This is a genomic window from Burkholderia oklahomensis C6786, assembly GCF_000959365.1.
In the GTDB taxonomy this organism is placed as follows: domain Bacteria; phylum Pseudomonadota; class Gammaproteobacteria; order Burkholderiales; family Burkholderiaceae; genus Burkholderia; species Burkholderia oklahomensis.
The window spans coordinates 2,159,597-2,217,267 of the sequence record NZ_CP009555.1 but is presented as its reverse complement, the minus strand read 5'-3'; the positions used below and the strand labels follow the sequence as shown (position 1 = coordinate 2,217,267).

Here is a 57,671-nt window from a genome sequence, read left to right as displayed (position 1 = left end):
ATGAACGCCTGCGCGCCGAACCAAATGCCGACGCCCTTCGCCATCAACCCCGCGAACGTGCGGTCGAGCGCGAGCGCCTGGCGGCCGATCTCGAACGCGCGGCGCACGATCCAGTAGAACAGCAGGATCACGACGAGCACGCCGACAAAGCCGAGCTCCTCGCCGATCACCGCGAGGATGAAGTCGGTGTGCGCTTCCGGCAGATAGTTGAGCTTCTCGACACTGCCGCCCAAGCCGACGCCGAACCACTCGCCGCGCCCGAACGCGATCAGCGAGTGCGTGAGCTGATACGCCTTGCCCTGCGCGTAGCGCTCGTCCCACGGGTCGAGATACGCGAATATCCGCTCGCGCCGCCACGGCGACAGCCAGACGAGCATCGTGAACGTGCCGACCGCGGTCGCGACGAGCCCGCCGAACAGCTTGCCGTTCACGCCGCCGAGGAACAGCACGCCCATCGCGATCGCGGCGACCACCATGAACGCGCCCATGTCCGGCTCGAGCAGCAGCAGCGCGCCGACGAGGCCGACCGCGAACGCCATCGGCAGGAAGCCCTTCGCGAAGCTCTGCATGTACTCCTGCTTGCGGACCGTGTAGTTCGCCGCGTAGATCGTCACCGCGAGCTTCATGATCTCCGACGGCTGCATGTTCGTGATGCCGAGCGGAATCCAGCGGCGCGCGCCGTTCACGCCCTTGCCGACGTGCGGAATCAGCACGATCACGAGGCCAACGAGCGCGATCAGGAAAAGATGCGGCGCGTACTTGTCCCACGTCGACACCGGCACGCGGAACGCGACCACCGCCGCGACGAACGCGACGACGAGCGACACGACGTGGCGCAGCAGGAACGCGTAATCGTGGTACGACGCATATTTCGGCGAATCGGGCATCGCGATCGACGCCGAGTACACCATCACGACGCCGAGCCCGAGCAGCGCGATCGACACCCACAGCAGCGAGTAGTCGAAGTCGAGCATCCGCGAGCGGGTCGGGCGCGCGCCGTTGACGACGCTCGCAAGACCGCCCGCCGCGGCGCCGGACGCCGTGCGAGCAGCCATGCGCGGCGCGGCGCCGCCGCCCGCGTCGCGTGCGTTGTTGAAGCGGGAAACGAGGCGGTCGGACCAGTTCATAGCGTCGTTCCTTTTTCCAGGGCGATGTCTTCGACCGCGCTGCGGAACACGTCGGCCCGATGCGCGTAATTCCGGAACATGTCGAGGCTCGCGCACGCGGGCGACAGCAGCACCGCGTCGCCCGACTGGGCGAGCGTGCTCGCCGCGCGCACCGCGGCTTCGAGCGTCGCGTGATCGGCGAGCGGCACGCCGGTATCGGCGAGCGCCGCGCGAATCGCGAGCGCGTCGCGGCCGATCAGCATCACCGCCCGGCACCACCGCTCGACGGGCGCCGCGAGCGGCTCGAAATCCTGACCCTTGCCGTCACCGCCCGCGATCAGCACCGCGCGCTGCGCGAGGCCGTCGAGCGCCGCGACCGTCGCGCCGACGTTCGTACCCTTGCTATCGTCGACATAATCGACGCCGTCGAGCGTCGCGATCACTTCGACGCGGTGCGGCTCGCCGCGGTATTCGCGCAAGCCGTGCAGGAGCGGCGCGGCCGGCAGGCCGATCGCGCGCGCGAGCGCGTACGCGGCAAGCGCGTTCGCCGCGTTGTGCAGCCCGCGGATGCGCAGCGCGTCGGCGGGCATCAGCCGCTTCAGCGCGATGTCGGGCGGGTGCGCCGCTTCTTGCTTGCGGCGGCGCGACGACGTCGGCGCATCGGCCGCGTCGCGATCGACCGCCTCGACGAGCCAGGCGATCCCGTTCTCCCGCAAAAGGCCGAAGTCGCCGCCGTCGGCAGGCTCGTTCAGGCCGAACGTGATCGCGCGCGGCGCATCGGCTGCGGCTGCGGCCGGCACGAATTTCATCACTTCCGCGTCGTCGCGGTTGAGCACGCGAACCGTGCGCGGCCCGAAGATCCGGCCCTTCGCGGCCGCGTACGCGGCGAAGCCGCCGTGCCAGTCGAGATGGTCCTGCGTGATGTTGAGGATCGTCGCTGCGTCGGGCGCGAACGTGTGCGCGGTTTCGAGCTGGAAGCTCGACAGCTCGAGCACCCACACGTCCGGCAGCGTCGCCGCGTCGATCGCCTCGGCGAGCTTGTCGAGCATCGCCGGGCTGATGTTGCCCGCGACCGCGACCTTCTTGCCCGCGCGCTCGCACAACAGGCCGGCGAGGCTCGTCGTCGTGGTCTTGCCGTTCGTGCCGGTGATCGCGATCACCTTCGGCGCGTAACCGTTCGCACCGAGCGTGCTCAGCGCCTGCGCGAAGAACTCGAGTTCGCCCCACACGGGAATGCCCCGCTCGCGGGCGGCGGCGAGCAGCGGCGTGAGGTCTTCGGCGAGCGGCGACAGGCCGGGACTCGGCGCGACGAGCTCGATCCCACCGTCGAGCAGCGCAGGCGAAAACGCACCGCCGACGAATTCGGCGTCGATCCCGGCCGCCGTCAGCGCGGCAAGGTTGGGCGGCGCCCCACGCGTATCGGCGACGCGCAACCGGCAACCGTGCCTCGCGCACCACCGCGCGATCGCGAGGCCCGATTCGCCGAGCCCCAGCACGAGCACCATCGGCCGCTGCCGATCTCCGAACATCTCGCCAAACATCCTTACCTTCCCTTTACCGCAGCTTGAGGGTGGACAAACCGAACAGGCACAACATCAACGTGATGATCCAGAAACGCACCACCACCTGCGTTTCCTTCCAGCCCGACAACTCGAAATGGTGATGCAGCGGCGCCATCTTGAAGACGCGGCGCCCTTCGCCGTAACGGCGCTTCGTGTACTTGAACCACGTGACCTGCAGCATCACGGACAGCGTCTCCGCGACGAAGATGCCGCCCATGATGAACAGCACGATTTCCTGGCGCACGATCACGGCGACCGTGCCGAGCGCGCCGCCCAGCGCGAGCGCGCCGACATCGCCCATGAACACCTGCGCCGGGTGCGTGTTGTACCAGAGGAACGCGAGCCCCGCGCCGCCCATCGCCGAGCAGAAAATCAGCAGCTCGCCCGCGCCTGGAATGTGCGGAAACAGCAGGTATTTCGAATAGACCGCGCTGCCCATCACGTAGGCGAACACGCCGAGCGACGCGCCGACGAGCACGACCGGCATGATCACGAGGCCGTCGAGGCCGTCGGTCAGGTTCACCGCGTTGCTCGCGCCGACGATCACGAAATAGGTGAGCGCGATGAAGCCCCAGACGCCGAGCGGATAGCTGATCGACTTGAGGAACGGCAGCATCAGGTCCGCGCGCGCGGGCAGGCCCATCGACAGGCCGCTCCGCACCCACGCCATGAAGAGATCGAACACGCGGACGTTGTTCGCCTCGGACACGCTGAACGCGAGATAGACGGCCGCAAAGAGGCCGATCACCGATTGCCAGAAATACTTCTCGCGCGACGACATGCCGCGCGGGTCCTTGTGGACGACCTTGCGATAATCGTCGACCCAGCCGACCACGCCGAAGCCGAACGTGACGAGCATCACGATCCAGATGAAGCGGTTCGTCAAGTCGCCCCAGAGGAGCGTCGCGACCGCGATGCCGATCAGGATCAGCACGCCGCCCATCGTCGGCGTGCCCGATTTCACGAGGTGCGTCTGCGGGCCGTCCTTGCGCACCGCCTGACCGACCTTCATCTCCGTGAGCTTGCGAATCACCCACGGACCGCAGACGAGACCGATCACGAGCGCCGTGATGGTGGCCATCACCGCTCGGAACGTCAGGTACGTGAACAAGCGCAAAAAGCTTGCGTCACCTTGCAGCCATTGCGCCAGCGCCAGCAGCATGCTTACTTCCTTCCTCAATGTGCGCCGGGCGCTGCGCCCGACGCGGTTTCGTTCGCGAGCGCGCCAACGACGCGCTCCATCTTCATGAACCGCGAGCCCTTCACGAGCAGCGTCGCGTGCGCGCCGAAATTCGCGGCGAGCAGCGCGGCGAGCAGCGCCGCCGCGTCGTCGAAGCGCCGCGCGGCCGCGCCATATGCTTCGCACGCGGGCTGCGTCGCCGCACCGAGCGCGTAGAGCGAGTCGATCCCGCGCTCGCGCGCGTACGCGCCGATCTCGCGATGGAACGCCGGCCCTTCGTCGCCGACTTCGCCCATCTCGCCGATCACGAGCACGCGCGGCGCCGACTGCGCGGCGAGCACGTCGATCGCGGCGCGCATCGAATCGGGGTTCGCGTTGTAGGTGTCATCGATCACCGTCGCGCCCGCGAGCGAGCCGACCGTCGCACGCGTCACCTGCAGCCGCCCCTTCACCGGCTCGAACGCTTCGAGCCCCTGCCTGATCGCCGCGAGCGGCACGCCGGCCGCGAACGCCGCCGCCGTCGAGGCGAGCGCGTTGCGCGCGTTGTGCTCGCCGAGCGCGTTGAGCTGCACGTCGATGCGGCCGTCCGGCGTATCGATCGCGAGCCGGCTGCCGTCGAGCGCGCCCGTCACGGCGGCGGGCGTGTCATGCCCGGCGCCGTGCAACGCGAAATCGACGATCCGGTTGCCGGTCGCCGCGACGCGCCAGATGCTCGCGTACGCGTCGTCGGCCGGAAACACGGCGACGCCGTCCGGCCCGAGCGCGTGGATGACGGCCGCGTGCTCGAGCGCGACGGCTTCGACGGTTGCCATGAATTCCTGATGCTCGCGCTGCGCGTTGTTGACGAGCGCGACCGTCGGCGCGGCGATCCGCGCGAGCGTCTCGGTCTCGCCCGGATGATTCATCCCGAGCTCGACGACCGCGAGCCTGTGCGCGGCGGTGAGACGCAGCAGCGTGAGCGGCAGGCCGATGTCGTTGTTGAAGTTGCCCGCAGTCGCGAGCCGCGCGTCGGCGCCGGCCGCCGCCGCGAAGATCGACGCGATCATCTCCTTCACGGTCGTCTTGCCGTTGCTGCCCGTCACCGCGACGACCGGCAGCGCGAAGCGCATCCGCCAGCCGTGCGCGAGCGCGCCGAGCGCGGCGCGCGTGTCGGCGACCTTCAGCGCGGGCAGGTTCCATTCGGCCGGGCTGCGCGACACGATCGCGGCGCTTGCCCCGCGCGCGGCGACGTCGCCGACGAACTCGTGCGCATCGAAGTGCTCGCCCTTCAGCGCGACGAACAGATCGCCAAGGCTTGCCGTGCGGCTGTCCGTCGACACCCGCTCGAACGACACGCGCTCGTCGCCGAGCACCGTCGCGCCGGGGATCATCGCTGCGGCTTCGCGCAAGGTCAGCATCGTCATTCGCCGCCTCCGCGAGTCTGCTTGGTGCGTGCGGCGAGCGCGAGGCGCGCATGATCCTGATCGGAGAACGCGCGCTTCTTGCCCATGATTTCCTGCGTCGCCTCGTGCCCCTTGCCGGCGAGCAGCACGACGTCCTCGCGCGCGGCGCCGCGCACCGCCTGCAGGATCGCGCTCGCGCGGTCCTCGACGCGGCGCGCCTGCGCGGCGTCCTGCATGCCGGCGGCGATCTGGTCGATGATCTTCTGAGGATCCTCGCTGCGCGGGTTGTCGCTCGTCACGACGACCTTGTCCGCGAGCCGCTCGGCGATCGCGCCCATCAGCGGACGCTTCGTCGCGTCGCGGTCGCCGCCGCAACCGAACATGCAGACGAGCTCGCCGCCGCGCGCGCGCGCGATCGGGCGCAGCGCGTCGAGCGTCTTCTCGAGCGCGTCCGGCGTGTGCGCGTAATCGACGACGACGAGCGGCTCGTCGTTCTGCAGTCGCCCGCCCAGCCGCTCCATCCGGCCGTTGACCGACTCGAGATTCTCGATTTCGGCGAGCGCAGCGTCGAACGGCACGTCGGCGGCGAGCAGCGTGCCGAGCACCGCGAGCAGATTGCTCACGTTGAACGTGCCGAGCGTGCCGACCTCGACGTCCGCGTCGCCCCACGACGAAGTCAGATGAAATGCGGTGCCCGTCGCGGTCGCGCGGACCTTCGTCGCGACGAGCTCGCGGTCCGCATCGGACGCCTCCGGCCGCGCGTCGATTCCGTATGCGATCGTCCGCACGCGCCCGGCGAGATTCGCGAGCAGGCGACGGCCGGCCGGGTCGTCGCGATTGACGACCGCGAGGCGCAGCCCGCGCCATGCGAAGAGTTTCGTCTTCGCCGCCTCGTACGCTTCGAGCGTGCGGTGGTAATCGAGGTGGTCCTGGGTCAGGTTCGTGAATACCGCGACGTCGAACGCGGTGCCGTTCACGCGCCCTTGATGCAGCGCGTGCGACGACACTTCCATCGCAACCGCCTGCGCGCCCGCGCCGCGCAACTGCGCGAGGCTGCGCTGCAGTTGCGGCGCGTCGGGCGTCGTGAAGCCCGTATGCACGAGCTGACCGGGCATTCCGCTGCCGAGCGTGCCGATCACCGCGCACGGCTGGTGCAGCGCGGTGAGCGCGGCGGCGATCCATTGCGTGCACGAGGTCTTGCCGTTCGTGCCCGTCACGCCGACCGCGAAGAGCGCATCGCTTGGATTGCCGTACCAGCCGCTCGCGATCTCGCCCGCGAGCGCATCGAGCGCGGGCACCGCGAGCGACGTCGCCGGTTCGAGGCCGTCCGCCGCAAAACCTTCGGGCTGGTACAGCACGGCGGCCGCGCCGCGCGCGAGCGCATCGGCAATGAACGGACGATTGTCCGCGCCGTCGACTGCATAGGCGATGAACGCGTCGCCCGCTTGCAGGCTGCGCGTGTCGGCGTGCAGCTGCGCGCCGGACGCGACATGCGCGCGCAGCCACGTGAGCGCGGCTGCGATCTGCTGGTGCGCCGGATGGGAACTGCGCGCGGCGCTCATCGAACGACTCCAGGACGGTTGTGTGTCGTGCTCGACACGATCATGTGTTTTGCAGGCGCGGCGCCGGCCAGCTTCTGCGGGGCGGCGGCGTTCGCCGTATCGTCCGACACGACGAGCTGCTTGACCGGCATGTTGGGCGGCACGTTCAGCGCGCGCAGCGTATCGCCGGCGATCGCCGAGAACACGGGGCCTGACACCTGGCCGCCGAAGTGGCCGCCCATCGTCGGCTCGTCGACCGACACCGCGACGACGATGCGCGGATTCGGCATCGGCGCCATTCCGACGAACGACGCGCGATACTTCTTGTGATCATAGCCGCGGCCGACCTGCTTGTAAGCGGTGCCGCTCTTGCCGCCGACGCGGTAGCCCGGCACCGCCGCATTCGGCGACGTCCCCTGCGGCGACACGACGGACTCGAGCATCGTGCGCACCTCGCGAGCCGTCGTCGGCGAGAAGATCCGCGGACCGGTCGCGGGCTGCGCGTCGTTCGTCTTGAAGATCGTGACGGGCATCAGCTCGCCGTCGTGCGCGATCGCGGTGTACGCGCGCGCGAGCTGGAAGAGCGACACCGACAGGCCGTAGCCGTACGACATCGTCGCCTGCTCGATCCGCCGCCAGTTCTTCCACGGACGCAGCCGGCCCGCCGCCGCGCCGGGAAAACCGACCTTCGGCGCCTGCCCGAGCCCGATGCTCGTATACATATTCCACATTTCCTCGGGCTTCATCGTCATTGCGATCTTCGTCGCGCCGATGTTGCTCGATTTCTGGATCACGCCGCCGACCGTCAGCGTGCCGAAGCCCGAGTCGTCGGTGATCGGCGCGCCGTCGAGCACGAAATGGCCGTTGCCCGTGTCGACAAGCGTGTTCGGCGTCACGCGATGCAGGTCGAGCGCAAGCGATACCGTGAACGGCTTCATGATCGAGCCCGGCTCGAACACGTCGGTCAGCACGCGGTTGCGTAGCTGTTCGCCCGTCAGGTGCGAGCGGTCGTTCGGGTTATACGTCGGATAATTGACGAGCGACAGCACCTCGCCCGTCTGCACGTCGATCACCATCGCCGCGCCCGCCTTCGCGTGGAACTTCTCGACGGCCGCCTTCAGGTTCGTGTACGTGATGTACTGGATCTTGCTGTCGATCGACAGGCCGACGTCGCTGCCATTGTGCGGCGGCACCTGCGCGTCGACGTCCTCGACGATGTGCCCGACGCGGTCCTTGATCACATGGCGGCTGCCCGGCGTGCCGACGAGCAGCTTCTGATCGGCGAGCTCGACGCCCTCCTGCCCTTCGTCCTCGACGTTCGTGAAGCCGATCAGGTGCGCGGTGATCTCGCCTTCCGGATAGAAGCGCTTGTATTCGCCGCGCTGATAGACGCCGGGGATGTCGAGCTTCGCGACCTGGTCGGCGACGTCGAGCGGCACCTGGCGCTTCACGTAGACGAACGTCTTGTCTTCCGACAGCTTCGCCTTCAGCTCCTTCGTCGTCATACCCAGCAGCTTGCCGAGCGCGTCGACCTTGTCCACGCCGAGGTCGTCGGGCACGTCGGCCGGAATCGCCCAGATCGCGCGCACGGGCAGGCTCGTCGCGAGCACGAGACCGTTGCGATCGAGGATCTTGCCGCGCGTCGCCGGCAATTCGAGCGTGCGCTGATAGCGGCTTTCGCCCTGCTTCTGATAGAACGCGTTGCCGGGCCCCTGGATCCAGAACGCGCGCACGGCGAGCGCGACGAACGCCATGAACAGCATGAACACGACGAGCTTCGAGCGCCACATCGGCAGATGGACCGACAGCACCGGGCTCGATGCGAACTTCACGCCTTGCGTGCGCTTCGACGCGGGCTTCATCGCGCGCCCCCCTGCGATGCGGCGGACGCCGGCAGCGGCGCGTCGACCGCCTTCGCCGCGCCGGGCGAAAGCGTCAGGTACTGCGTGCGCCCCGTCGTGATCGACTGCATCTTCAGCGAGCTCGTCGCGAGCTGCTCGATGCGCGACGTCTTCGACAGCGCGCTCTGCTGATATTGAAGCTGCGCGTAGTCCTGCTGGAGCTGATGCTCCTGCGATTGCGCGCGCTGCAACTGAATGAAGATCTGCCGCTGCTGGTTCGTCGAATTGACGACCGACAGCGCGCATCCCATCACGATGATCAGCAGGAAGATATTGAGGCGGCTCATGGCGCGACGCGCTCCGCGATGCGCATCACCGCCGAACGGGCACGCGGATTGGCCAGGACTTCCGCGTCGCTCGGGAACTTGCGGCCAAGCAGCTTGAGCGGCGGGCTGGGCAGGTCGACGGCGCGGATCGGCAGGCGGCGATCGACCGCAGGCGCGCTTGCGTGCGTCTGCATGAATCGTTTGACGATCCGGTCCTCGAGCGAATGAAAGCTGATGACCACCAGCCGGCCCCCTTGCTCCAACGACGACAGTGCTGCCTCTAGAACGACTTGCAGGTCCGCAAGCTCTTGATTGACGTGAATCCGTATAGCTTGAAAGGTGCGGGTTGCCGGATCCTTACCCTTCTCACGGGTCTTGACGACGTGACCCACGATTTGGGCAAGCTCGCCCGTGCTGTCGAGAGGCCCGAGACGGTCGGACTCTGCCCGGCGAGCAACAATCGCCTTTGCAATCTGAAAAGCAAACCGTTCTTCCCCATAATCTCGTATCACCTCCGTCAATTCCTGCACCGACGCACGCGCGAGCCACTCTGCCGCCGACTCGCCGCGCGTCGGATCCATCCGCATGTCGAGCGGACCGTTCGCACGGAAGCTGAAGCCGCGCTCCGGGTCGTCCACCTGCGGCGACGACACACCCAGGTCCAGCAACACACCGGACACTCGCCCTACCCCACGCGCTTCGAGCGCGCCCTTCAGCGCCGCGAAGCTGTCGTGGACGATCTCGAAGCGCGCATCCTCGATGCCCTTCGCCGTCTCGATCGCGCGCGGATCCTTGTCGAACGCGATCAGCCGGCCCGCCGCGCCCAGGCGCCCGAGCACCGCGCGACTGTGGCCGCCGCGCCCGAACGTGCCGTCGACGTAGACGCCGTCGGGCCGCGTCACGAGCGCATCGACCGCTTCATCCAACAGCACCGTGCGATGCTGCAATTCGTTTCCCATCGCGGGCGTCTCCGTCACCGCAATCAGAACGTGAAATTCTTCAGCGCGTCGGGCATGCCCTGCGCCATCGCCGCCTGCTCCTTCGCGATGTAGGTCTGCGCGTCCCACAGCTCGAAGTGACTTCCCATTCCCAGCAACATGACTTCCTTTTCCAGCCCGGCCGCCATCCGCAGCTCGGGAGACACCAGAATCCGGCCCGCGCTGTCGAGATCGACATCCATCGCGTTGCCGAGAAAAATACGGCGCCACCAATGCGCATCCATCGGCAGCGCGGCGATCTTCGCGCGGAACACTTCCCACTCTGGGCGCGGAAACAGCAACAGGCAGCCGTCCGGGTGCTTGGTCACAGTCACCCGTCCTTCTGCCTGTCCTTGCAGCGCTTCGCGATAGCGAGACGGCACCGACATCCGCCCTTTCGCATCGAGCGTCAGCGCCGACGCCCCTTGGAACACTTTTCCGCTCTCCCGATCAGGGCACCGAAGTACCCGCTCAATGCTGCGAATCTAGCCGGAAAAGCCCGGCAAATCACACAAAAATACACTTTCTCACACTGTCTCCCACTTTAGAGGAACGCCTATGGGCGGTCAAGGGAGACATCCGTTTTTTTGACGAATTTTGTTAGTCAGAACAAGGACTTACGCTCGCCTCCTCAAGCTGGCCCTCACACCAAAAAGCGTTATAAATGAACGGGCTAGTGCATCTTGTGAAAGTGGTACATGAGAAGCACGCCCCAGATGGGTGCGGCAGCAGGCATTTCGGCGGGGGGAACGGCGCGGGAAAAGAGGCGGGTTTCCGTCGTCAGCCGGGACGCCGCGCATGCGGCCGTCCCGGCGTATGTCTCACAGATAGTATGCAGTGCTTGTCATGACTTTCGACGCGGCGCGCATCAGCATGCGCGCCGGCATCGGCAGCTCGATGCCGCCCGCGTCCGTTGCGGCCTTGCCGTGCTTGACCTCGTCGGCGCGCATCTGCTCGACGATCGCGCGCGACTCGACGTCGGCCGCCGGCAGTTCCGACAGATGACTGTCGAGATGGCTCTCGACCTGGCGCTCCGTCTCGGCCATGAAGCCCAAGCTCACCTTGTCGCCGAGACGTCCGGCGACGACGCCGATCGCGAGCGCGCCCGCATACCACAGCGGATTCAGCAGGCTCGGCCGCGAATCGAGCTCCTTCAGACGATGCGCGGTCCACGCGAGATGATCTTCTTCCTCACGCGCGGCATGCTCGAACATCTCCTTCAATTCGGACGACGACGTCGTGAGCTTCTGCGCCTGATAGAGCGCCTGCGCGCACACCTCGCCGACGTGATTCACCCGCATCAGCCCCGCCGCATGCTTGCGCTCGGCAGCCGTGAGCTCGGCGGGCGCCGCGGCGGCAGACGCGGGCACCGGGCGACTCATCCGGCTCACGCCCGTGATCGAGCGCAGGCCCCGGTCAAATTCACTGATCAACTCGTCAAACACCATCACGTTTCTCCGCGCGGGCACGTTGCACGCCGTAAGGATTTCGTAACAATTTTATTGCGGCTACCTACCAAGGTAGCGCTCGAAAATAGCGGTTAACCCGTGATTTTAACCATTGTTGCGTAAAGGAAACATGCGGAACGCGCGCACTGCGCTTTCTCTTTGTCCCAAAAAGTCCTTTTGCTACATTACGAGCGGCTTCATACGAAGTTCAAGCGGGTATCGCCATCAAAAACAACCATCGGCCCCGCCACAATAAATTTGTCATCCTTGGAGATCTTTTAATGAAAAAGTCGCTTCTCGCGCTCGTCGCGCTGAGCGCGTTCGCTGGCGCAGCTCATGCGCAAAGCAGCGTGACGCTGTACGGCATCATCGACGAAGGCTTCAACATCAACACCAATGCAGGCGGCAAGCACCTGTACAATCTGTCGAGCGGCGTCATGCAAGGTAGCCGCTGGGGCCTGCGTGGCACGGAAGACCTGGGCGGCGGCCTGAAGGCTCTGTTCGTCCTCGAAAACGGCTTCGACGTGAATTCCGGCAAGCTGAACCAAGGCGGCCTCGAATTCGGCCGTCAGGCCTACGTCGGCCTGTCGAGCGGCTTCGGCACCGTCACGCTCGGCCGTCAGTACGACTCCGTCGTCGACTTCGTCGGCCCGCTGGAAGCGGGCGACCAGTGGGGCGGCTACATCGCCGCTCACCCGGGCGACCTCGACAACTTCAACAACGCATATCGCGTGAACAACGCAGTCAAGTTCACGAGCGCGAACTACGGCGGTCTCACGTTCGGCGGCCTGTACAGCTTCGGCGGCGTCGCCGGCGACTTCAGCCGCAACCAAACGTGGTCGCTCGGCGCCGGCTACACGAACGGCCCGCTCGTGCTGGGCGTCGGCTACCTGAACGCGCGCACGCCGTCGACGGCTGGCGGCCTGTTCGGCAACAACACGACGTCGAGCACGCCGGCTGCCGTGACGACCCCGGTCTACGCAGGCTACGCGTCGGCCCACACGTACCAGGTGATCGGTGCGGGCGGCGCCTACTCGTTCGGCGCGGCGACGGTCGGCGTCACGTACTCGAACATCAAGTTCATGAAGTTTGCGAGCACGGTGTTCCCGAACCAGACCGCGACGTTCAACAACGCGGAAATCAATTTCAAATATCAGCTGACCCCGGCGCTCCTCGCTGGCGCGGCGTATGACTACACGCAAGGCAGCAAGATCGCCGGCGCGTCGGCAGCCAAGTATCATCAGGGCTCGGTCGGCGTCGACTACTTCCTGTCGAAGCGCACCGACGTCTACGCGATCGGCGTGTACCAGCACGCTTCGGGCAACGTGATCGAAGCCGACGGCAACACGGTCGGCCCGGCAACCGCCGCGATCAACGGCCTGACGCCGTCGTCGAACCGCAACCAGTTCACTGCGCGCATCGGCATCCGCCACAAGTTCTAATAAGCGGGTAATACTCTGCAGTAGCTTAAAAGGCGCCCTCGGGCGCCTTTTTTATCGATGCGATTGGTCGGAGAACGGCTCGGACGGGAAAGAAGCAAGCGAATCGAGGCCATTGCGCGTCGTGTGCTTCGAGCCGAGCGACGACGGCGCCCCGCCCGAAGCGGACGGCAACGGCCGCGTCCGTTACGCTTTGCCGTCGCGCAGCTCGCGACGCAGGATCTTGCCGACGTTGGTCTTCGGCAGGTCGGCGCGGAATTCGACGTACTTCGGCCGCTTGTAGCCGGTGAGGCGATCCTTGCAATACGCGAGCACGTCCTTGTCGGTGAGCCCCGGATCCTTCTTCACGACGAACAGCTTCACCGCCTCGCCCGAATGCTCGTCGGGCACGCCGACCGCCGCGACCTCGTACACGCCCGGGTGCGACGCGACGACGTCCTCGACCTCGTTCGGGTAGACGTTGAAGCCTGACACGAGAATCATGTCCTTCTTGCGATCGACGATCTTCACGTAGCCGCGCTCGTCCATTACGCCGACGTCGCCCGTCTTGAAGAAGCCGTCCGGCATCATCACCTTCTCGGTTTCGTCCGGGCGATTCCAGTAGCCCGCCATCACCTGCGGACCGCGGATGCAGATCTCGCCCGGCTGGCCGAGCACCACGTCGTCGCCCGCGTCGTCGCGAATCGCGATTTCGGTCGACGGCAGCGGCAGGCCGATCGTGCCGCTGTATTCGGTCGCCGTGACCGGGTTGCAAGTCGCAACGGGCGATGTCTCGGACAAGCCATAGCCTTCGACGATCGGCGTCTTCGTCTTCTCGTACCAGCGCTTCGCGACGCTTTCCTGGATCGCCATCCCGCCGCCGTTGGCGACCGCGAGCTTCGAGAAGTCGAGCTGATCGAAGTCCGGATGGTTCAGCAGTGCGTTGTAGAGCGTGTTGACGGCCGGGATCGTAATGATCTGGTAGCCCTTCAGCTCCTTGATCATGCCGGCGATATCGCGGGGATTCGGGATCAGGATCCCCGTGCCGCCCGTGCGCAGCGTCAGCAACCCGCAGACGGTCAGCGCGAACACGTGATAGAGCGGCAGCGCGATCACGGTGATGAACTGCTTCACGTCCGAACGCTTCGCGTGCGCCGGCTCGTGCCAAGCCTGAGCCTGCAGCACGTTCGACACGATGTTGCGATGAAGCAGCGTCGCGCCCTTCGCGACGCCGGTCGTGCCGCCCGTGTACTGGAGGAAGGCAACGTCGTCGGGACCCGGCTTGGCCGGCTTGAAGGTTTGCCGGCCGCCCGCGGCGAGCGCCGCGTTGAAGCGCGTGTACGACGGCAGGCTCCACGCCGGCACCATCTTCTTCACGCGACGCACGACGTAGTTGACGAGGACGCCCTTCATGCCGAGCAGATCGCCCATCGCAGCGACAACGACATGCTTGACCGAGGTCTTTGCGATCACCGCCTGCAGCGTCGTCGCGAAGTTCTCGAGGATCACGATCGCCTCTGCGCCGCTGTCCTTCAACTGATGCTCGAGTTCGCGCGGCGTGTAGAGCGGATTGACGTTGACGACGGTGTAGCCCGCACGCAGCACGGCGGCGATCGCCACCGGGTATTGCAGCACATTCGGCATCATGATCGCGACCCGCGCGCCGCGCGACAGGCCGCGAGACTGGAACCACGCGCCGAGCTTCCGCGACAGCGTGTCCAATTCCCCATACGTGATCGCCTTGCCCATGCAGACGAACGCCTTCCGGTCCCGATAGAGACGAAAGCTCTCGTCGAGCAGATCGGGGACGGACGAATACTGGGACGCGTCAATTTCGGCCGGGACACCGGGCGGATACGATTTCAGCCAAATTCTGTCCATGCGGCGCGTCTCCTCACTGATTTTCGAATGGTCGTGCTAAAAAATGGCATCGTAACGGGTCGGCCCCTTCGAGACAACCGGGTTAGACACTCCTTTCCAACTCCGGTCACGCTGTCCGGACACCAGCCGTCGAAGCTCGTCACCCTCGCTCGACCTCGACCAGGCAATCGTAGAACGTCGCGCCGCGGCCGAGATCGGTCAGCGCCTGGCTCGTCACTTGATTCGCATTGCGCCCGTCCGGCGCGAGTTTCTTCCACCAGATCGACAGGCCTACGACGAGCCCTTCCCGCGCACGGTCGGTCACGCGGGCCTTTGCGCGCAGCGAACCGCGGTCGTTGAAGATTCGTACCGCGTCGCCGTCGGCGATGCCGCGCTGTCCGGCGTCGGCCGGATGGATGTCGAGGTGCGGCTCGCCCTCCGTCGCACGCAGGCTCGCGACGTTGACGAACGTGCTGTTCAGGAAATGCCGAGCGGGCGGCGAGATCATCGCGAGTGGATAGCGGGCGGCCAGTTCTGGCGCGCCGTCCGCCGATTCGTACGGCGGCAGGTAGTCCGGCAATGGATCAAGCCCCATTTCGGCGAGACGCTCGCTGTAGAACTCGCACTTTCTGGACGGCGTCCGAAAGCCGCCATTTGCGAACGGTGCGTCGGAGAGCTTCAGCTTGAGCCAGCCCGCTTGCTTGAGCGTGTCCCAGTCGCTTTGCAGCGACGAATCGTCCCAGCGCAGCGACGCCCTCGCAAGCGCTTCGTCGTCGTCGTAGAGCGCGGGCTCATCGAGCGCCATGCAGCGTGCGATGCCGCGGAAAATTTCCGTGTTCGGCCGCGCTTCGCCGATCGGCGCAATCGACGGCAGGTTCGCCATCACGTAGGTGTGACCGTACGATTTATGGACGTCGAGATGCTCGAGCTGCGTTGTCGCCGGCAGCAGAAGATCGGCGTAATCAGCAGTATCTGTCTTGAATTGCTCCAAAACGATCGTGAACAGGTCTTCTCGCGCAAAGCCGGCGGCGACCTTCTCCGAGTCGGGCGCAACCGCGACCGGATTCGAATTGTAGACGATGATCGCCTCGATCTTCGGCCCGAAATCCGCATCTCCGGGATGCAGCAACGCGTCGCCAATTGCATTCATGTTGATCGAACGTGGCAGCTTGTTCGGCCAACCGGGCAGCAAATCGGGGCGTCCGAGTGCAGCTGCATCGACCGGTGCCCATTCGGACGAGGACAGGAGCAGCCCGCCAGCGCGGTCGCGCCATGCCCCGGTGAGCGCGGGCAGGCTGGCGATTGCGCGAACCGCGTTGCCGCCGCCGCGCACACGCTGCATGCCGTAGTTGAGGCGGATCGAAGCCTTGCGCGTGCGCCCGTAAAGGTGAGCCAACTCGACGATCACTTCGGCCGTCACGCCGCAGATGTCGGCCACGCGTTCGGGCGGATAAGTCATCGCGCGTGCCTTCAGCGCATCGAAACCGAGCGTATGGTCGCGGATATAGTCCTGATCGAGAAGGCCCTCGTCGATCAGCACATGCATCATTCCGAGCGCAAACGCGCCATCCGTGCCCGGCTTCAGCGCGATGTGCTGATGACATTTCTCCGCTGTCAGCGACCGATACGGATCGATTGCAATCAAGCGTGCGCCGCGGCGCTTCGCTTCTTGAGCGCGCGTCCAGAAGTGGAGATTCGAGGCTATCGGATTCGCGCCCCAGATCAGGATCAGTTCGCTTTCTTCGAAAAATTCGAAATGCATCCCGACGCTGGCGCCATACGAATAGCGCAGCCCCGCGGCACCGGCCGCCGAGCAGATCGTTCTTTCGAGGCGCGACGCACCGAGCTTGTTGAAGAAGCGCTGCGCGATGCTCTCCCCCTGGATCAGTCCCATCGTACCCGCATAGCTGTAGGGGACGATGGCTTCCGGCGCTCGGCGGGCAATTTCCGCGAGCTGCTCTGCCGCCAGTCGGTTCGCCTCGTTCCAGCTGATCGGCTCGAATCGACCCTCTCCTTTCCGTCCGATTCGCTTGAGCGGCACCGTCAGCCGCTCCGGATGATGGACGCGATCCGCATATCTGCTCACCTTCGTGCAGAGAACGCCTTGCGTCGGCGGGTGATCGGGGTCTCCGGCAACTTTGATGGCTTTGCCGTTCTCGACCGTGACACGAATGGCGCACGTATCGGGACAATCGTGCGGACAGACGGCGCGAAAGAATTGTGCGGGGGGATTCATGTTTTATTGCGCTAATTTTTGTCGATTTAGCGATTTTACGCTTGGAAGGAACAAAAATTTTCGAAGCCAGATGTCGAACGGGTGAGCGTGTGAATAGGCGAATTGCCAGCTTGAAGTCGACCGAGCGGAGCCGGCGAGATGAATTCAACGGAACAGCACCTCGCGCGTGAGACTTGAAGCGGCTCACAGTGAGCCGGCCGGGCGGCCAAGCCGTACGTTGGTGCCTGACTGGAGCAGGAGCTTGGGTAAGAAGAGGGGCGCTGTCCGGCGGCGTGGCGGGGGGGAGTCGTGGGCGGCAGGCCGAGGCCATCCGCGTGATGCGAGCGCAAGAAAGACAAAACCCCCGCCTGACAGGGCGGGGGTTTTGAGAGGGGGAGCCTGACGATTACCTACTTTCACACGGGCAATCCGCACTATCATCGGCGTAGAGTCGTTTCACGGTCCTGTTCGGGATGGGAAGGGGTGGGACCGACTCGCTATGGTCATCAGGCAAAGAGGGTTGTCGCGCTGCTTCGCAACGCGACCAATCTGGGAAGAAGCAGTAATCCTGGGGTTGTGAGGTTGTATCTCACACGTACGCGGTACTTCAACCGCAGTACGTCGAGTGCTTCACACTCGACGTTCGACATTCGTAAAGCGCTGAAGCGCTAACGACTGTCGAAACAGACTTGTTATAGGATCAAGCCTTACGGGCAATTAGTATCGGTTAGCTGAACGCATTACTGCGCTTACACACCCGACCTATCAACGTCCTGGTCTCGAACGACCCTTCAAGGGGATCAAGTCCCCGGGGAAGTCTCATCTTAAGGCGAGTTTCCCGCTTAGATGCTTTCAGCGGTTATCTCTTCCGAACATAGCTACCCGGCGATGCGACTGGCGTCACAACCGGTACACCAGAGGTTCGTCCACTCCGGTCCTCTCGTACTAGGAGCAGCCCCCTTCAAACTTCCAACGCCCACGGCAGATAGGGACCAAACTGTCTCACGACGTTTTAAACCCAGCTCACGTACCTCTTTAAATGGCGAACAGCCATACCCTTGGGACCGGCTACAGCCCCAGGATGAGATGAGCCGACATCGAGGTGCCAAACACCGCCGTCGATATGAACTCTTGGGCGGTATCAGCCTGTTATCCCCAGAGTACCTTTTATCCGTTGAGCGATGGCCCTTCCATACAGAACCACCGGATCACTATGACCTGCTTTCGCACCTGCTCGACTTGTCGGTCTCGCAGTTAAGCACGCTTATGCCATTGCACTATCAGCACGATTTCCGACCGTACCTAGCGTACCTTCGTACTCCTCCGTTACGCTTTGGGAGGAGACCGCCCCAGTCAAACTGCCTACCATGCACTGTCCCCGACCCGGATCACGGGCCAAGGTTAGAACCTCAAACAAACCAGGGTGGTATTTCAAGGACGGCTCCACCGAAACTAGCGTTCCGGTTTCATAGCCTCCCACCTATCCTACACAGATCGGTTCAAAGTCCAATGCAAAGCTACAGTAAAGGTTCATGGGGTCTTTCCGTCTAGCCGCGGGTAGATTGCATCATCACAAACACTTCAACTTCGCTGAGTCTCGGGAGGAGACAGTGTGGCCATCGTTACGCCATTCGTGCAGGTCGGAACTTACCCGACAAGGAATTTCGCTACCTTAGGACCGTTATAGTTACGGCCGCCGTTTACCGGGACTTCAATCAAGAGCTTGCACCCCATCATTTAATCTTCCGGCACCGGGCAGGCGTCACACCCTATACGTCCACTTTCGTGTTTGCAGAGTGCTGTGTTTTTATTAAACAGTCGCAGCCACCAGTTTATTGCAACCCCTTCACCCTTCCCCCGCAGGGGGGTCAAGCTACCAGGGCGTACCTTATCCCGAAGTTACGGTACCAATTTGCCGAGTTCCTTCTCCCGAGTTCTCTCAAGCGCCTTAGAATACTCATCTCGCCCACCTGTGTCGGTTTGCGGTACGGTCATCGTTAAACTGAAGCTTAGAGGCTTTTCTTGGAACCACTTCCAATTGCTTCGCGACCTAAGTCGCTCGCGCCACACCCTTGAATTCCGCACCCGGATTTGCCTAAGTGCCTTCTCCAATGCAGCGACCGGGACTTCCAACACCCGGACAACCTTCCGCGATCCGTCCCCCATCGCATTTAACAATGGTGCAGGAATATTGACCTGCTTCCCATCAGCTACGCATTTCTGCCTCGCCTTAGGGGCCGACTCACCCTACGCCGATGAACGTTGCGTAGGAAACCTTGGGCTTACGGCGAGGGGGCCTTTCACCCCCTTTATCGCTACTCATGTCAGCATTCGCACTTCCGATACCTCCAGCACGCTTTTCAACGCACCTTCGCAGGCTTACGGAACGCTCTCCTACCATGCGAGCAAAGCTCGCATCCGCAGCTTCGGTATATAGCTTAGCCCCGTTACATCTTCCGCGCAGGACGACTCGATCAGTGAGCTATTACGCTTTCTTTAAAGGGTGGCTGCTTCTAAGCCAACCTCCTGACTGTTTTAGCCTTCCCACTTCGTTTCCCACTTAGCTATATTTGGGGACCTTAGCTGGCGGTCTGGGTTGTTTCCCTCTTGACACCGGACGTTAGCACCCGATGTCTGTCTCCCGTGATTGCACTCTTCGGTATTCGGAGTTTGCTATGGCGGGGTAATCTGCAATAGACCCCCCAACCATGACAGTGCTCTACCCCCGAAGGTGAGACACGAGGCACTACCTAAATAGTTTTCGGAGAGAACCAGCTATTTCCAAGTTTGTTTAGCCTTTCACCCCTATCCACAGCTCATCCCCTAACTTTTCAACGTTAGTGGGTTCGGACCTCCAGTACGTGTTACCGCACCTTCATCCTGGCCATGGATAGATCACTTGGTTTCGGGTCTACGCCCAGCAACTGAACGCCCTATTCGGACTCGCTTTCGCTACGCCTGCCCTATTCGGTTAAGCTTGCTACTGAACGTAAGTCGCTGACCCATTATACAAAAGGTACGCCGTCACCCCTTGCGAGGCTCCGACTGTTTGTATGCATGCGGTTTCAGGATCTATTTCACTCCCCTCCCGGGGTTCTTTTCGCCTTTCCCTCACGGTACTGGTTCACTATCGGTCGATCACGAGTATTTAGCCTTGGAGGATGGTCCCCCCATCTTCAGACAGGATTTCACGTGTCCCGCCCTACTTGTCGTACACCTAGTTCTTTCATACTGTTTTCGCCTACAGGGCTATCACCTGCTATGGCCGCACTTTCCAGAGCGTTCGGCTAACAATACAAATAAAGAGTACAGGCTCTTCCCATTTCGCTCGCCACTACTTTGGGAATCTCGGTTGATTTCTTTTCCTGCGGTTACTTAGATGTTTCAGTTCACCGCGTTCGCCTCACATAGCCTATGTATTCAGCTATGGATACTCCATTCGGAGTGGGTTTCCCCATTCGGACATCTACGGATCAAAGCTCGTTTGCCAGCTCCCCGTAGCTTTTCGCAGGCTACCGCGTCCTTCATCGCCTGTGATCGCCAAGGCATCCACCACATGCACTTGTTCGCTTGACCCTATAACGAGTCTGTCTCTTCGACAGTCGCTACAGGTTGAGTTCTCGCGTGTCGCTCAGCGTTAGTGCTTTAGCACTTACGCGGAGCCCACACTACGTGTGTGCCGTATTCCAAAATCGAGCCGAACAATGAAGTTCGAATCATCTTGAGATACTTCGATACAATCACAACCCGGATAACTTCCACGTCCATCTCAAGACGCTTCCGCTATCCAAATTACTTGCTTCTTCCAGATTGTTAAAGAACGACAGCCGATATGGTGTTACTCATATCACTCTGACTGGCTCAATCGCCAATGGCAAATGCTCGTCTCACACGTCACTTTCGTGTGATCCAAACGCTTCCCATTGAAGATTGGTGGAGGCAGACGGGATCGAACCGACGACCCCCTGCTTGCAAAGCAGGTGCTCTCCCAGCTGAGCTATGCCCCCATACCGAGACTTCACCCAGGTTCCCTGCGCCAGACAACTTGGTGGGTCTGGTTGGATTCGAACCAACGACCCCCGCCTTATCAAGACGGTGCTCTAACCGACTGAGCTACAGACCCCTGAGCCTGTCCTAAATTTACAGCCGATAAGCGTGAGCGCTCAACGCAGCGGTTAAGCTCGAGAAAGGAGGTGATCCAGCCGCACCTTCCGATACGGCTACCTTGTTACGACTTCACCCCAGTCATGAATCCTACCGTGGTGACCGTCCTCCTTGCGGTTAGACTAGCCACTTCTGGTAAAACCCACTCCCATGGTGTGACGGGCGGTGTGTACAAGACCCGGGAACGTATTCACCGCGGCATGCTGATCCGCGATTACTAGCGATTCCAGCTTCATGCACTCGAGTTGCAGAGTGCAATCCGGACTACGATCGGTTTTCTGGGATTGGCTCCCCCTCGCGGGTTGGCGACCCTCTGTTCCGACCATTGTATGACGTGTGAAGCCCTACCCATAAGGGCCATGAGGACTTGACGTCATCCCCACCTTCCTCCGGTTTGTCACCGGCAGTCTCCTTAGAGTGCTCTTGCGTAGCAACTAAGGACAAGGGTTGCGCTCGTTGCGGGACTTAACCCAACATCTCACGACACGAGCTGACGACAGCCATGCAGCACCTGTGTATCGGTTCTCTTTCGAGCACTCCCACCTCTCAGCAGGATTCCGACCATGTCAAGGGTAGGTAAGGTTTTTCGCGTTGCATCGAATTAATCCACATCATCCACCGCTTGTGCGGGTCCCCGTCAATTCCTTTGAGTTTTAATCTTGCGACCGTACTCCCCAGGCGGTCAACTTCACGCGTTAGCTACGTTACTAAGGAAATGAATCCCCAACAACTAGTTGACATCGTTTAGGGCGTGGACTACCAGGGTATCTAATCCTGTTTGCTCCCCACGCTTTCGTGCATGAGCGTCAGTATTGGCCCAGGGGGCTGCCTTCGCCATCGGTATTCCTCCACATCTCTACGCATTTCACTGCTACACGTGGAATTCTACCCCCCTCTGCCATACTCTAGCTTGCCAGTCACCAATGCAGTTCCCAGGTTGAGCCCGGGGATTTCACATCGGTCTTAACAAACCGCCTGCGCACGCTTTACGCCCAGTAATTCCGATTAACGCTCGCACCCTACGTATTACCGCGGCTGCTGGCACGTAGTTAGCCGGTGCTTATTCTTCCGGTACCGTCATCCCCACCCAGTATTAGTCGGTAGGATTTCTTTCCGGACAAAAGTGCTTTACAACCCGAAGGCCTTCTTCACACACGCGGCATTGCTGGATCAGGCTTGCGCCCATTGTCCAAAATTCCCCACTGCTGCCTCCCGTAGGAGTCTGGGCCGTGTCTCAGTCCCAGTGTGGCTGGTCGTCCTCTCAGACCAGCTACTGATCGTCGCCTTGGTAGGCCTTTACCCCACCAACTAGCTAATCAGCCATCGGCCAACCCTATAGCGCGAGGCCCGAAGGTCCCCCGCTTTCATCCTCAGATCGTATGCGGTATTAATCCGGCTTTCGCCGGGCTATCCCCCACTACAGGACATGTTCCGATGTATTACTCACCCGTTCGCCACTCGCCACCAGGTGCAAGCACCCGTGCTGCCGTTCGACTTGCATGTGTAAGGCATGCCGCCAGCGTTCAATCTGAGCCAGGATCAAACTCTTCAGTTCAAACCTGTTACTGTTTTCGGTTGTTTCCAACCGGTCGCTCACTCAAAGCTGACAGGTCGTGAATTGCTTCACAAACCTGACTTACTTTCGTGTGAGACTCTTGATACTTTCGCTTTCGATCCGTAGATCGTCCGCCCCATCAAGCGCCCACACTTATCGGCTGTTCATTGTTAAAGAGCATATCCGCGAGAAGCACTTCCTACTTCGAACCGCCTTCTCAGCAGCGCTGCGTTGTCTGCAGCAAAGAAATGAGATTATGATCACTTATTTGCAGCGCGTCAACAACTTTTTTACCGCCTCGCCGCGCACCGCCTGGATCTTCTTCCCGCTTCCCCTCTCGCGTCCCGTCACCGTTACCGCGAAAGAGGCGTGATTCTAGGCACCATTCCGCTTTCGCGCAAGCCCCTTTACGAAAGAAATTTCATCCCCCGTTCCCCGCCCGCGAAGCGCGCTCGGAACGGGGCGCTCGCGCGCACTGGAGTGACGCCGCATCCCAAGGATCCAAAGCGCGCGGCACTTCTCCCGATATCAGCGATGCTTGAAGACCGGCTTACGCTTCTCGACGAACGCCGCCATCCCTTCCTTCTGATCTTCAGTCGCGAACGCCGAATGGAACAAGCGACGCTCAAAGTGCACGCCTTCCGCAAGCGTCGTCTCGTATGCGCGATTGACCGCCTCCTTCACCATCATCACCGCAGGCAGCGAGAACTCGGCGATCGTCGCCGCCGCGGCAAGCGCCTCGTCGAGCAGTTTGTCCGCCGGCAGAATCCGCGACACCAGGCCGGCGCGCTCAGCCTCCTCCGCATCCATGAAGCGCGCGGTCAAGCACATGTCCATCGCCTTCGCCTTCGACACCGCGCGCGGTAGGCGCTGCGTTCCGCCCGCGCCCGGCAGCACGCCGAGCTTGATCTCCGGCTGACCGAATTTCGCCGTATCCGCCGCAAAGATGATGTCGCACATCATCGCGAGCTCACAGCCGCCACCCAGCGCGAAACCCGCCACCGCCGCAATGATCGGCTTGCGAATCTCGCGCACCGCCTCCCAGTTGCGCGTGATGTAGTCGCCCTTGAAGACGTCCATGTATGAATAGGTCGCCATCATCCCGATGTCCGCGCCGGCCGCGAACGCCTTTTCGCTGCCCGTCAGCACGATCGCGCCAATACCCTCGTCCGCATCGAACGCCCTGAGCGCCGCGCCGAGCTCGTCCATCAGCGCGTCATTCAGCGCGTTCAGCGCCTTCGTACGATTCAGCGTAATCAGCCCCACCCGGCCTCGCGTCTCCACCAGGATATTTTCGTAAGCCATCTGCTTCTCCTCGATCAATGAAACATGAAATGCCGCACACGCACGGATGATTTGATGCTAACATTTTCCGACCAACCGGTCGGTTAATTAATACCCTCCACCTTCCTCAACGTTCATCAAGCCTGCCGCCATGACCCATCCTCTGTTTACGAAGCATGAAGACACGCTAAAGCACGCGCTCTCCACGATCGAAACGCGCGGCTACTGGAGCCCGTTCGCCGAGATGCCGAGCCCCAAAGTGTACGGGGAAAGCGCCAACGCAGACGGTGAAGCAGCATTCAAAGCCCAGTTCGACAAGCCATTCGAGCTCGACCAGCCCGCCTCGGGCGGAACGGTCGGCGCCGAGCAGTCGCCGTACGGCTTCGCGCTCGGCATCCGCTATCCGAAATCGTCGCCCGACGAGCTGATCGACGCCGCAGCGCAAGCGCAGCGCGCGTGGCGCGAGGCCGGGCCGCACGCCTGGGCCGGCGTGTGCCTCGAAATCCTCGCCCGGCTGAATCGCGCGAGCTTCGAAATCGCGTACGGCGTCATGCACACGACCGGACAGGCGTTCATGATGGCGTTCCAGGCGGGCGGGCCGCATGCGCAGGACCGCGCGCTCGAAGCCGTCGCATACGCGTGGCAGGAACTGCAGCGCATCCCCGCCGATGCGCACTGGGAAAAGCCGCAAGGCAAGAACCCACCGCTCGCGATGCACAAGCGCTACACGATCGTCCCGCGCGGCACGGGCCTCGTGCTCGGCTGCTGCACGTTCCCGACCTGGAACGGCTATCCGGGTATGTTCGCCGACCTCGCCACCGGCAATACGGTCATCGTCAAGCCTCACCCCGGCGCGATCCTGCCGCTCGCGATCACCGTGCGCATCGCGCGCGACGTGCTGCGCGAAGCGGGCTTCGATCCGAACGTCGTCACACTGCTCGCGACCGAAGGGAACGATGGCGCGCTCGTCCAGGATCTTGCGCTCCGTCCGGAAATCAAGCTGATCGACTTCACCGGCAGCTCGAAAAACGGCACCTGGCTCGAACGCAACGCGCATCAGGCGCAGGTGTATACGGAGAAGGCTGGCGTCAACCAGATCGTGCTCGATTCCGTCGACGACCTGAAAGCCGCCGTCAAGAACATCGCATTCTCGCTCGCGCTCTACTCGGGCCAGATGTGTACCGCGCCGCAAAACATCTACGTGCCGCGTGACGGCATCCGCACCGCGGAAGGGCCCGTCAGCTTCGACGACGTCGCACAGGCGATCGCCGGCGCCGTGCAAAAGCTGACGGGCGACCCGGCGCGCTCGGTCGACCTCATCGGCGCGCTTCAGAACGAAGGCGTCGCGACACGCATCGACGACGCGCGCAAGCTCGGCCGCGTGCTCGCCGACAGCCAAGCGCTCGAGCATCCTGCATTCAAGGGCGCGCGCGTGCGTACGCCGCTCGTGCTGCAGCTCGACGTCGCGGATCGGGCGAAGTACACGCAAGAATGGTTCGGCCCGATCTCGTTCGTCATCGCGACCGATTCGACTGCGCAATCGCTCGATCTCGCCGGTTCAATCGCGGCCGAGCAAGGCGCGCTCACGCTCTCCGTCTACAGCACGGACGACGCTGTCGTCGAGGCGGCACACGAAGCGGCGGTGCGCGGTGGAGTCGCGCTGTCGATCAATCTGACGGGCAGCGTGTTCGTCAATCAATCGGCGGCGTTCTCCGATTTTCATGGTACGGGCGCCAATCCGGCCGCGAACGCGTCGCTCGCCGATGCCGCGTTCGTCGCGAACCGCTTCCGCGTCGTGCAGAGCCGACATCATGTTGCGCCGAAATCCGCACCGGCAGAAGCCGGCCAAACGGCATAACCCGTTCGGCCGAGCTGCCGACCGCGCCTTCGTTCACTACCATGAATGAACTCGCCCGCTCGCGGGTTCACTTCCGCCGGAATTCGACATGACCGACGCTTTCATCTGCGACGCAATCCGCACGCCCATCGGCCGCTATGGCGGCGCCCTGGCCCCGGTACGGGCCGACGACCTCGGCGCGGTGCCGCTCAAGGCGCTCGTCGAGCGCAACCGCGACGTCGACTGGGCCGCCGTCGACGACGTGATCTACGGCTGCGCGAACCAGGCGGGCGAAGACAACCGCAACGTCGCGCGGATGTCGCTGCTGCTCGCCGGCCTGCCGCTCGGCCTGCCCGGCGCGACGATCAACCGCCTCTGCGGCTCCGGGATGGATGCGATCGGCGTCGCCGCGCGCGCGATCAAGGCGGGCGAGGCCGGCCTCATGATCGCGGGCGGCGTCGAGAGCATGAGCCGCGCGCCGTTCGTGACGGGCAAGGCGACGAGCGCGTTTTCGCGTCAGGCCGAGATCTTCGACACGACGATCGGCTGGCGCTTCGTCAATCCGCTGATGAAACAGCAATACGGCGTCGATTCGATGCCGGAGACGGCCGAGAACGTCGCGACCGACTACCGCGTGAGCCGCGCCGACCAGGACGCGTTCGCACTGCGCAGCCAGCAGAAGGCGGCGCGCGCGCAGCAGGACGGCACGCTCGCGCAGGAAATCGTGCCGGTGACGATTGCGCAGAGGAAAGGCGAGCCGGTCGTCGTTTCGCGCGACGAGCATCCGCGCGAGACGTCGCTCGACGCGCTCGCGAAGCTGAAGGGCGTCGTGCGGCCGGACGGCACGGTGACGGCGGGCAACGCGTCGGGCGTGAACGACGGCGCGTGCGCACTGCTGCTCGCGAGCGAGGCGGATGCGCAGCGTCACGGGCTGGTGCCGCGGGCGCGCGTGCTCGGGATCGCGACGGCGGGCGTCGAGCCGCGGGTGATGGGGATCGGCCCGGCGCCAGCGACGCAGAAGCTGCTCGCGCGGCTCGGGATGACGATCGGCCAGTTCGACGTGATCGAGCTGAACGAGGCGTTCGCGTCGCAGGGGCTCGCGGTGCTGCGCCTGCTGGGCGTCGCGGACGACGATCCGCGCGTGAACCCGAACGGCGGCGCGATCGCGCTCGGGCACCCGCTCGGCGCGTCGGGCGCGCGGCTCGTGACGACCGCGATGTATCAGTTGCATCGCACGAACGGCCGCTATGCGCTGTGCACGATGTGCATCGGCGTCGGACAGGGTATCGCGATCGCGATCGAACGCGTGTAAGGCACGGCAAGCAGACGAAGGGCACATCCCCGTTCATTTCGAAGATACAAGGAGACAGTTGATGTCCTACCAAGCGATTCGCATCGAAATCGATCGGGCGACACACGTTGCGACGATCGCGCTCGATCGTCCCGATAAGCTCAACAGCTTCACGCGCGAGATGCACCGTGAGTTGCAGTCGGCGCTCGACGACGTGCAGGCCGCCAACGCGCGCTCGCTGATTCTCACCGGAGCGGGACGCGGCTTCTGCGCAGGCCAGGATCTCGCCGATCTCGATTTCACGCCGGATGCGATGACCGACCTCGGCGCCATGATCGAAGAGCACTTCAACCCGCTCATTCGCCGCCTGCAGACACTGCCGCTGCCCGTCATCGCCGCCGTGAACGGCACCGCGGCGGGCGCGGGTGCCAATCTCGCGTTCGCGTGCGATCTCGTCATCGCCGCGAAATCGAGCAGCTTCATTCAGTCGTTCGTGAAGATCGGCCTCGTTCCCGATTCGGGTGGCACATGGTTCCTGCCGCAGCGCGTCGGCTTCGCCCGCGCGCTCGGCCTCGCGCTGACGGGCGACAAGCTCGGCGCGGAGCAGGCAGAGCGCTGGGGGCTCGTCTGGCGCGTCGTCGACGACGCCGAATTGGCCGATACCGCCGCACAGCTCGCCCGACGACTCGCGCAACAACCGACGCGCGCAATCGCCGCGATCAAGCAAGCGATGCGCGCGGGCGTCACCAACACGCTCGACCAGCAGCTCGATCTCGAACGCGACCTTCAGCGCGAACTCGGGCAATCGCACGACTACGCGGAAGGGGTACGCGCGTTCATCGAGAAGCGCGCTCCCCGCTTTGAGGGACGCTGAAATGGCCGATCACTCCGCATCGATCGCCGCCGAACTGTCCGCCGAAGCGCTCGCCCGTGCGACCGCCCAAGCGATGTACGAAGCGGACGCCTGCAGCCGCGGGCTCGGCATGGAGCTCATCGAGGTGCGGCCAGGTTACGCACGCATGCGCATGCCGGTGCGCCCGGATTTCCTGAACGGCCACCAGATCTGTCATGGGGGACTTGTCTTCGCGCTCGCGGACTCGACATTCGCGTTCGCGTGCAACTCGTACAACATCAACACGGTCGCGGCCGGCTGCTCGATCGAATTCCTGCGGCCGGTCACGGTCGGCGACGTGCTCACCGCGGAAGCGATCGAACAGACGCTGAACGGCCGGCACGGCATCTACGATATCCGCGTGACGAACCAGGCGGGAAAAACCGTCGCGATGTTCCGCGGCAAATCGACCCAAATCAAAGGGACGGTGATCCCTGTAGACCGATAGCGTCCACGCACGCATCCATAAATAGATTGGAGACATCATGGCAACCTCGCTTCCGCTCGAACCGATCGAACGGGCGAGCCGCGACGAACTGCTCGCGCTTCAGCTCGAACGCCTGAAATGGTCACTCACGCACGCGTATGAAAATTCGCCTGTGTATCGGCGCAAGTTCGATGCGGCGAGTGTTCATCCAAGCGATCTGAAAACGCTCGCCGACCTGGGCCGCTTCCCGTTCACGACGAAGAACGACCTCCGCGACAACTACCCGTTCGGCATGTTCGCCGTGCCGCAGGAGCGCATTTCGCGCATTCACGCGTCGTCGGGCACGACAGGCAAGCCGACCGTGGTCGGCTACACGGCTCGCGACATCGACACGTGGGCCAATCTCGTCGCCCGCTCGATCCGCGCAGCGGGCGCGCGACCGGGCGACAAGGTCCATGTGAGCTACGGCTACGGCCTCTTCACGGGCGGGCTCGGCGCACACTACGGCGCGGAACGGGCCGGGCTCACGGTCATTCCGTTCGGCGGCGGGCAGACGGAAAAGCAAGTGCAACTGATTCAGGACTTCCGGCCCGACATCATCATGGTGACGCCGAGCTACATGCTGTCGATCGCCGACGAGATGGAGCGTCAGCACCTCGACCCCGCGCAGTGCTCGCTGCGCATCGGCATCTTCGGCGCGGAACCGTGGACCAACGACATGCGCGGCGCGATCGAGAAACGCATGGGCATCGACGCCGTCGACATCTATGGGCTCTCCGAAGTGATCGGCCCGGGCGTTGCGTCGGAATGCGTCGAAACGAAGGACGGCCCGACGATCTGGGAAGATCACTTCTACCCGGAGATCATCGATCCCGACACCGGCGAAGTGCTGCCGGACGGCGAGTTCGGCGAGCTCGTGTTCACGTCGCTCACGAAGGAGGCCATGCCGATCGTCCGTTATCGGACCCGGGATCTCACGCGCCTGCTGTCCGGCACTGCGCGCACGATGCGGCGGATGGAAAAGATCACCGGCCGTTCGGACGACATGATGATCGTGCGCGGCGTGAACGTGTTTCCGACCCAGCTCGAGGAACAGCTACTGAAGCAGCGCGCGCTCGCACCGCACTATCAGGTCGTGCTGACGAAGGAAGGGCCGCTCGACGTATTGACGCTCAACGTCGAGCCCTGCCCGGAGACGGCGCCCGACGCCGCCACCATTGACGCCGCGCGCAGGGCGCTCACGCACGACATCAAGTCGCTGATCGGCGTGACGGCGATCATCAACGTGCTGCCCGTCAACGGCATCGAGCGTTCGGTCGGCAAGGCGCGGCGGATCGTCGACAAGCGGCGGTCATGACGATTGCGCGCGGGCGGCGGGACGGGCTCGGCACGCGCATCCCGCCACTGCCTGACGCGTCTCGCGCCGCTCGAGCATGGCCGTTCGAGCCGCTATCGCGGCGTTGATCGCGTTCGCCGCCTGACGCCAGAGGCGTGCCCCCTGGCTCAACCGCCTGAGCCTGAGCCTGAGCCTGAGCCTGAGCCTGAGCCTGAGCCTGAGCCTGAGCCCGAGCCCGAGCCCGAGCCCGAGCCCGAGCCCGCAAGCTTGGAGCCTGGGCACTGAAGCCTGATCCCAAACCCTGGAGCCCCGGCACTGGCTGAGCATGAGCAACTGCTCCAAGAGCAATGGAGCCTTGGAATCTCACCCCTCGGAACTCCACAGCACCTTCGCGCCCCGCGTTCCCCGGCGTACCGATGCGCCGACCTTCCTGGCACAAGAATGCCCTGATTCCGCAAAACGCTTCGATTGCGGCCCCCGCGATCGGAGCCGCCTCGTGCCGCCGCCGCCCCACCGACCGTCCGCAAAAACAAAACGCGCCGCGCCACCCGACACATGGGCGAACGCGGCGCGCGATCTGCCGCCGACCGAACGCAAAACTCACGCGATCGAGCAATCGACACTCGCCGCGCGAACGCTCACGAACGGATCACGAATTGGGGAAGAGCAGCCACATCCGCCCGACCTGCTTCATCCGGCCGGCCTGATCGCCCGCGTCGTCGCCGAGCCCCCAGAAGTAGTCGGCGCGCACGCCGCCCTTGATCGCCGTCCCGACGTCCTGCGCGAACACGAGGCGATTGAGCGGCGAATTCGTCATCGGACGCGTCGTCTGCAGGAACACCGGCGTGCCGAGCGGAATCGACGATGGATCAACCGCGATCGAGCGCTCCGGCGTGAGCGGCACACCGAGCGCGCCGACGGGACCGTCCGCGCCGCCGTGCGGCACGTCTTCCTGCGACGGCATCTCGCGGAAGAATACGAAGCGCGGATTCGTGTCGAGCAGCGCGTCGACCCGCGACGGATTCGCGCGCGCCCACGCCTTGATCCCCTGCATCGTCGCCTGTCCGGCGCCGAGTTCGCCGTGGTCGAGCAGCCACTTTCCGATCGAGCGGTACGGCTGGTTGTTGGTGCCGCCGTAGCCGATCCGCATCACCGTGCCGTCGTCGAGAACGACCCGGCCCGAGCCCTGCACTTGCAGGAAGAACGCCTCGATCGGATCGTCGACCCACACGAGTTCGTTACCGTTCAGCGCGCCCGAGCGCATGAGCTGCGCCCGCGCCGGCATCGAAGCGCCCGCGCGGTAGCCTGCAGGCCAGCGGTAGAGCGCGTACTGATACTGGCCGCGCCGCACCCGCGAACCGTGCAACAGCGGCTCGTAGTAGCCGGTCACGAGGCCGTCGAGCGTGCCGTCGTTGTTCGCGAACTGGAACGGCGTGAAATATGTTTCGAAGAAGGTGCGGGCGCTGCCGACGTCGAGATCGTCGATCCGCGCGGCCGCCGCACATGCGCGCTGCCAGGTCGCCTGCCGCGCGAGGCGCGCGCAGTTCTGCCGCAGCGCGATCGTCGCGCCGATCAGGCTGTCGTCCTGCCAGCCCGGCACCTGCTGCCAAGCGACGGGCGTGAGCCGCGCAGCCGCGACCTGCCCTGGTACGATCGCGGCGCCCGTCGGCCGCGAACCCTGCCGCACGGGCGTGCCGCCGCAGGCGGCGAGGAGCGCCGCGGCCGCCATGGCCGCCGCCCACCCGGCAAACCGCCGGCTAAAACCCATACAATGTCCGTTGTTGATGGAAACCGCCATGTCCGATCTGCTCGACCAATACCCAATGCTCATCTTCGCGCTGGAATCGTTGCTGGCGCTCGCCCTGCTCGTCTTCATCGTCGTCTGGACGACTTCAGGCAAGAAGAAGCAATCCAGCCGGCACGACAAGCCCCAGCGCCGACAGCGCCCTTGAATCTCCCGTGATCCGGCGACGCGGCACGCTCAATGCAGCGTGCGCGGCATGTGCAGCGCGAATTCGTCGACGGGCGCCTCGAAGCGCTCGCCATCCTCCGCGACACAGAAATACGCACCCCGCATCGTGCCGACGGGCGTCGCGATCACGGCCCAACTCGTGTACTCGAACTGCTCGCCCGGCTGCAGGAGCGGCTGGTGTCCGACGACGCCAAGCCCCTTCACCTCCTGCACCTGGTTCTCGCTGTCCGTGATGATCCAGTGCCGCGCGATCAACTGCGCCGCGACCTGGCCCGTATTCCGGATCGTCAGCGTGTACGCGAATGCATATTGACGGCGTTCGGGGTCGGATTGTTCCGGCAGATAGCTGGTCTTCACCGACACGCTGAATCGATACTGGCTCATGGTGGTCTCGTCGAGGTCGCCCGGCGCAGCCGACGCCGGGGCGCCCGCCCCGCGCGGCCGACGCGCCGCTTTGGTTCGGCATTCTGCTTGATGAGGCCCCGGCCCGCAACCGGGCAGCGAGCGCCGCAGCGGTAGAATGACACCTTTCGCATCGCAACGCTCCCCACGCTCTTTCCACTCATGACGCAATTCCGCATCGCCCCCAGCATCCTGTCGGCCGACTTCGCGCGGCTCGGCGAAGAGGTCCGCAACGTGGTCGCCGCCGGCGCCGACTGGATCCACTTCGACGTGATGGACAACCACTACGTGCCGAACCTGACGATCGGCCCGCTCGTCTGCGAGGCGATCCGCCCGCACGTGCAGGTGCCGATCGACGTGCACCTGATGGTGCGCCCCGTCGACCGGATCGTGCCGGATTTCGCGAAGGCGGGCGCGAACCTGATCAGCTTCCACCCGGAAGCGTCAGACCATATCGACCGCACGCTGAGCCTGATCCGCGACCACGGCTGCAAGGCGGGCCTCGTCTTCAATCCGGCGACGCCGCTCAATTACCTCGACCACGTGATGGACCGCGTCGATCTCGTGCTCATCATGTCGGTGAATCCGGGCTTCGGCGGCCAATCGTTCATCCCCGAGGCGCTCAACAAGCTGCGCGAAGCCCGCGCTCGAATCGACGCGTACACCGCGCGCACCGGCCGCGAGATCCATCTGGAAATCGACGGCGGCGTGAAGGCCGACAACATCGCCGAGATCGCCGCGGCGGGTGCCGACACGTTCGTCGCGGGCTCGGCGATCTTCGGCAAGCCCGACTATCGTCAGGTGATCGGCGAGATGCGCGACGCGCTCGCGACCGTCAAGCGCGCGTGAGCACGATGACGACGCTCGTCCTCGACACGCCGCGCATCGACGCGGCGCTCATCGACCTCGACGGCACGATGGTCGATACCGCAGACGATTTCACGGCCGGCCTGAACGCGATGCTCGCGCAACTCGACGCGGAGGAGACGACGCGCGAGGAAGTGATGCGCTATGTCGGCAAGGGCTCGGAGAACCTGATCCAGTGCGTGCTGACGCCGCGTTTTTCGGAAGACGAAGCAAAAGCGCGCTTCGACGAGGCGCTCGCGCTCTACCAGGCCGAATACGCGAAGATCAACGGCCGTCACACGCGGCTCTACCCGGACGTCGAGGCAGGCTTGCAAGCGATGCGCGATGCGGGCGTCAAGCTCGCATGCGTGACGAACAAGCCGTACCGGTTCGCGGTCGAGCTGCTCGCGCAGTATGGGCTCTCCGGCTACTTCTCCGCGGTGTTCGGCGGCGACAGCGTGCCGCGCAAGAAGCCCGATCCGGCGCCGATGCTCGCCGCAAGCGACGCGCTCGGCGTCGCGCCGCGCGCGACGGTCGCGATCGGCGATTCGGAGAACGACGCGCTCGCGGGTCGCGCGGCCGGGATGGCGACGCTCACGGTGCCGTACGGCTACAACCACGGCAAGGCTATACAAACGATAAATTCGGATGGTATAGTCGATTCGCTTCTCGCCGCCGCGCAGGTCATCATCGCGCACAATTCGGCAAGATCAGCCATCTGACTTTTTTCTTCCATCCGCATGTTTCTGAACAAAAAACGGAGTCTGAGCAGCATCGACCGGGGAGCCTGGCCCTGGCGTCGCTGGTCGCGCTAACCTCGATGAGGTACGCTGAAGCTCGTCTTCAGCCCCGTTTTTTGTTTCGCTGCGCGTCCGCGCCCCCGATCGTCGTCCAACTTGCCGGCTTCGCCGCTGTCGAACGCTTCGCGTTCGGGCTGCCTGTCGGCACGCGGCGCACGATCGCCAGGCACAGCATCCGCCGGTTCGTCCGACCCGCCCCGCGAGGGGCCGTGCTCCGGGCGCAGCGCAGCGCCACGCGATCCCCGGCGCACCGCGCCGATCGTCCCGACGACAGGACCGGAACATGACTGAACTCGAATTTCAATCGCTCGCCAACGAGGGCTACAACCGCATTCCGCTCATCGCCGAAGCGCTGGCCGACCTCGAAACGCCGCTCTCGCTGTATCTGAAGCTCGCGCAGCCCGAACGCGGCGGCGCCAACTCGTTTCTGCTCGAATCGGTCGTGGGCGGCGAGCGCTTCGGGCGCTACTCGTTCATCGGCCTGCCCGCGCACACGCTCGTGCGCACGAAGAACGGCCTGTCGGAAGTCGTGACGGACGGACAAGTCGTCGAGACGGACGACGGCGACCCGTTCGCATTCATCGCGAAGTTCCAGGACCGCTTCAAGGTCGCGCAGCGCCCCGGCCTGCCGCGCTTCTGCGGCGGCCTCGCCGGCTACTTCGGCTACGACGCGGTGCGCTACATCGAGAAGAAGCTCGCGCACACCGCGCCGCGCGACGATCTCGGCCTGCCCGACATCCAGTTGCTGATGACCGAGGAAGTCGCCGTCATCGACAACCTCGCCGGCAAGCTCTACCTGATCGTCTATGCAGACCCGACGAAGCCCGAGGCATACACGAAGGCGAAGCAGCGGCTGCGCGAGCTGAAGCAGCGGCTGCGCGCGAGCGTCGTGCCGCCTGTCACGTCGGCGAGCGTGCGCACCGAGATCTATCGCGAATTCAAGAAGGAAGACTATCTGGCCGCCGTGCGCCAGGCGAAGGAATACATCGCGGCGGGCGAGCTGATGCAGATCCAGGTCGGCCAGCGCCTGACGAAGCCGTACCGCGACAATCCGCTGTCGCTGTACCGCGCGCTGCGCTCGCTGAATCCGTCGCCCTACATGTATTACTACAACTTCGGCGAATTCCATGTCGTCGGCGCGTCGCCCGAGATTCTCGTGCGCCAGGAAAAGCGCGGCGACGACCAGATCGTCACGATCCGCCCGCTCGCCGGCACCCGGCCGCGCGGCAACACGCCCGAGCGTGACGCCGAGCTCGCGACCGAGCTCCTCAACGATCCGAAGGAAATCGCCGAGCACGTGATGCTGATCGACCTCGCGCGCAACGACGTCGGCCGCATCGCGCAGATCGGCTCGGTCCACGTGACCGACAAGATGGTGATCGAGAAGTACTCGCACGTGCAGCACATCGTGAGCTCGGTCGAAGGCAAATTGAAGCCCGGCATGACGAACTTCGACGTGCTGCGCGCGACGTTCCCGGCCGGCACGCTGTCCGGCGCGCCGAAGGTTCGCGCGATGGAGCTGATCGACGAGCTCGAGCCCGTCAAGCGCGGCCTGTACGGCGGCGCGGTCGGCTATCTGTCGTTCTCGGGCGAGATGGATCTCGCGATCGCGATCCGCACGGGCCTCATCCACAACGGCAATCTGTACGTGCAGGCGGCGGCGGGCATCGTCGCCGACTCGGTGCCCGAATCCGAATGGCTGGAAACCGAGAACAAGGCGCGCGCGGTGCTGCGCGCGGCCGAACAGGTGCAAGACGGCCTCGACAGCGATTTCTGACCGGAGACTGACCATGCTGCTCATGATCGACAACTACGATTCGTTCACCTACAACCTGGTCCAGTACTTCGGCGAACTCGGCGAAGACGTGCGCACCTATCGCAACGACGAGATCACGCTCGACGAAATCGCGAAGCTCGATCCGGACGCGATCTGCCTGTCGCCCGGCCCGAGCAATCCGCAGCACGCGGGGATCACGCTCGACGTGCTGCGCGAATTCGCCGGCAGGAAGCCGATTCTCGGCGTGTGCCTCGGCCATCAGGCGATCGGCGAGGCGTTCGGCGGCCGCGTCGTGCGCGCGAAGACGATCATGCACGGCAAGGTGAGCCGGATCGAGACCGACGGCCGCGGCGTGTTCGCCGATCTGCCGAAGCACTTCGACGTGACCCGCTATCATTCGCTTGCGATCGAGCGCGAATCGCTGCCCGACTGCCTGGAGATCACGGCGTGGACCGACGACGGCGAGATCATGGGCGTGCGCCACAAGACGCTGCCCATCGAGGGCGTCCAGTTCCATCCGGAATCGATCCTGTCGGAGCACGGCCACGCGCTCCTTGAGAATTTTCTGAAGGAAGCGCGGCAAGCGGCCGCTCATTCAGCTTAACGACGGCGGCCCGAATCATGACCATTACTCCACAGGAAGCGCTGCAGCGCACGATCGAGCATCGCGAGATCTTCCACGACGAAATGCTGCACCTGATGCGGCTCATCATGCGCGGCGACATGTCGCCGGTGATGTCGGCCGCGATCATCACCGGCCTGCGCGTGAAGAAGGAGACGATCGGCGAGATCACGGCCGCCGCGACCGTGATGCGCGAGTTCGCGCGCCACGTCGAGGTCGCGGACAACGCGAACTTCGTCGACATCGTCGGCACGGGCGGCGACGGCTCGCACACGTTCAACATCTCGACCGCGACGATGTTCGTCGCGGCGGCGGCGGGCGCGAAGGTCGCGAAGCACGGCAACCGCGGCGTGTCGAGCAAATCCGGCAGCGCCGACGTGCTCGAGGCGCTCGGCGTGAACATCGACCTGCAGCCCGACCAGGTGGCCGCGTCGATCGCCGAGACCGGGATGGGCTTCATGTTCGCGCCGAACCATCATCCGGCGATGCGCAACATCGCGCCCGTGCGCCGCGAGCTCGGCGTGCGGACGATCTTCAACATCCTCGGGCCGCTGACGAACCCGGCCGGCGCGCCGAACCAGCTGATGGGCGTGTTCCATCCGGATCTCGTCGGCATCCAGGTGCGCGTGATGCAGCGGCTCGGCGCGCAGCACGTGCTCGTCGTCTACGGCAAGGACGGGATGGACGAGGTGTCGCTCGGCGCGGCGACGCTCGTCGGCGAGCTGCGCGACGGCGAAGTGCGCGAGTACGAGATTCATCCGGAAGACTTCGGGATGCAGATGGTGTCGAACCGCACGCTGAAGGTCGAGAACGCCGAGGAATCGCGCACGATGCTGCTCGAGGCGCTCGGCAACAAGCCCGGCGTCGCGCGCGAGATCGTCACGCTGAACGCGGGCACAGCGCTCTATTCGGCGAACGTCGCGAGCTCGATCGCCGACGGCATCCAGCTCGCGCGCGAAGCGATCGCGAGCGGCCGCGCCCGCGAGAAAGTCGACGAACTGGTGCGCTTCACGCAGCAATTCAAGCGCTGACGCACCGCTTCAGCTTCAGCCTCAACCGAACCCGATTCAAGCACGCAGGACAACCCATGAGCGACATCCTCGACAAAATCATCGCCGTCAAGCGCGAAGAGATCGCCGCCGCGCTCAAGAGCGCGCCGCTCGAAGAACTGAAACTGCAGGCGTCGGCGCGCGATTCGCGCGACTTCGTCGGCGCGCTGCGGAAGCAGCATGCAGCGGGTCGGGCCGCCGTCATCGCCGAGGTGAAGAAGGCGAGCCCGTCGAAAGGCGTGCTGCGCGAGCACTTCGTGCCGGCCGACATCGCGCGCTCGTATGCCGAGCACGGCGCCGCGTGCCTGTCCGTGCTGACCGACGAGCAGTTCTTCCAGGGCAGCGCGCGCTATCTCGAAGACGCGCGCGCCGCGTGCAGCCTGCCCGTGCTGCGCAAGGACTTCATCGTCGACGCGTATCAGGTGCTCGAAGCGCGCGCGATGGGCGCCGACGCGATCCTGCTGATCGCCGCCGCGCTCGACACGCCGCTGATGCAGGATCTCGAGGCGTACGCGCACTCGCTCGGCCTCGCGGTGCTCGTCGAAGTGCACAATCGCGACGAGCTGAACGAAGCGCTCACGCTGAAGACGCCGCTCGTCGGCATCAACAACCGCAATCTGCGCACGTTCGAGACGACGATCGACACGACGCTCGGCATGCTCGACGCGATTCCGGACGACCGGATCGTCGTCACCGAATCCGGCATCCTGGCGCGCGCGGACGTCGAACGGATGGAAGCGGCGGGCGTGCACACGTTCCTCGTCGGCGAGGCGTTCATGCGCGCCGAGAATCCGGGCGCGGAGCTCGCGCGGATGTTCTTCTGAGCGCGGCGCACGATGGCGATCGAACAGGAAATCAAGCTCGCGCTGCCCGCCGCGCAGATCGACGCGGCGCGGCGCTTCTTCGACGCGCGCGCCGGCGCGCCCGGCCGCGAGATCGCGCTCGTGAACGTCTACTTCGACACGCCGGCGCTCGCGCTCGCGCGTGCGAAGAGCGCGCTGCGGCTGCGGCTCGCGCCGCAAGGCTGGCTGCAGACGTTCAAGACGGCCGGCGCAGCCGTCGGCGGGCTGCACCGCCGCCATGAATGGGAGATGCCCGTCGCGGGCGAGGCGCTCGAGATCGACGCGCTCTGCGCCGCGTGCGACGTCGAGCAAGCAGCCGACGCGCTGCGCGCCGCCGCGCCCGGCCTCATCGCACTCTTTCGCACCGATTTCTCGCGCACGCTGTGGCGAATCGAGCACGCGGGCGCGACGATCGAGGCCGCGCTCGATCGCGGCGAGATCGTCGCGCCAGTCGACGGCGACGTGCGCCGCGAGCCGATCTGCGAGATCGAACTCGAGCTCGTCGACGGCGACGCGGCCGCCCTCTCGTCGCTCGCCGAAGCGGTCGCCGCCGCGCTGCCCGGCGTCGCGCCGGACAACCTGAGCAAGGCACAGCGCGGCTATCGGCTGCGCGGCGGCGAGCTGCGCGCCGACTGACCGCCCTTTTCCCCGCATGACCAAGCCCTCACCGTCCCGCCCGATGCAACAACCTTCGCTGTTCGACGATCCCGTTCCGCCCGCAACGAAAGACGGCGCCTCCGCGCCGTCCGTCGCGTCGCAATTCGATGTGCTGCCGCCTGACTGGCGCGAGATTCTCGAGCCGTTCATCGCGAGCGACGCGTATGCGCCGCTCTGCCGCTTCGTCGACGGCGAACGCGCGGCGGGCAAGGCCGTTTATCCGACCGACGTGTTCCGCGCGCTGCGGCTCACGCATCCGGACGACGTGAAGGTCGTGATCCTCGGCCAGGACCCCTATCACGGCGAGGATCACGGGATTCCGCAGGCGCACGGCCTCGCGTTCTCGGTGCCGCCCGGCGTGAAGCCGCCGCCGTCGCTGCGCAACATCTTCAAGGAAATCTCGGCCGACTTCGGCTACGAGACGCCCCGTCACGGCTGCCTCGACACGTGGGCGCGGCAGGGCGTGCTGCTGCTCAACACGGTGTTGACGGTCGAGCGCTCATCGGCCGCGAGCCACGCGAAGCGCGGCTGGGAGAAATGCACCGACACGCTGATCCACGAACTCGCGACGCGCCATCGCCACCTCGTGTTCATGCTGTGGGGCGCGCATGCGCAGGCGAAGCGCGCGCTCTTCGACGCGAGCGAGCATTGCGTGCTCGAAGCGCCGCATCCGTCGCCGCTGTCCGCGCATCGCGGTTTTCTCGGCTGCCGCCATTTCGCGCTCGCCAACGACTATCTGAAGCAGCATGGACGCGCGCCGATCGATTGGCGGCTGCCCGAAGAGGCCGAGACGCTCGCTTGAGCACGAGCCGAAACGCTCGCCGGCGCGTGAGCCGTATGCGCGGCGTTCGAAGCCCGGCTCGTCGGCGATGTGACGCGAACAATTTTCCGGGTGCCGCCGGGTGTTGCGTCGGTGTTCCTCCGCGCGGTCCACGCTGCGCCGCTCGCCGCGCCGATGGCGCTTGACGGTTTGCGGCGAAGCCGTCAAGCCGCCGCGCGCCATCCCGTTCACGTGCGGACGAACGCACGCCGGGCCGCGAGACCGCGTCGACTCGACATTCGGCGCATCCTCGACGACACAAGCAAAAACGCCGCGAACCTGCCGGTCCGCGGCGTTTTTTCGGCTATCCGGCGAAGACGCTCAAACCGCGGCGATCGTCTCGCGTGCGTTCGCGAGTGCAGCGTTCGCCGCATCCGGCCCGAGCGCGAGACCTTCCGCGTAGACGAACGTCACGTCGGTCATGCCGATGAAGCCGAGGAACGTCTGCAGGAACGGCGTCTGGCTATCGGTCGGCATGCCGACGTGCTTGCCGCCGCGCGCCGACACCACATAGACCTTCTTGCCCTTGATCAGCCCTTCGGGACCTTCCGCCGTGTAACGGAACGTGACGCCTGCGCGAGCGATCCAGTCGAAGTACGTCTTGAGCTGCGACGATACGCCGAAGTTGTACATCGGCGCGCCGATCACGATCACGTCGGCCGAGAGCAGCTCGTCGATCAGCGCGTCGCTCTTCGCGACGATCGCGTTCTGCTCGGCGGTGCGCTGGTCGGCCGGCGTGAAGAACGCGCCGAGGACCGCGTCGTCGAGGTGCGGCAGCGCGTCGGCGAGCAGGTTGCGGACCTTGACGGTCGCGCCGGGGTGGCTTTGTTGCAGCTTCGCCGTCAGTTCGTCGGCAAGCATCGTCGACTGGGCGCCTTGCGAGCGGGCGGCGGAATTGATCTGAAGAATGGTCGTCATGTCGGGCTCCGTGGGTTTGGTTTGCGCCGAGTGCAGCGCGAGTGACGCCATTGTGCGGATCGTTGCCGCCGCGAAAAAGCCGTGACTGGGTGACGGATTGTTGCAACAGTGAAACAATCGACGCCCGGTTCGGCGCGGCTATTGCCTGCCGCGCGCCGCCGGCAGCCCAAGCCATGCGTCGCGGTGCGCGCGCGTCGCGGCGGGCTTCGGCTGCGCGCTCAGCTTGTAGCGCGCGACTTCCGGGCCGTCGAGCTTGAGCCGCGCGACGCGGAGCTCGTCGCGCCGGAACGCGTGGATCTCGACCTTGTCGCCGGCCCGATAGCGCGCGAGCAGTGCATCGACGTTCGAGCCCGTCACGCGCAGCCCGTCGATCGCGACGAGCGCATCGCCCGCCGACAGCCCCGCGCGATGCGCGGCGCCGCCTTCGTAGACGGCCGCGAGCGTGCATTCCGCGCCGCCTCGCGTGCGTGCGCCGAGCGTCGGCTTCGGCGGCGCGCCGGGCGAGCCGTTGGCGCCCGCGTCGGGCGCGAGCGTCACGCCGAACGGCTCGAAAAGTCCGGCGAGCGGCAGTTCGCGCGTGCCGGACACCGCATCGTCGAACAGCCGGCCGAGGTCGACGCCCGTCGCTTCGGCGATCAGCGCCTTCACGTCGTCCTCGCCGACGCCGTGCGGCTTGCCGTGATAGAAGTCGCGCCCGAAGCGCTGCCACAGCAGTCGCATCACGTCGTCGAGCGACTTGCGATGGCGAGTCTGCGCGCGGATCGCCAGATCGAACGCGAGCGCGACGAGCGAGCCCTTCGTGTAATAGCTGACGATCGCGTTCGTCGCGTTCTCGTCCTGCCGGTAGTACTTGATCCACGCATCGAACGAGCTTTCGGCGACGCTCTGCTTGAGCCTGCCGGCGCCGCGCTGCACGCCGCCGATCGTGCGGCCGAGCATCGCGAAATAGTCGTCCTGCGAGATGAGGCCGCTGCGCACGAGCATCAGGTCATCGTAGTACGACGTGACGCCCTCGAAGAACCACAGCAGCGACGTATAGCTCTCGCGCGACAGGTCGTACGGCGCGAACGCGGCCGGCTTGATCCGCTTCACGTTCCACGTGTGGAAGTACTCGTGGCTGCACAGGCCGAGATACGTGCGATAGCCTTCCGTCGTCTCCGGGCGCCCCTTCACCGGCAGATCGCTGCGATTGCAGATGAGCGCGGTCGACGCGCGATGCTCGAGCCCGCCGTAGCCGTCGCTGACCGCCTGCGTCATGAACACGTAGCGCGACATCGGCGCGCGCTTCGTCTTCGGCTCGAAGAGCGCGATCTGCGCCTCGCACACGCGCTTCAGATCGACCGCGAGCCGCTCGATATCGAGCCCGACCACGCGGCCCGCGATCGCGACGTCGTGCGGCACGCCGTGCGCTTCGAACGTCGTCAGCGCGAATTCGCCCAGCGTGACCGGATGGTCGATCAGCGCGTCGTAATTCTCCGCGCGGTACGCGCCGAAGCCGTAGCGCTTCGTGCCGCGCGCCTCCGGCAGCGCGGTCGCGACGCGCCAGCGCCGGTACGCGTCGCCCGCCGGGCGCTCGATCGTCACCTCGCACGGCGCGTCTTCACGGCCGACCGGCGAAAGAAACACGCTCGTGCCGTTGAAGAAGCCGCCCGTGTCGTCGAGATGCGCGGCGCGCACCGACAGATCCCACGCGTAGACGTCGTAGCGCAGCGTGATCGATCCGGACGTCGGCGCGGCCTGCCAGGTCTGCTTGTCGGTCTTGTCGATCCGCAGCTTGCGGCCCGCATCGTTGAACGCGCGCAACGTCACGATGTTGCGCGCGAACTCGCGCACCATGTAGCTGCCCGGAATCCACACGGGCAGCGTGAAGCGCTGGCCCGCCGGATCGGGATCGGCGAGCGTGAGCGTCACTTCGAACAGGTGGGCGGCGGGGTCTTTCGGAACGATCGTGTAGCGAATCGGCTTCATCGTCGGAATCGGTCGGGGCAAGCGGAAACGGATACGGATACGAAAAGAGGCGCCGGCCAAACGCCGGCGCCTCCTTCGCGATGCAAGAAACGCCGCGTCACTTGACGCCGGCGAGCGCCTGATTCAGTTCGTCGGCGGACACGGCGCCCGGCAGGCGGGTGCCGTCGGCGAGGAACACGGTCGGCGTGCCCGTCACGTTCATCCCGCGGCCGAGCGCGAGATTCTTGTCGAGCGCGGTCGTGTCGCAGCTCGTCGCGTTCGCGGGCGCGCGATGCTCGAGCATCCATGCCTGCCAGGTCTTCACGCGGTCGCTCGCGCACCAGATCGACTTCGATTTCACCGTCGAATCGGGCGACAGCACCGGATACAGGAACGTGTAGACGGTCACGTTGTCGACCGACTGCAACGTCGTCTCGAGCTTCTTGCAGTACGGGCAGTTCGGATCGGAGAACACCGCGATCTTGCGCGCGCCGCTGCCCTTCACGACCTTGATCGCATTCGAAAGCGGCAGGCTCGCGAAATCGATCTTGTTGATCTCGGCGAGACGCTCGGCCGTGAGGTTCTTGTGCGTCTTCGTGTTGACGAGCTCGCCGAGCAGCACGTAGTCGCCCGACGCGTCGCTATAGACGATCTGCGAGCCGAGATTGACCTCGTACAAACCCGCGATCGGCGACTTCGTCACGCTCTTGATCGGAGCGTCGGCGCCGAGGCGCGACTGCAGCGCGGCCTTCAGCTTGTCGGTGGTCTGATCGGCCTGCGCGGTGCAGCCGAGCGTCGCCGTCGCGGCGGCCAGCGCGAGCGTGGCGATACGAATCGTTTTTTTCATGCAAATCTTCCTTCAAAGCGTGCGTGCATCGCCACAGTGTACGACTGTGGCGGAGCAGTGTCGGACCGCCGTGCCGCGCGAAGGTTCGCCGGCCCGGTCAGCCGAGCGCCGACGCGACCAGCCAGCGCTTGACGAGCGGCTGTGCGCCAACGAGCGCCATCCCCGTATTGCGCACGATGCGCGCGACCGTGCCCGGCAGCGAAAAGACCCGCTGCAGGCCGTCGGTCGCGATCATCAGCGCGCGGATGTCCTCGCGCCGCGCGCGCTCGTAGCGGCGCAGCAGGACGGTGTCGCCGAGATCGCGGAACGCTTCGCGGTTCGCAATCGTGTCCGCGAGCGCGGCGACGTCGCGCAGCCCGAGGTTCATTCCCTGGCCCGCGAGCGGGTGAATCAGGTGCGCGGCGTCGCCGACGAGCGCGACGCGCGGCGCGATCAGCCGGTCGACCGTCTGCAGCGAGAGCGGGAAGCCCTTCGCGGGCGTCACGCACTCGAGCGCGCCGAGGCGGCTCATCGTCACGCGCTCGACCTCGGCCGCGAGCTGCGCGGGATCGAGCGCGAGCAACTCGTCGGCGTGCGCGGTGTGCGCGGACCAGACGAGCGACACGTGGCCGTCCGGCAGCGGCAGCAGCGCGACGATCTCGCCATCGCGGAACCACTGATACGCGGTCTCGCGATGCGGCAGCGACGCCTTGAAATTCGCGACGACGCCCGTCTGCCGATAGTCGCGCCGCTCGACCTTCGAGCCGATCTGCGAGCGCACCCACGAATGCGCGCCGTCCGCGCCGACGACGAGATCGCATTCGATCACGTCGCCGTTCGCGAGCGCGAGCGTTGCGGCGTCCGGCTTCACGTCGAAGCCCTGCGCGCGCGCGTCGAACCACGCGAGATTCGGCTGGAAGCGCAGCGCGGCGTCGAGCGCGCATTCGATCAGCGACGATTCGCCGATCCATGCGAGCTGCGGCACCGCCGACTGGAACGCGGAGAAGTGAAGTTCGGCGTGCGCGTCGCCATACACGCGCATGTCGTAGACGGGCGCGAGCCGGCTGTGGTCGAGCGCCTGCCACACGCGCAACCGCTCGAGGAGCGCCTGCGAGCTCGCCGACAGCGCGTAGATGCGCGAATCGAATGCGAGATCGGCGGGACGCGGGGCGGCCGGCTGCGCGAGCAGCGCGGTCTTGTGGCCCGCCTGCGTCAGCGCGAGCGCGGCCGTCTTGCCGACGAGGCCGCCGCCGACGACGGCGACGTCGAAGGTCTGATGGTAGGCAGTCATGGCGGGCATTATAGCCGGGCGACGCATGTCGCTTCGCTCAGGGAATTTGCGGTAAATCAGGGCACGCGACACGGCAACGCACGCGTCGAGCCGGTTTCGCCGCACTCGTCGAACGCGGGTTTCCACGTAATCGCGCATACCGCGCGCCGACGCGGCCGCACCGCCCGCCAGCGGCGATGTAACCGGCGCTCGCCCGCCGCCGCATGCCGCCGGGACCACGCGTTACGCGCCACACGTTTCCTTACAAACACACACCGCTTGTCATGCACACGGCCGCTACATTGAGCCGACGCAACAACAGGAACAGGAGATGTCGATGAAACGGATCGCGGCTCTCGCCGCCCTCGCTGTCGTGCTGGGCAGCGTGCTCGCAGGATGCATCGTGGTGCCGGAAGGCGGCGGCTACTACCACCATCGCGACTACTACTACCGGTATTGACGTGCGGATCGGCGGCTCGTCGCTCGCGGTTCGCGTTGCGCGTCTCGTCTCGTCGCGTGCGGCACGCGGCACGCGGCGCGAGCGCCGACGCTGGCTGGCGCCCGGCCTCGAGCCGGCGCCGGGCCGAGCCGATGCGCGGGCGCGAACGCGCGCCTGTCGACGAAAACGGCGGCTCGACCGAGCGCCTTCCCCCAGCCCTCGCTCACTCGCCTCCCCGACCGCACGGATGGCCGCCGCGCCGGCGGCCATCGCGGCCCCCACGCGCCAACCCTCGGCGCCCGCCGCGAAGTGCGTTCCACCCCACCGAACGGTTGTCTGATTCCGCTCATCGCGTGCTATCGTTTCAATGACGACGCGACCGATCTGCAAGCGTCGGAAAAACAGGTCTCAACCACCATCGCGAGCACGGCCATGAGCGACCTGCGCCACCATCTCAATCAACAGGACCGAGTGGAGCTGCTCTGCTGGCTCGCCGTCGGAAATCTCGGCGCCTTTTACCTGAACGAGAGCTGGCCCGGTGCAGCCTTTCAGGTCCAGTCCGCGCACAAATGGCTCGACCGGCATGCGCGAGAGGCCGATTGGCTGACGCTCGCGAAGCTGTCGCTCATCGCGCTCGACATCGCGAAGAAGCACGCGGACTTCGTCAACGCGTCATGGGCGCGCGACGCGGTCGAAGAGATCATCGATACCGACGATCTGAACTACGAAGCGCGCCTCGCTCAACTCGTGCTGAACGACTGCCGCATGGCGCTGGCCGATCGGCGGATCGCCGACTGATTCGCCCGCTGCCCTCGCGGGGCGGCGCGAACGAAGGACGACCGACGCCGGCGCGCACCGCACCGCCGCCTGAAGGCGCCGGCCATGTTCGTCCGGAACGCCGGAACGCGATTCCGCCCGCGCTTTTCATGCGATGCGCGCTTCGCCGTGCGCAGCGACATCGCTCATACCGAGTCGGCTGCGAGGCCGCACTGCCCGGACATCGGCCGGCCGGCCCGCGAGCGGCGACGCCGCTCGCGCCGCCGGTTGCCTTGGCGCGCCGTCGAACGAGTTACAATCGCCTCTTTTGGTGGCAGCGCACGTCCCGCTTGCGCTCGAGCGTCCGAACGGGCGCTCCTGCCCGGCCCCGATGTGGCCCAAAAAGCGCGCGGACGAACGCCCCGCGCCGTGCACGATGCGCCCCACATCACGCACAACCCATTGAATCCCGAAGGAACCCATGAGTCTCAAATGCGGCATCGTCGGCTTGCCCAACGTCGGCAAGTCCACCCTGTTCAACGCGCTGACGAAGGCCGGCATCGCCGCCGAGAACTATCCGTTCTGCACGATCGAGCCGAACGTCGGCGTCGTCGAAGTGCCTGACGCGCGCCTGAAAGCGCTCGCCGACATCATCAAGCCCGAGCGCGTCGTGCCCGCCGTCGTCGAGTTCGTCGACATCGCGGGCCTCGTCGCCGGCGCGAGCAAGGGCGAAGGCCTCGGCAACCAGTTCCTCGCGAACATCCGCGAAACCGACGCGATCACGCACGTCGTGCGCTGCTTCGAGGACGAAAACGTCATCCACGTCGCAGGCAAGGTGAGCCCGCTCGACGACATCGAAGTCATCAACACCGAACTCGCGCTCGCCGACCTCGCCACCGTCGAGAAGGCGCTCGCCCGCTATTCGAAGGCGGCGAAGTCGGGCAACGACAAGGAAGCGGCGAAGCTCGTCGCGGTGCTCGAAAAGGCGCGCGCGCATCTCGACCAGGGCAAGGCCGTGCGCGGCCTCGACCTGTCCGACGACGAGCAGGCGCTCATCAAGCCGTTCTGCCTGATCACCGCGAAGCCGGCGATGTACGTCGCGAACGTGAAGGAAGACGGCTTCGCGAACAACCCGCACCTCGACGCGGTCCGCCAGTACGCAGAAGCAGAGAAGTCGCCGGTCGTCGCGGTATGCGCGGCGATCGAGGCGGAGATCGCCGATCTCGACGACGCCGACAAGGAAGCGTTCCTCGCCGACATGGGCATGGAAGAGCCGGGCCTCGACCGCGTGATCCGCGCGGGCTTCAAGCTGCTCGGCCTGCAGACGTACTTCACCGCGGGCGTGAAGGAAGTGCGCGCGTGGACGATCCACATCGGCGATACCGCGCCGCAGGCGGCGGGCGTGATCCACACGGATTTCGAGCGCGGCTTCATCCGCGCGCAGACGATCGCCTACGACGACTTCATCGCGTACAAGGGCGAGCAAGGCGCGAAGGAAGCAGGCAAGATGCGCGCGGAAGGCAAGGAGTACGTCGTGCATGACGGCGACGTGATGAACTTCCTGTTCAACGTCTAGCCGTACCGCAGGCTCGGCGGACGCAGGCGGCGGCGGATCGCTCGCCGCTCGCGACCGCCGGGCCGTACCGATTTCGCGCGGATCGGGCCGAACGCGAAATCCTCGCTCCTCACGCCGCTTCCCGATTCGATCGAAGAGGCGCTCGCCGGCCCCGGCGATCCCGCCCATCGTCTCCCCGAAGCCTCCCTCAGAGCCCCGCGAGCGCCCCCTCTTCTCCGCGCTTCAAAAACCGCCGGTTCGTGACATGTCACGCTTGCCGGCTCGGCCGAACGGCGCTCGCGGCAACGCGCCCCGGCTTCTATCAATCTCCTCTTTCCGGCGAGCCTGTCGAATCCCTACGCGCTGCAGCCGAAGAGAGCCTTCTGGCCTTCCGCGGTCGGAGACGTCAATCCGATGGAGATCTCGGCCCTCTCGCGGCCGAAGCATCCGATCGGCAAGCACGAGCCGATCGCGACGCTCGGCTCGTGCTTCGCGCAGCACATCAGCCGCGCGCAAATGCATCTTCGTCGCCCTTGCATCTGCCCGCGAACCTCGCCGTCGTCTCGAAACTTGCATTCGGCGCGGCGTGTCTCGCCGCGCTTCGCCAGGCCCCGCTTGTCGAACCGAATGCGATCGGCCCGGTGGCAGCGCGCCGCCTGGCCGATGTCCCATCACCGCGGGTTCGCGGACACCCGAGGCGGCGCGGACGCCGACGCCTCGGCGCCGCGCGCGCGCCGATTCATCCACGACGCCGTGACGACCGCGAGCGCAAGCACAGCGGTCGCGGCGATTTCCATCCGGTGATCCTCGCGCAGCAGCATCACGACGAGCACGCCGCAGATGAACAGGATCACCGCCCACGTGAGCCACGGGAAGCACCACATCCGCAGCGGCGGACGCTCGCCGGTCGCGTCGAGCGTCGAGCGCATCCGCAGTTGCGAAATCGCGATCACGAGATAGACGAGCAGCGCGATCGCGCCCGACGTCGCGAGCAGGAAGCCGAACACCTGCTCGGGCATCACGTAGTTCGCGATCACGGTCAGGAAGCCGAATGCGGTCGACGCGAGCACGGCCGCGCGCGGCGTGCCGCTCGCGTCGGTGCGGCGCAGGAACGCGGGCGCGTCGCCGCGCGTCGACAGAGAGAAGATCATCCGCGACGCCGTATAGAGCGCCGAATTCAGGCAGCTCGCGACCGACACGAGCACGATCACGTCGATGATCGCCTTCGCGTGCGGCACGCCGATCAGCTCCATCGCGCGCTGATACGAGCCGTGCGTGGGCAAGAGCGCGTCGTTCCACGGCACCAGCGCCGCGACGACGAAGATCGAGCCGAGATAGAACAGCGAGATCCGCCAGATCACCGAGTTCGTCGCGCGAACGATCTGGCGCTCCGGCTGCTCGGACTCGGCGGCGGCGATCGTGACGATCTCGGTGCCGAGAAACGAGAACATCGTCGTCAGCATCGCGGCGAGCACCGCGCCGATTCCGTTCGGCATGAAGCCGCCCGCGTTCACGAGCCGCGCGGCGCCCGACACGCTCGAGCCCGGCAGCAGGCCGACGATCGCCGCGCCGCCGATCGCGAGGAACACGACGATCGCGACCACCTTGATGAGCGCGAACCAGAATTCGAACTCGCCGTAGTTCTTGACCGAGAAGAGGTTCGTCAAGGTGAGCACCGACGTGATGCCGAGCGCGAAGATCCACGTCGCGACGCCGGGGAACCATGCGTTGAGGATCGTCGCCGCGGCCGTCGCCTCGATCGGAATCACGAGCACCCAGAACCACCAGTAGAGCCAGCCGATCGTGAAGCCCGCCCAATGGCCGATCGCGCGATCGGCATAGGTCGAGAACGAGCCGCTGTCCGGCTGTGCGACCGCCATCTCGCCGAGCATCCGCATCACGAGCACGACGAGCAGGCCCGCGATCGCGTAGGCGATCAGCGCGGCCGGCCCGGCTTCCGCGATCGCGTGCCCCGAGCCGACGAACAGCCCGGCGCCGATCACGCCCGCGATCGACAGCATCGTGACGTGACGCTGCTTCAGGCCGGTTCCCAGGCCTGTCTGACTTCCTTTCATGTCTCTCTCCAAATAAACGGTTCCGGTATGACCGGGCATCGTGTGAAGGCGGCGCGGGGCTTTTTTGTTATCGAACCGTGCTCGTCGCGACGTGCGTCGCGCGTCGGCCGGGCATCGCGCCTGCGGCCGCCCGGACGGATGCGCCGCGCAGATCCGCGAAACTGCGTTTGCGATGCGCCGCGCATGCGGCGGCGCATCGCGGCGCCCCTGTCGTCGGCATCATGGTCAGCCGCCTTCGAAGCGAAGCAGTGTAAGCATCAAACGGTTCGCGACTAAGAACCAATTGGCGAATTTCGATAGAACCATTTGTCGCATCGATGAAGACGCGGGCGATGCGCGGCCCGTCCGGCGCTGTCGCGCGGGCCCGCGAAGCCGCTCGAAAAAAACGGCCGGAGGCCAACGGACGACGCTTCGTGAAGCAAGTGCAGCGACGAAAAACGCGCGTCGACAGACAAATCACGGCGCGCCGCCCGCCGTCTCGTCGCGCCATTTCGCGGGCGCGATCGCCTGCCATTCGCGCAGAAGCAGCGCCTTCACGGTGTCGGGATGCGCGGCCGACAGGCGCACCAGCACGATCGGCCATCCGACGTAGTGATCGGTCACATAGAACACGTCGGGCGCCGATTCGATCAGCCATGCGCGCTCGTCCGGGCCGACGCCCTTGACGACGAGCGTGTCGCCGTCCTCGCGCAATCGCGCGAGCAGCTTGCCCTTCACCTTGAGCGCCGGCGTGCCGTACGACGTGCCGTCCTCGACGCCGCGCCATGAGCGCCCGACGCCGCAAGCCGACCGCGCCGTTGCCGGTCAATCCGACCAATTCGGCACATCCGCTCGACACGCCTGCCGCGCACGGCCGTCGCGCTTTCCGTCTATCGCGTCTCCTTTCCGCACCGCAACGGCCGCGCCTGCAGCGCCGCCTTGATCGCGGCCATCCTGCGCGGCGAATCCGCGAGCACCGCGTCGACCCCGAGACACGCGGCCGCGCGGTAATCGTCCGCGTCGTTCACCGCGATCGCGAGAATATGGACATTCGCGCGCTGCTTGAAGCACGCGACGGTCGCGGGCGTCCACAATGTTGCCGCCACCTTCGACACGCCCTCGCCGAGCGTGAAGCGCTCGCTCACCGTCAAATTCCGGCGCATCTCGAAGCCGGCCCACACGGGCGCATCGGGCGCGCCTTCGCACGCACCGCCGAGCAGCACGTTCACGAGCCGCCCTCGCGTCGCATCGCGCGACTCGAAGAGTCGCGCCTGCGGGTACGACGCAAACGCGGCCTGATAAGCCGCGTCGGTCGAATAAATCGTCACGCGCGGCCACGCGGACTCGCTCGTCAGCACATCCGCGACGGCCTTCGCCTGCGGCCCGGCCGGCAGCGCCTTCATGTCGAGCACGACCGGCATCGCGGGCGGAATCGCACGCAATGCGTCGCGCAGCGTCGGAATGCCGGCCGGGCGGGCGCGATACGGATACCGCCCGCTCGCGTCCCGAAAATTCCAGCCCGCGTTCATCTGCGCGAGCTGCGCCGCTGCGTACCGGGCGACCGGGCCGCTCGACTGCGTCAGCGCCGACAGGTCGGCGGGCCGGTACAACACCGGTATGCCGTCGCGGCTCAGCTGGACAGTCAGCCAGATCGCGTCCGCGCGATTCGCGACCGCCTCGCGAATCGCCTCGAGCGTGTTCTCCGGCGCGTCGCCCGTGCCGCCGCGGTGCGCGACGACGAGCGGCGGCGTCGCGGGCGCTTCGCCGACCGGCCCGCCGCCCGCGCACGCGGCGAGGCCGATCGCGACGCCGGCAAGCGCCGCCCGCAGTCGTGTCCGGTCAATTTGTCGATTCATGGGTCTGCTTCCTCCATCGAAACATGTCTCGCCTCTTTGTTTGACGATGCGCAGCGGAGTTTCTTCAGCGCCTCGCTGCGGTTAATATGCCGTCCTGCCGCCTGGCCATACCGACAACGACAATCGAGAGAGACCATGCTACTTCCGCTGTCCCGCGCGGCGCGGCGCATCGCCGTCACGCTCGCCATCGCGACGCTCCCGCTCGCGCTCCCGCTCGCGCCCGCATTCGCCTACGCGCCGAGCGCGCCCGCCGTCGGCGGCGAAGCGGATCTCGACCGCCACGACACGTACCGGAACCGCGACGGAGAAACCGTGCACGCGCCCGCGCATTCGAAATCGGGCCGTGTCCCCGAGGGCGCGACGGCCCGCTGCCGCGACGGCGCGTACAGCTTCAGCCGGCATCGACGCGGCACGTGCTCGGGGCACGGCGGCGTCGCCGCCTGGCTGTGACGCGGCGGCGAAACCGCGTCGAGGCCGAAACCGCATTGCAGCAGCCGCGCTTCGTTTCGCGCGACGGCGAACCGCCTCGGCAGCTCGGCGACTCAGGCAGCCGGCCAACGTCGCCACGCGCCCGAAGCGCCATCGCCCCGCAGACACGCATTCGCCGCATGTCCGGCGCGCTCCCGCACCGCGCCGAAGTACAATGGCGGTTCGCGCCGCGCAGCCGCGGCGGCGCCGCCGCGGCTGCGCGGCGGCCGCTTTCACGAACCGAATCGCACACGTCGCCGCCGTCGGCCGCCTGCCGGCGCGCGGCCGCGTGAACTTCTACTCTTTCATTCACGCAGATGGCCCAATACGTTTTCACGATGAACCGGGTCGGCAAGATCGTGCCGCCCAAGCGCCAGATCCTGAAGGACATCTCGCTGTCGTTTTTCCCCGGCGCGAAGATCGGCGTGCTCGGTCTGAACGGCTCGGGCAAGTCGACGCTGATCCGCATCATGGCGGGCGTCGACAAGGACATCGAAGGCGAAGCGACGCCGATGCCGAACCTGAACATCGGCTACCTGCCGCAGGAGCCGCAGCTCGACCCGACGAAGACGGTGCGCGAAGCCGTCGAGGAAGGCCTCGGCGACCTGTTCCAGGCCAACAAGAAGCTTGAAGAAATCTACGCGGCCTACGCCGAGCCGGACGCCGATTTCGACGCGCTCGCCGCCGAGCAGGCGAAGTACGAGGCGATCCTCGCGTCGAGCGACGGCGGCAGCCCCGAGCAGCAGCTCGAAGTGGCCGCCGACGCGCTGCGCCTGCCGCCGTGGGACGCGAAGATCGAGCACCTGTCGGGCGGCGAAAAGCGCCGCGTCGCGCTGTGCAAGCTGCTGCTCGAGAAACCCGACATGCTGCTGCTCGACGAGCCGACCAACCACCTCGACGCCGAATCGGTCGAATGGCTCGAGCAGTTCCTGACGCGCTTCCCGGGCACCGTCGTCGCGGTCACGCACGATCGCTACTTCCTCGACAACGCGGCCGAGTGGATTCTCGAGCTCGACCGCGGCCACGGCATTCCGTGGAAGGGCAACTACAGCAGTTGGCTCGACCAGAAGGAAGACCGCCTGAAGCAGGAAGAGGCGTCCGAATCGGCGCGCCAGAAGGCGATCAAGAAGGAACTGGAGTGGGTGCGCCAGAACCCGAAGGGCCGCCAGGCGAAGTCGAAGGCGCGTATCGCGCGCTTCGAGGAGCTGAACAGCCAGGAATACCAGAAGCGCAACGAGACGCAGGAAATCTTCATTCCGGTCGGCGACCGCCTCGGCAATGAAGTGATCGAGTTCAAGAACGTCAGCAAGGCGTACGGCGATCGCCTCTTGATCGACAACCTGAACTTCAAGATTCCGGCGGGCGCGATCGTCGGCATCATCGGGCCGAACGGCGCGGGCAAGTCGACGCTGTTCCGGATGCTGACAGGCAAGGAGCAGCCGGATTCGGGCGAAATCGTGCGGGGCCCGACGGTGAAGCTCGCGTACGTCGACCAGAGCCGCGACGCGCTCGACGGCAGCAAGACCGTGTTCGAGGAGATCTCGGGCGGCGCGGACGTGCTGACGGTCGGCAAGTACGAGACGCCGTCGCGCGCGTACATCGGCCGCTTCAACTTCAAGGGCGGCGATCAGCAGAAGAACGTCGGCAACCTGTCGGGCGGCGAGCGCGGCCGCCTGCACCTCGCGAAGACGCTGATCGCGGGCGGCAACGTGCTGCTGCTCGACGAGCCGTCGAACGACCTCGATGTCGAAACGCTGCGCGCGCTCGAAGATGCGCTGCTCGAATTCGCGGGCTCGGTGATGGTGATCTCGCACGACCGCTGGTTCCTCGACCGGATCGCGACGCACATCCTCGCGTTCGAAGGCGATTCGCAGGCCGTGTTCTTCGACGGCAACTACCAGGAGTACGAAGCCGACAAGCGTGCGCGTCTCGGCGAGGAAGCGGCGAAGCCGAAGCGTCTGCGCTACAAGCCGATCAGCCGGTAACGGCCGGCGCGCGGATGCGTTTGCCGTTTGCCGGAACCGGCGTCGCGCGATCGGCGATCGGCCGCCGCGACGGCTGCCGCGCACGACGCATGACCTGCGCCGTGTGCGACGCGAAACAAAAAGCGGGCGACGTGCCCGCTTTTTTCATGGGTGCCGGCGGCGCACCGCCGACTCGCCCGCGCAACGCCGGCGGCGACGCAGCGTCGCTCCGCCGCCGCCTTGTCTACCTTCAACCGAACAAGCCCAGCTCGCGCAACCGCGCCTCCGTCGCATCGGCGCTCGTGTGATGAACCCCGTGCCAGCCGAGCGCGTTCGCGGCGGCGGCGTTCTTCGCGTTGTCGTCGATGAAGACGAGCTCGTGCGGCGCGACGCCCGGCAGATGCGGCTCGATCCGCGCGTGCATCTCCCGGTAGATCGCCGGATCCGGCTTCACGAGCTTCACGCGCCCCGACACGACGATATCCTTGAAGCGGCGCAGCACCGGAAAATTCTCCCACGCATAAGGAAACGTCTGCGCGGACCAGTTCGTGAGGCCGAAGAGCGGCACGCCATGCGCGTCGAGCTTGTCGACGAGCGCTGTGCCGCCTTCGATCTCGCCGCCGATCATCTCGTGCCAGCGCGCGTAGAACGCGCGGATCAGCGCTTCGTGCTCGGGAAACGCCGCGACGCGCTCCGCGGTCGCCTCCTCGATCGTCTGTCCGCCGTCCTGCTTCACCACCCAGTCCATCCCGCACACGTGCGTGAGAAACCAGCGCCGCTCGGTTTCGTCCGGAATCAGCCGCTGGTACAGATACTCGGGACTCCAGTCGATCAGCACTCCGCCGAAATCGAACACGACTGCCTTGATGGTCATGCGAACTCCGTTGCGAGCACGTCTTCGAGCAGCCGCGGCGCGACGCCGTTGCCCGAGAACGTGCAATTGGTCCAGATGAAATTGTGATGCGCGACGACTTGCGCCGCGCTCAGGTGCGGGCGGTCGTTCGTCGTATGCAGATCGGAGACGACCGTCGTCCGATAGCCGAGGAGCGCCGCGCGGCGCGCCGCCGAATCGACGCAGAATTCCGACGCATAGCCGCAGATCACCACCGCGTCGATCCCGTGCGCATCGAGCTGTGCGGCGAGCGGCGTGTCGCGGAACGAATCGCTTTCGCGCTTGCGGATCCGCCAGTCGGCATCGGCGCAGACGAGATCCGCATGCAGGTGCCAGCCGGGCGTGCCGGGCACGACGTCGTCGTCAGCGTCGCCGTCGTGCTGCACGAAGCACACGGGCGCGCCCGCCGCGCGCGCCGCCGCCGTCAACCGGTTGATGCCCGCGACGACCTCGTCCAGCCGGTGCGCGGGCTTCGCCCGCTGCAGCAGCCCGCGCTGCATGTCGACCACGATCACCGCTGCGTTCGTCATCCGTCGCTCTCCGTCCTTATCGTTCGATCGTTCGTGTCGATTGCCGATTGCCGATTGCCGATTCCCGGTTCGCCGGCCGGCGACCGAAGCCGCGCGTCAGATCGGCTGCGTGCGCGCGTCGAGCCATGCTTTCGCATCGCCCGACAGATGCTTGCCGACCCGCTCGCGCACCGTCGCATGATACGCATCGAGCCACGCGCGCTCTTCATCGTCGAGGAGCGCGGGCAGCACGCAGCGCGTGTCGATCGGGCAGAGCGTCAGCGTCTCGAATTCGAGGAAGTCGCCGAACTCGGTCTGTCCCGCCGCGCGGTTCACGACGAGGTTCTCGATCCGCACGCCCCACTTGCCCGGCCGGTACACGCCCGGCTCGATCGACGTGATCATCCCCTCTTCCATCGCCGTGTACGGCTCGGCGGGCGCGTAGTGCGAGATCACCTGCGGCCCTTCGTGAACGTTCAGGAAATAGCCGACGCCGTGCCCCGTCCCATGTCCATAATCGAGCCCGGCCTGCCACATCGGCGCGCGCGCGATCGCATCGAGCATCGGCGAGCGAATGCCGCGCGGAAAGCGCGCGCGCGACAGCGCCATCATCGCCTTCAGCACGATCGTGAAGTCGCGCCGGTGCGCATCGTCGATCACGCCGACCGGCACCACCCGCGTGATGTCGGTCGTCCCGCTCAGATACTGGCCGCCGGAATCGATCAGCAACAGGCCGTCGCCTTCGATCGTCGCGTGCGCGGCGCGCGTCGCGCGGTAGTGCGGCATCGCGCCGTTCGCGTTGAAGCCCGCGATCGTCGCGAAGCTCGGCGACACGTAGCCCGGCCGGCGCGCGCGCACGGCGGTCAGCTTTTCGTCGATCGTCAGTTCGGTGATCGTCTCGCGGCCGAGCGCGCCTTCGAACCACGCGAAGAATTCGGCGAGCGCCGCGCCGTCGAGCTCCATCGTCGCGCGCACGTGCTCGATCTCGGCGGGCGTCTTGCGCGACTTCGCGAACGTCGACGGATTCACCGCCTCGATCACGCGCACCTGCTGCGGCACCGCCTGCAGCAGCCCATACGTCACGCGGCGCGGATCGATCAGGAGCCCCGCGCCCTCCGGCAGCGCGGCGAGCGCCGCGGCCGCGGCGTCGTACGGCCTCACGTCGACGCCGCCTTGCGCGAGCGACGTCGCGAGTTCGGCCGACACCTTGCCATCGGCGATGAAGAGCGTCGCGCGCTCGAGGCCGACGAGCGCATGCGCGACGAACACCGGGTTGTAGTTGACGTCGGCGCCGCGCAGGTTGAAGAGCCACGCGAGATCGTCGAGCGTCGACACGAAGTGCCACTGCGCGCCCTGTTCCTGCATCGCGCGGCGCACCTGCGCGAGCTTGCCCTCGCGCGCCGTATCGGCCTGCGGCGCCGCATGCTCGAAGATCGCGTCGGCGGGCAACGACGGACGCTGCGGCCAGATCGCGTCGAGCAGGTCGAGATCGGTGCGCAGCACGATGCCGCGCGGCGTGAGCGCCGCCGTCAGCGCGCGCGCCGCCGCGACGCCGAGCACCGCGCCGTCGACGCCGACCGTCATGCCCGCGGGCACGTGCGCGGCGAGCCATTCGACGTGCGGCTGCGTCTGCTGCCCGCCCATCATCTTCATCAGCGCGACGCCGGTGCCGGCGAGCTGCGCTTCGGCCTGGACCCAGTAGCGGCTGTCGACCCAGAGGCCCGCGAAGTCGGCGGTCACGACGAGCGTGCCGACCGAGCCGGTGAAGCCCGACAGCCACTGACGCGCCTGCCAGCGCTCGGGCAAATATTCGGACAAATGGGGATCGGCGGACGGCACCACGTAGGCGGCCAGATCCTCGCGCGCCATCGCGCCGCGCAGCAGGGCAAGACGCGCCGGCACGGGCGACGGATCGGGGAGTCGGGCATTCATGATTTCACCTGCAAACGTTCAGCGGCGGGCCGACAGGCCCACCGTCACGGCAACGGCCAGAAGCGCGGCGGCCGTACAGACCGGCCATTCGAGCGTCTCGCCATCGAAAAAGAGACCAGTGACATTGCCGGCCATCTTCGCGGCCGCCGCGCCGAGCACGCCCGCCGCGACGGCGAGCCACAGCGACGCGCGGCTCAGGCTGCGCAGCGGATTGAGCGCCCAGCCGAGCAAGCCGACGGCAAAGCCCAGCACGACGATTCCAAACCAGTTCATTCAACGCCTCTTCTGCTGTCGGACTCGTCCTGTCGGCACGAACGGCGCGCGGCGAGCGCCATTCTTCATGCAATTCATGGCCGGCACGGCGGTTCGCGACACGGCTTCCCGCCGCGCGGACGACCGTCCGGCACGACGACGGAACAACGTCCGATGCGATCAGGCAAGGCCGCGGCACCGCTCGTTGCGGCGGCGTCGACACGCCGGGCCGCTCGCCCGATCCCCCGCCGCGCGCCGTCGCCGCCGGCGCGCCCCCGTCTCGCAGTCCGTCATTTTCGCACCGTTTTGAGATCGCTTTTCAAAAAGGCGCGGCATGACGTCGCGCCCGGCGGACGGCTCGCCGCAACGACGCTCGGTTTCGAATGCGCGCCGTTGCGGCCGCCGCCCCGGCAGCGCGCGTCCGGCACGGTTCGCCGGGCATGCGGGCGAGCGCGACGACGGCGTGCGGCGGCGCCAGCCGCGGACACGGGCCGCCGTGCGCATCGGCCATGGGTTCGTCGTCAAAACGCTATAATATGGGACTAAACGATAGCCCCTCGACATGCAGCTCCTCACGATCGGAATCAATCACCACACTGCGCCT

General features: G+C 65.7%; 47 protein-coding genes, 2 tRNA genes, 3 rRNA genes and 1 pseudogene (2 of these 53 running past the window's edge). 22 read left to right on the top strand and 31 right to left on the bottom strand.

Features of this window, described 5'->3' with window-relative positions:
- The 10 genes from ftsW to coq7 form a co-directional block, all read right to left on the bottom strand.
- On the bottom strand, positions 1 to 1,127 hold the 5' portion of the coding sequence (gene ftsW / locus BG90_RS10005; RefSeq protein ID WP_010117155.1) for a putative lipid II flippase FtsW. Its footprint begins 160 nt before the window's first position; only the first 1,127 of its 1,287 coding nucleotides appear in the window; it begins with the start codon at positions 1,125 to 1,127; the stop codon falls past the left edge of the window.
- Positions 1,124 to 2,635 (bottom strand): UDP-N-acetylmuramoyl-L-alanine--D-glutamate ligase, encoded by a 1,512-nt coding sequence (murD, locus tag BG90_RS10000; protein WP_010117156.1) that lies wholly within the window; start codon positions 2,633 to 2,635, stop codon positions 1,124 to 1,126. Before murD ends, ftsW begins: the two co-directional genes overlap by 4 nt.
- 25 nt (positions 2,636 to 2,660) lie before the next feature.
- On the bottom strand, positions 2,661 to 3,830 hold the full coding sequence (mraY, locus tag BG90_RS09995) for a phospho-N-acetylmuramoyl-pentapeptide-transferase (RefSeq protein ID WP_045568127.1): 1,170 nt from the start codon (positions 3,828 to 3,830) through the stop codon (positions 2,661 to 2,663).
- Between the two features lie 14 nt (positions 3,831 to 3,844).
- Positions 3,845 to 5,251 carry a UDP-N-acetylmuramoyl-tripeptide--D-alanyl-D-alanine ligase gene (locus BG90_RS09990; RefSeq protein WP_010117158.1) on the bottom strand — a complete coding sequence of 469 codons (1,407 nt, stop codon included), beginning with the start codon at positions 5,249 to 5,251 and terminating at the stop codon, positions 3,845 to 3,847.
- Positions 5,248 to 6,792, bottom strand: a complete 1,545-nt coding sequence (locus tag BG90_RS09985; RefSeq protein WP_010117159.1) for a UDP-N-acetylmuramoyl-L-alanyl-D-glutamate--2,6-diaminopimelate ligase — start codon at positions 6,790 to 6,792, stop codon at positions 5,248 to 5,250. Before BG90_RS09985 ends, BG90_RS09990 begins: the two co-directional genes overlap by 4 nt.
- Positions 6,789 to 8,633 (bottom strand): peptidoglycan D,D-transpeptidase FtsI family protein, encoded by a 1,845-nt coding sequence (locus BG90_RS09980; RefSeq protein WP_010117160.1) that lies wholly within the window; start codon positions 8,631 to 8,633, stop codon positions 6,789 to 6,791. Before BG90_RS09980 ends, BG90_RS09985 begins: the two co-directional genes overlap by 4 nt.
- Complete coding sequence (gene ftsL / locus BG90_RS09975) at positions 8,630 to 8,959, bottom strand: cell division protein FtsL (protein ID WP_010106629.1); 330 nt, start codon at positions 8,957 to 8,959, stop codon at positions 8,630 to 8,632. The genes BG90_RS09980 and ftsL overlap by 4 nt, the downstream gene beginning before the upstream one ends.
- Positions 8,956 to 9,897 carry a 16S rRNA (cytosine(1402)-N(4))-methyltransferase RsmH gene (gene rsmH / locus BG90_RS09970; RefSeq protein WP_010106630.1) on the bottom strand — a complete coding sequence of 314 codons (942 nt, stop codon included), beginning with the start codon at positions 9,895 to 9,897 and terminating at the stop codon, positions 8,956 to 8,958. Before rsmH ends, ftsL begins: the two co-directional genes overlap by 4 nt.
- Positions 9,898 to 9,920: 23 nt before the next feature.
- Positions 9,921 to 10,349: a division/cell wall cluster transcriptional repressor MraZ gene (gene mraZ, locus BG90_RS09965; RefSeq protein WP_010106631.1), complete on the bottom strand. Its 429-nt coding sequence runs from the start codon at positions 10,347 to 10,349 to the stop codon at positions 9,921 to 9,923.
- 387 nt (positions 10,350 to 10,736) lie between these two features.
- A complete protein-coding gene (gene coq7, locus BG90_RS09960; RefSeq protein ID WP_010106632.1) occupies positions 10,737 to 11,363 on the bottom strand; it encodes a 2-polyprenyl-3-methyl-6-methoxy-1,4-benzoquinone monooxygenase in 627 nt (208 codons plus the stop codon).
- A 281-nt stretch (positions 11,364 to 11,644) separates the two neighbouring features.
- Here coq7 and BG90_RS09955 point away from each other — a divergent pair, with 281 nt between their 5' ends.
- Complete coding sequence (locus BG90_RS09955) at positions 11,645 to 12,805, top strand: porin (RefSeq protein WP_010106633.1); 1,161 nt, start codon at positions 11,645 to 11,647, stop codon at positions 12,803 to 12,805.
- A 183-nt stretch (positions 12,806 to 12,988) separates the two neighbouring features.
- Here the strand turns inward: BG90_RS09955 and BG90_RS09950 are convergent, their stop codons facing one another.
- The 8 genes from BG90_RS09950 to BG90_RS09915 form a co-directional block, all read right to left on the bottom strand.
- A complete protein-coding gene (locus BG90_RS09950) occupies positions 12,989 to 14,662 on the bottom strand; it encodes a long-chain fatty acid--CoA ligase (protein WP_010106634.1) in 1,674 nt (557 codons plus the stop codon).
- Positions 14,663 to 14,801: 139 nt separating this feature from the next.
- Positions 14,802 to 16,877 carry a molybdopterin-containing oxidoreductase family protein gene (locus tag BG90_RS09945; RefSeq protein ID WP_010117161.1) on the bottom strand — a complete coding sequence of 692 codons (2,076 nt, stop codon included), beginning with the start codon at positions 16,875 to 16,877 and terminating at the stop codon, positions 14,802 to 14,804.
- Positions 16,878 to 17,253: 376 nt separating this feature from the next.
- Positions 17,254 to 17,367 (bottom strand): 5S ribosomal RNA (gene rrf, locus BG90_RS09940).
- Between the two features lie 185 nt (positions 17,368 to 17,552).
- Positions 17,553 to 20,432 (bottom strand): 23S ribosomal RNA (locus BG90_RS09935).
- 355 nt (positions 20,433 to 20,787) lie between these two features.
- A tRNA-Ala gene (locus BG90_RS09930) sits at positions 20,788 to 20,863 on the bottom strand.
- 39 nt (positions 20,864 to 20,902) lie between these two features.
- A tRNA-Ile gene (locus BG90_RS09925) sits at positions 20,903 to 20,979 on the bottom strand.
- A 63-nt stretch (positions 20,980 to 21,042) separates the two neighbouring features.
- Positions 21,043 to 22,575, bottom strand: a 16S ribosomal RNA gene (locus BG90_RS09920).
- The 16S, 23S and 5S rRNA genes sit together here with 2 tRNA genes alongside, the layout of an rRNA operon.
- A 528-nt stretch (positions 22,576 to 23,103) precedes the next feature.
- The gene (locus BG90_RS09915; protein WP_010117162.1) at positions 23,104 to 23,880 is read right to left on the bottom strand and encodes an enoyl-CoA hydratase; all 777 of its coding nucleotides are present in this window, start codon (positions 23,878 to 23,880) and stop codon (positions 23,104 to 23,106) included.
- A gap of 130 nt (positions 23,881 to 24,010) precedes the next feature.
- Between BG90_RS09915 and paaN the strand changes: the two genes are divergently transcribed.
- The 5 genes from paaN (at position 24,011) to paaK (ending at position 29,663) form a co-directional block, all read left to right on the top strand.
- A complete protein-coding gene (gene paaN, locus BG90_RS09910) occupies positions 24,011 to 25,717 on the top strand; it encodes a phenylacetic acid degradation protein PaaN (RefSeq protein ID WP_010106646.1) in 1,707 nt (568 codons plus the stop codon).
- An 88-nt stretch (positions 25,718 to 25,805) separates the two neighbouring features.
- Positions 25,806 to 27,008 (top strand): 3-oxoadipyl-CoA thiolase, encoded by a 1,203-nt coding sequence (gene pcaF, locus BG90_RS09905; RefSeq protein WP_045568126.1) that lies wholly within the window; start codon positions 25,806 to 25,808, stop codon positions 27,006 to 27,008.
- Positions 27,009 to 27,069: 61 nt separating this feature from the next.
- Complete coding sequence (paaG, locus tag BG90_RS09900; RefSeq protein ID WP_010117163.1) at positions 27,070 to 27,861, top strand: 2-(1,2-epoxy-1,2-dihydrophenyl)acetyl-CoA isomerase PaaG; 792 nt, start codon at positions 27,070 to 27,072, stop codon at positions 27,859 to 27,861.
- 73 nt (positions 27,862 to 27,934) lie between these two features.
- Positions 27,935 to 28,327: a hydroxyphenylacetyl-CoA thioesterase PaaI gene (gene paaI / locus BG90_RS09895; RefSeq protein WP_025990012.1), complete on the top strand. Its 393-nt coding sequence runs from the start codon at positions 27,935 to 27,937 to the stop codon at positions 28,325 to 28,327.
- A gap of 37 nt (positions 28,328 to 28,364) precedes the next feature.
- Complete coding sequence (gene paaK / locus BG90_RS09890; RefSeq protein WP_010117164.1) at positions 28,365 to 29,663, top strand: phenylacetate--CoA ligase PaaK; 1,299 nt, start codon at positions 28,365 to 28,367, stop codon at positions 29,661 to 29,663.
- 628 nt (positions 29,664 to 30,291) lie between these two features.
- Here the strand turns inward: paaK and mltA are convergent.
- Entirely contained in the window at positions 30,292 to 31,410 is a 1,119-nt protein-coding gene (mltA, locus tag BG90_RS09880) for a murein transglycosylase A (protein WP_059453327.1), read from the bottom strand.
- Between the two features lie 28 nt (positions 31,411 to 31,438).
- Between mltA and BG90_RS37305 the strand changes: the two genes are divergently transcribed.
- Positions 31,439 to 31,594 carry a hypothetical protein gene (locus BG90_RS37305; RefSeq protein WP_232238982.1) on the top strand — a complete coding sequence of 52 codons (156 nt, stop codon included), beginning with the start codon at positions 31,439 to 31,441 and terminating at the stop codon, positions 31,592 to 31,594.
- A gap of 29 nt (positions 31,595 to 31,623) precedes the next feature.
- Here the strand turns inward: BG90_RS37305 and apaG are convergent, their stop codons facing one another.
- Positions 31,624 to 31,998, bottom strand: coding sequence for a Co2+/Mg2+ efflux protein ApaG (apaG, locus tag BG90_RS09875; RefSeq protein ID WP_009888712.1), 375 nt, complete (start codon positions 31,996 to 31,998; stop codon positions 31,624 to 31,626).
- Here apaG and BG90_RS37300 point away from each other — a divergent pair.
- From BG90_RS37300 to BG90_RS09835, 9 genes are all read left to right on the top strand, one after another.
- Entirely contained in the window at positions 31,924 to 32,133 is a 210-nt protein-coding gene (locus tag BG90_RS37300; RefSeq protein ID WP_010106656.1) for a hypothetical protein, read from the top strand. The genes apaG and BG90_RS37300 overlap by 75 nt on opposite strands.
- A gap of 45 nt (positions 32,134 to 32,178) precedes the next feature.
- Positions 32,179 to 32,865 carry a ribulose-phosphate 3-epimerase gene (gene rpe, locus BG90_RS09870; protein ID WP_010106657.1) on the top strand — a complete coding sequence of 229 codons (687 nt, stop codon included), beginning with the start codon at positions 32,179 to 32,181 and terminating at the stop codon, positions 32,863 to 32,865.
- 5 nt (positions 32,866 to 32,870) lie between these two features.
- On the top strand, positions 32,871 to 33,584 hold the full coding sequence (locus BG90_RS09865; RefSeq protein WP_025990014.1) for a phosphoglycolate phosphatase: 714 nt from the start codon (positions 32,871 to 32,873) through the stop codon (positions 33,582 to 33,584).
- Positions 33,585 to 33,945: 361 nt separating this feature from the next.
- Entirely contained in the window at positions 33,946 to 35,439 is a 1,494-nt protein-coding gene (gene trpE, locus BG90_RS09860; RefSeq protein WP_010106659.1) for an anthranilate synthase component I, read from the top strand.
- A gap of 13 nt (positions 35,440 to 35,452) precedes the next feature.
- On the top strand, positions 35,453 to 36,043 hold the full coding sequence (locus tag BG90_RS09855; RefSeq protein WP_010106660.1) for an aminodeoxychorismate/anthranilate synthase component II: 591 nt from the start codon (positions 35,453 to 35,455) through the stop codon (positions 36,041 to 36,043).
- Positions 36,044 to 36,060: 17 nt separating this feature from the next.
- Positions 36,061 to 37,092, top strand: coding sequence for an anthranilate phosphoribosyltransferase (gene trpD / locus BG90_RS09850; RefSeq protein ID WP_010117170.1), 1,032 nt, complete (start codon positions 36,061 to 36,063; stop codon positions 37,090 to 37,092).
- A 56-nt stretch (positions 37,093 to 37,148) separates the two neighbouring features.
- A complete protein-coding gene (gene trpC / locus BG90_RS09845; protein WP_010106662.1) occupies positions 37,149 to 37,934 on the top strand; it encodes an indole-3-glycerol phosphate synthase TrpC in 786 nt (261 codons plus the stop codon).
- Between the two features lie 12 nt (positions 37,935 to 37,946).
- Positions 37,947 to 38,588 carry a CYTH domain-containing protein gene (locus BG90_RS09840; protein ID WP_010117171.1) on the top strand — a complete coding sequence of 214 codons (642 nt, stop codon included), beginning with the start codon at positions 37,947 to 37,949 and terminating at the stop codon, positions 38,586 to 38,588.
- Positions 38,589 to 38,631: 43 nt separating this feature from the next.
- On the top strand, positions 38,632 to 39,411 hold the full coding sequence (locus BG90_RS09835) for a uracil-DNA glycosylase (RefSeq protein ID WP_010117172.1): 780 nt from the start codon (positions 38,632 to 38,634) through the stop codon (positions 39,409 to 39,411).
- Positions 39,412 to 39,750: 339 nt separating this feature from the next.
- On the opposite strand, the gene BG90_RS09830 is transcribed toward BG90_RS09835, so the two are convergent.
- The 4 genes from BG90_RS09830 to BG90_RS09815 form a co-directional block, all read right to left on the bottom strand.
- The gene (locus BG90_RS09830; RefSeq protein WP_025990015.1) at positions 39,751 to 40,347 is read right to left on the bottom strand and encodes an FMN-dependent NADH-azoreductase; all 597 of its coding nucleotides are present in this window, start codon (positions 40,345 to 40,347) and stop codon (positions 39,751 to 39,753) included.
- Positions 40,348 to 40,485: 138 nt separating this feature from the next.
- Entirely contained in the window at positions 40,486 to 42,315 is a 1,830-nt protein-coding gene (locus tag BG90_RS09825) for a M61 family metallopeptidase (protein WP_010117174.1), read from the bottom strand.
- 97 nt (positions 42,316 to 42,412) lie between these two features.
- Positions 42,413 to 43,141 (bottom strand): DsbC family protein, encoded by a 729-nt coding sequence (locus tag BG90_RS09820; protein ID WP_010117175.1) that lies wholly within the window; start codon positions 43,139 to 43,141, stop codon positions 42,413 to 42,415.
- Positions 43,142 to 43,238: 97 nt separating this feature from the next.
- Positions 43,239 to 44,420, bottom strand: coding sequence for a UbiH/UbiF family hydroxylase (locus BG90_RS09815; RefSeq protein WP_025990016.1), 1,182 nt, complete (start codon positions 44,418 to 44,420; stop codon positions 43,239 to 43,241).
- 301 nt (positions 44,421 to 44,721) lie between these two features.
- Between BG90_RS09815 and BG90_RS37725 the strand changes: the two genes are divergently transcribed.
- From BG90_RS37725 to ychF, 3 genes are all read left to right on the top strand, one after another.
- On the top strand, positions 44,722 to 44,850 hold the full coding sequence (locus tag BG90_RS37725) for a hypothetical protein (protein WP_010106673.1): 129 nt from the start codon (positions 44,722 to 44,724) through the stop codon (positions 44,848 to 44,850).
- Positions 44,851 to 45,261: 411 nt separating this feature from the next.
- A complete protein-coding gene (locus tag BG90_RS09805) occupies positions 45,262 to 45,627 on the top strand; it encodes a hypothetical protein (protein WP_010106675.1) in 366 nt (121 codons plus the stop codon).
- A 439-nt stretch (positions 45,628 to 46,066) separates the two neighbouring features.
- Positions 46,067 to 47,161 (top strand): redox-regulated ATPase YchF, encoded by a 1,095-nt coding sequence (gene ychF, locus BG90_RS09800; protein WP_010117177.1) that lies wholly within the window; start codon positions 46,067 to 46,069, stop codon positions 47,159 to 47,161.
- Positions 47,162 to 47,811: 650 nt separating this feature from the next.
- Here the strand turns inward: ychF and gabP are convergent.
- The 3 genes and pseudogenes from gabP to BG90_RS09785 form a co-directional block, all read right to left on the bottom strand.
- Positions 47,812 to 49,215: a GABA permease gene (gene gabP / locus BG90_RS09795; protein ID WP_010117180.1), complete on the bottom strand. Its 1,404-nt coding sequence runs from the start codon at positions 49,213 to 49,215 to the stop codon at positions 47,812 to 47,814.
- 456 nt (positions 49,216 to 49,671) lie between these two features.
- Positions 49,672 to 49,992: pseudogene (locus tag BG90_RS09790) on the bottom strand (MmcQ/YjbR family DNA-binding protein); the annotation flags it as partial.
- 92 nt (positions 49,993 to 50,084) lie between these two features.
- Complete coding sequence (locus BG90_RS09785) at positions 50,085 to 51,050, bottom strand: glycerophosphodiester phosphodiesterase family protein (RefSeq protein WP_010117181.1); 966 nt, start codon at positions 51,048 to 51,050, stop codon at positions 50,085 to 50,087.
- Positions 51,051 to 51,185: 135 nt separating this feature from the next.
- Between BG90_RS09785 and BG90_RS09780 the strand changes: the two genes are divergently transcribed.
- Together BG90_RS09780 and ettA are read left to right on the top strand one after the other, a co-directional pair.
- Positions 51,186 to 51,500 carry a DUF3761 domain-containing protein gene (locus BG90_RS09780; RefSeq protein ID WP_010117182.1) on the top strand — a complete coding sequence of 105 codons (315 nt, stop codon included), beginning with the start codon at positions 51,186 to 51,188 and terminating at the stop codon, positions 51,498 to 51,500.
- Positions 51,501 to 51,835: 335 nt separating this feature from the next.
- Positions 51,836 to 53,503, top strand: a complete 1,668-nt coding sequence (gene ettA / locus BG90_RS09775) for an energy-dependent translational throttle protein EttA (RefSeq protein WP_010106693.1) — start codon at positions 51,836 to 51,838, stop codon at positions 53,501 to 53,503.
- A gap of 229 nt (positions 53,504 to 53,732) precedes the next feature.
- On the opposite strand, the gene BG90_RS09770 is transcribed toward ettA, so the two are convergent.
- From BG90_RS09770 to BG90_RS09755, 4 genes are all read right to left on the bottom strand, one after another.
- A complete protein-coding gene (locus tag BG90_RS09770; RefSeq protein ID WP_010106696.1) occupies positions 53,733 to 54,356 on the bottom strand; it encodes an HAD family hydrolase in 624 nt (207 codons plus the stop codon).
- On the bottom strand, positions 54,353 to 54,904 hold the full coding sequence (locus tag BG90_RS09765) for a cysteine hydrolase family protein (protein ID WP_010117184.1): 552 nt from the start codon (positions 54,902 to 54,904) through the stop codon (positions 54,353 to 54,355). The genes BG90_RS09770 and BG90_RS09765 overlap by 4 nt, the downstream gene beginning before the upstream one ends.
- A 96-nt stretch (positions 54,905 to 55,000) precedes the next feature.
- Entirely contained in the window at positions 55,001 to 56,815 is a 1,815-nt protein-coding gene (locus BG90_RS09760) for an aminopeptidase P family protein (protein ID WP_010117185.1), read from the bottom strand.
- 18 nt (positions 56,816 to 56,833) lie between these two features.
- A complete protein-coding gene (locus tag BG90_RS09755; protein ID WP_010106700.1) occupies positions 56,834 to 57,088 on the bottom strand; it encodes a hypothetical protein in 255 nt (84 codons plus the stop codon).
- 541 nt (positions 57,089 to 57,629) lie between these two features.
- Here BG90_RS09755 and hemA point away from each other — a divergent pair.
- A protein-coding gene (gene hemA / locus BG90_RS09745; protein ID WP_010117186.1) for a glutamyl-tRNA reductase crosses the window boundary here: on the top strand, positions 57,630 to 57,671 show its 5' portion. It continues 1,257 nt past the right edge of the window; the window shows 42 of its 1,299 coding nt (coding positions 1–42); it begins with the start codon at positions 57,630 to 57,632; the stop codon falls past the right edge of the window.

Coding starts and splice junctions, on each gene's coding strand:
- BG90_RS09945 (WP_010117161.1), bottom strand. CDS start 16,877: ATGAATCCCCCCGCACAATTCTTTCGCGCCGTCTGTCCGCACGATTGT.
- BG90_RS09855 (WP_010106660.1), top strand. CDS start 35,453: ATGCTGCTCATGATCGACAACTACGATTCGTTCACCTACAACCTGGTC.
- coq7 (WP_010106632.1), bottom strand. CDS start 11,363: ATGGTGTTTGACGAGTTGATCAGTGAATTTGACCGGGGCCTGCGCTCG.
- trpE (WP_010106659.1), top strand. CDS start 33,946: ATGACTGAACTCGAATTTCAATCGCTCGCCAACGAGGGCTACAACCGC.
- ftsL (WP_010106629.1), bottom strand. CDS start 8,959: ATGAGCCGCCTCAATATCTTCCTGCTGATCATCGTGATGGGATGCGCG.
- BG90_RS09755 (WP_010106700.1), bottom strand. CDS start 57,088: ATGAACTGGTTTGGAATCGTCGTGCTGGGCTTTGCCGTCGGCTTGCTC.
- BG90_RS09950 (WP_010106634.1), bottom strand. CDS start 14,662: ATGGACAGAATTTGGCTGAAATCGTATCCGCCCGGTGTCCCGGCCGAA.
- paaN (WP_010106646.1), top strand. CDS start 24,011: ATGACCCATCCTCTGTTTACGAAGCATGAAGACACGCTAAAGCACGCG.
- BG90_RS09760 (WP_010117185.1), bottom strand. CDS start 56,815: ATGAATGCCCGACTCCCCGATCCGTCGCCCGTGCCGGCGCGTCTTGCC.
- gabP (WP_010117180.1), bottom strand. CDS start 49,215: ATGAAAGGAAGTCAGACAGGCCTGGGAACCGGCCTGAAGCAGCGTCAC.
- rsmH (WP_010106630.1), bottom strand. CDS start 9,897: ATGGGAAACGAATTGCAGCATCGCACGGTGCTGTTGGATGAAGCGGTC.
- BG90_RS09785 (WP_010117181.1), bottom strand. CDS start 51,050: ATGAATCGACAAATTGACCGGACACGACTGCGGGCGGCGCTTGCCGGC.
- BG90_RS09915 (WP_010117162.1), bottom strand. CDS start 23,880: ATGGCTTACGAAAATATCCTGGTGGAGACGCGAGGCCGGGTGGGGCTG.
- BG90_RS09825 (WP_010117174.1), bottom strand. CDS start 42,315: ATGAAGCCGATTCGCTACACGATCGTTCCGAAAGACCCCGCCGCCCAC.
- BG90_RS09990 (WP_010117158.1), bottom strand. CDS start 5,251: ATGACGATGCTGACCTTGCGCGAAGCCGCAGCGATGATCCCCGGCGCG.
- ychF (WP_010117177.1), top strand. CDS start 46,067: ATGAGTCTCAAATGCGGCATCGTCGGCTTGCCCAACGTCGGCAAGTCC.
- BG90_RS09955 (WP_010106633.1), top strand. CDS start 11,645: ATGAAAAAGTCGCTTCTCGCGCTCGTCGCGCTGAGCGCGTTCGCTGGC.
- paaK (WP_010117164.1), top strand. CDS start 28,365: ATGGCAACCTCGCTTCCGCTCGAACCGATCGAACGGGCGAGCCGCGAC.
- paaI (WP_025990012.1), top strand. CDS start 27,935: ATGTACGAAGCGGACGCCTGCAGCCGCGGGCTCGGCATGGAGCTCATC.
- mraY (WP_045568127.1), bottom strand. CDS start 3,830: ATGCTGCTGGCGCTGGCGCAATGGCTGCAAGGTGACGCAAGCTTTTTG.
- paaG (WP_010117163.1), top strand. CDS start 27,070: ATGTCCTACCAAGCGATTCGCATCGAAATCGATCGGGCGACACACGTT.
- BG90_RS09830 (WP_025990015.1), bottom strand. CDS start 40,347: ATGACGACCATTCTTCAGATCAATTCCGCCGCCCGCTCGCAAGGCGCC.
- BG90_RS09770 (WP_010106696.1), bottom strand. CDS start 54,356: ATGACCATCAAGGCAGTCGTGTTCGATTTCGGCGGAGTGCTGATCGAC.
- BG90_RS09840 (WP_010117171.1), top strand. CDS start 37,947: ATGGCGATCGAACAGGAAATCAAGCTCGCGCTGCCCGCCGCGCAGATC.
- murD (WP_010117156.1), bottom strand. CDS start 2,635: ATGTTCGGAGATCGGCAGCGGCCGATGGTGCTCGTGCTGGGGCTCGGC.
- BG90_RS37725 (WP_010106673.1), top strand. CDS start 44,722: ATGTCGATGAAACGGATCGCGGCTCTCGCCGCCCTCGCTGTCGTGCTG.
- trpC (WP_010106662.1), top strand. CDS start 37,149: ATGAGCGACATCCTCGACAAAATCATCGCCGTCAAGCGCGAAGAGATC.
- BG90_RS09805 (WP_010106675.1), top strand. CDS start 45,262: ATGAGCGACCTGCGCCACCATCTCAATCAACAGGACCGAGTGGAGCTG.
- BG90_RS09765 (WP_010117184.1), bottom strand. CDS start 54,904: ATGACGAACGCAGCGGTGATCGTGGTCGACATGCAGCGCGGGCTGCTG.
- mltA (WP_059453327.1), bottom strand. CDS start 31,410: ATGGGTTTTAGCCGGCGGTTTGCCGGGTGGGCGGCGGCCATGGCGGCC.
- trpD (WP_010117170.1), top strand. CDS start 36,061: ATGACCATTACTCCACAGGAAGCGCTGCAGCGCACGATCGAGCATCGC.
- BG90_RS37305 (WP_232238982.1), top strand. CDS start 31,439: ATGTCCGATCTGCTCGACCAATACCCAATGCTCATCTTCGCGCTGGAA.
- BG90_RS09815 (WP_025990016.1), bottom strand. CDS start 44,420: ATGCCCGCCATGACTGCCTACCATCAGACCTTCGACGTCGCCGTCGTC.
- BG90_RS09980 (WP_010117160.1), bottom strand. CDS start 8,633: ATGAAGCCCGCGTCGAAGCGCACGCAAGGCGTGAAGTTCGCATCGAGC.
- BG90_RS09985 (WP_010117159.1), bottom strand. CDS start 6,792: ATGAGCGCCGCGCGCAGTTCCCATCCGGCGCACCAGCAGATCGCAGCC.
- apaG (WP_009888712.1), bottom strand. CDS start 31,998: ATGAGCCAGTATCGATTCAGCGTGTCGGTGAAGACCAGCTATCTGCCG.
- pcaF (WP_045568126.1), top strand. CDS start 25,806: ATGACCGACGCTTTCATCTGCGACGCAATCCGCACGCCCATCGGCCGC.
- rpe (WP_010106657.1), top strand. CDS start 32,179: ATGACGCAATTCCGCATCGCCCCCAGCATCCTGTCGGCCGACTTCGCG.
- BG90_RS09780 (WP_010117182.1), top strand. CDS start 51,186: ATGCTACTTCCGCTGTCCCGCGCGGCGCGGCGCATCGCCGTCACGCTC.
- ettA (WP_010106693.1), top strand. CDS start 51,836: ATGGCCCAATACGTTTTCACGATGAACCGGGTCGGCAAGATCGTGCCG.
- BG90_RS09820 (WP_010117175.1), bottom strand. CDS start 43,141: ATGAAAAAAACGATTCGTATCGCCACGCTCGCGCTGGCCGCCGCGACG.
- BG90_RS09865 (WP_025990014.1), top strand. CDS start 32,871: ATGACGACGCTCGTCCTCGACACGCCGCGCATCGACGCGGCGCTCATC.
- BG90_RS09835 (WP_010117172.1), top strand. CDS start 38,632: ATGCAACAACCTTCGCTGTTCGACGATCCCGTTCCGCCCGCAACGAAA.